Annotated in this window: 57 protein-coding genes and 1 tRNA gene (1 of these 58 cut by a window edge); 32 read left to right on the forward strand and 26 right to left on the reverse strand. The window is 63.4% G+C overall.

The genetic code is table 11. From position 1 onward, the window contains the following. On the reverse strand, positions 1-925 hold the 5' portion of the coding sequence (gene obgE, locus AB4Z53_RS08830) for a GTPase ObgE (RefSeq protein WP_113535299.1). It extends 101 nt beyond the left edge of the window; only the first 925 of its 1,026 coding nucleotides appear in the window; its start codon is at positions 923-925; its stop codon lies off the left edge, out of view. Positions 926-1,060: 135 nt separating this feature from the next. Between obgE and AB4Z53_RS08835 the strand changes: the two genes are divergently transcribed. Continuing rightward, positions 1,061-1,921 (forward strand): endonuclease/exonuclease/phosphatase family protein, encoded by an 861-nt coding sequence (locus tag AB4Z53_RS08835; RefSeq protein WP_441595575.1) that lies wholly within the window; start codon positions 1,061-1,063, stop codon positions 1,919-1,921. Between the two features lie 39 nt (positions 1,922-1,960). On the opposite strand, the gene AB4Z53_RS08840 is transcribed toward AB4Z53_RS08835, so the two are convergent. The 4 genes from AB4Z53_RS08840 to rplU form a co-directional block, all read right to left on the reverse strand. Continuing rightward, the gene (locus AB4Z53_RS08840) at positions 1,961-2,545 is read right to left on the reverse strand and encodes a GNAT family N-acetyltransferase (protein WP_441595576.1); all 585 of its coding nucleotides are present in this window, start codon (positions 2,543-2,545) and stop codon (positions 1,961-1,963) included. Next, positions 2,542-3,174 carry a GNAT family N-acetyltransferase gene (locus AB4Z53_RS08845; protein WP_034802649.1) on the reverse strand — a complete coding sequence of 211 codons (633 nt, stop codon included), beginning with the start codon at positions 3,172-3,174 and terminating at the stop codon, positions 2,542-2,544. Before AB4Z53_RS08845 ends, AB4Z53_RS08840 begins: the two co-directional genes overlap by 4 nt. 126 nt (positions 3,175-3,300) lie before the next feature. After that, positions 3,301-3,570, reverse strand: a complete 270-nt coding sequence (gene rpmA, locus AB4Z53_RS08850) for a 50S ribosomal protein L27 (RefSeq protein ID WP_043619976.1) — start codon at positions 3,568-3,570, stop codon at positions 3,301-3,303. A gap of 33 nt (positions 3,571-3,603) precedes the next feature. After that, positions 3,604-3,978, reverse strand: a complete 375-nt coding sequence (gene rplU / locus AB4Z53_RS08855) for a 50S ribosomal protein L21 (RefSeq protein WP_034802644.1) — start codon at positions 3,976-3,978, stop codon at positions 3,604-3,606. Between the two features lie 294 nt (positions 3,979-4,272). Here rplU and AB4Z53_RS08860 point away from each other — a divergent pair. Next, a tRNA-Ser gene (locus AB4Z53_RS08860) sits at positions 4,273-4,362 on the forward strand. 430 nt (positions 4,363-4,792) lie between these two features. On the opposite strand, the gene AB4Z53_RS08865 is transcribed toward AB4Z53_RS08860, so the two are convergent. The 6 genes from AB4Z53_RS08865 to AB4Z53_RS08890 all read right to left on the reverse strand — a co-directional run bounded on the left by AB4Z53_RS08865 (position 4,793) and on the right by AB4Z53_RS08890 (position 11,062). After that, positions 4,793-5,290 carry a hypothetical protein gene (locus AB4Z53_RS08865; protein ID WP_034802641.1) on the reverse strand — a complete coding sequence of 166 codons (498 nt, stop codon included), beginning with the start codon at positions 5,288-5,290 and terminating at the stop codon, positions 4,793-4,795. A 92-nt stretch (positions 5,291-5,382) separates the two neighbouring features. Beyond that, positions 5,383-6,489 carry a DUF937 domain-containing protein gene (locus AB4Z53_RS08870; protein ID WP_291152650.1) on the reverse strand — a complete coding sequence of 369 codons (1,107 nt, stop codon included), beginning with the start codon at positions 6,487-6,489 and terminating at the stop codon, positions 5,383-5,385. Positions 6,490-6,919: 430 nt separating this feature from the next. Further along, a complete protein-coding gene (locus AB4Z53_RS08875) occupies positions 6,920-8,596 on the reverse strand; it encodes a flotillin family protein (RefSeq protein WP_113535294.1) in 1,677 nt (558 codons plus the stop codon). A 32-nt stretch (positions 8,597-8,628) separates the two neighbouring features. Further along, positions 8,629-9,258, reverse strand: a complete 630-nt coding sequence (locus tag AB4Z53_RS08880) for an OB-fold-containig protein (RefSeq protein WP_113535293.1) — start codon at positions 9,256-9,258, stop codon at positions 8,629-8,631. Between the two features lie 5 nt (positions 9,259-9,263). Then, complete coding sequence (locus AB4Z53_RS08885) at positions 9,264-10,397, reverse strand: PspA/IM30 family protein (RefSeq protein WP_113535292.1); 1,134 nt, start codon at positions 10,395-10,397, stop codon at positions 9,264-9,266. 161 nt (positions 10,398-10,558) lie between these two features. Further along, positions 10,559-11,062: a hypothetical protein gene (locus tag AB4Z53_RS08890; RefSeq protein WP_113535428.1), complete on the reverse strand. Its 504-nt coding sequence runs from the start codon at positions 11,060-11,062 to the stop codon at positions 10,559-10,561. A 243-nt stretch (positions 11,063-11,305) separates the two neighbouring features. Here AB4Z53_RS08890 and AB4Z53_RS08895 point away from each other — a divergent pair, with 243 nt between their 5' ends. Next, the gene (locus AB4Z53_RS08895; RefSeq protein ID WP_291152660.1) at positions 11,306-11,467 is read left to right on the forward strand and encodes a hypothetical protein; all 162 of its coding nucleotides are present in this window, start codon (positions 11,306-11,308) and stop codon (positions 11,465-11,467) included. 407 nt (positions 11,468-11,874) lie between these two features. Here the strand turns inward: AB4Z53_RS08895 and AB4Z53_RS08900 are convergent, their stop codons facing one another. After that, positions 11,875-13,185, reverse strand: coding sequence for an amidase (locus tag AB4Z53_RS08900; protein ID WP_441595577.1), 1,311 nt, complete (start codon positions 13,183-13,185; stop codon positions 11,875-11,877). A gap of 258 nt (positions 13,186-13,443) precedes the next feature. On the opposite strand from AB4Z53_RS08900, the gene AB4Z53_RS08905 reads away from it, so the two are divergent. The 3 genes from AB4Z53_RS08905 to AB4Z53_RS08915 all read left to right on the forward strand — a co-directional run bounded on the left by AB4Z53_RS08905 (position 13,444) and on the right by AB4Z53_RS08915 (position 17,745). Continuing rightward, positions 13,444-15,009, forward strand: coding sequence for an alkaline phosphatase D family protein (locus AB4Z53_RS08905; protein ID WP_441595578.1), 1,566 nt, complete (start codon positions 13,444-13,446; stop codon positions 15,007-15,009). Between the two features lie 199 nt (positions 15,010-15,208). Next, positions 15,209-17,035, forward strand: a complete 1,827-nt coding sequence (gene typA / locus AB4Z53_RS08910) for a translational GTPase TypA (protein WP_113535289.1) — start codon at positions 15,209-15,211, stop codon at positions 17,033-17,035. A gap of 203 nt (positions 17,036-17,238) precedes the next feature. Continuing rightward, the gene (locus AB4Z53_RS08915) at positions 17,239-17,745 is read left to right on the forward strand and encodes a GNAT family N-acetyltransferase (RefSeq protein ID WP_113535288.1); all 507 of its coding nucleotides are present in this window, start codon (positions 17,239-17,241) and stop codon (positions 17,743-17,745) included. A gap of 39 nt (positions 17,746-17,784) precedes the next feature. Here the strand turns inward: AB4Z53_RS08915 and AB4Z53_RS08920 are convergent, their stop codons facing one another. Next, on the reverse strand, positions 17,785-18,384 hold the full coding sequence (locus tag AB4Z53_RS08920; RefSeq protein ID WP_291152671.1) for a hypothetical protein: 600 nt from the start codon (positions 18,382-18,384) through the stop codon (positions 17,785-17,787). 157 nt (positions 18,385-18,541) lie between these two features. On the opposite strand from AB4Z53_RS08920, the gene ppa reads away from it, so the two are divergent. Then, a complete protein-coding gene (ppa, locus tag AB4Z53_RS08925) occupies positions 18,542-19,075 on the forward strand; it encodes an inorganic diphosphatase (protein ID WP_113535287.1) in 534 nt (177 codons plus the stop codon). 3 nt (positions 19,076-19,078) lie between these two features. Here the strand turns inward: ppa and AB4Z53_RS08930 are convergent, their stop codons facing one another. Continuing rightward, entirely contained in the window at positions 19,079-19,396 is a 318-nt protein-coding gene (locus tag AB4Z53_RS08930) for a DUF167 domain-containing protein (protein WP_291152675.1), read from the reverse strand. Between the two features lie 2 nt (positions 19,397-19,398). After that, positions 19,399-19,692 carry a YggT family protein gene (locus tag AB4Z53_RS08935; RefSeq protein WP_113535285.1) on the reverse strand — a complete coding sequence of 98 codons (294 nt, stop codon included), beginning with the start codon at positions 19,690-19,692 and terminating at the stop codon, positions 19,399-19,401. Between the two features lie 134 nt (positions 19,693-19,826). Here AB4Z53_RS08935 and AB4Z53_RS08940 point away from each other — a divergent pair, with 134 nt between their 5' ends. Continuing rightward, on the forward strand, positions 19,827-21,068 hold the full coding sequence (locus tag AB4Z53_RS08940; RefSeq protein WP_113535284.1) for an MFS transporter: 1,242 nt from the start codon (positions 19,827-19,829) through the stop codon (positions 21,066-21,068). 50 nt (positions 21,069-21,118) lie between these two features. Here the strand turns inward: AB4Z53_RS08940 and AB4Z53_RS08945 are convergent, their stop codons facing one another. The 6 genes from AB4Z53_RS08945 to hemC form a co-directional block, all read right to left on the reverse strand. Then, positions 21,119-21,859 carry a glutamine amidotransferase gene (locus AB4Z53_RS08945; protein ID WP_113535283.1) on the reverse strand — a complete coding sequence of 247 codons (741 nt, stop codon included), beginning with the start codon at positions 21,857-21,859 and terminating at the stop codon, positions 21,119-21,121. 1 nt (position 21,860) lies between these two features. Then, on the reverse strand, positions 21,861-22,343 hold the full coding sequence (locus AB4Z53_RS08950) for a TerB family tellurite resistance protein (protein ID WP_223725805.1): 483 nt from the start codon (positions 22,341-22,343) through the stop codon (positions 21,861-21,863). Positions 22,344-22,369: 26 nt separating this feature from the next. Further along, complete coding sequence (locus AB4Z53_RS08955) at positions 22,370-24,016, reverse strand: heme biosynthesis protein HemY (protein WP_441595579.1); 1,647 nt, start codon at positions 24,014-24,016, stop codon at positions 22,370-22,372. 11 nt (positions 24,017-24,027) lie between these two features. Next, positions 24,028-25,302, reverse strand: coding sequence for a COG4223 family protein (locus AB4Z53_RS08960; protein WP_441595580.1), 1,275 nt, complete (start codon positions 25,300-25,302; stop codon positions 24,028-24,030). A gap of 157 nt (positions 25,303-25,459) precedes the next feature. After that, on the reverse strand, positions 25,460-26,176 hold the full coding sequence (locus AB4Z53_RS08965) for a uroporphyrinogen-III synthase (protein WP_113535279.1): 717 nt from the start codon (positions 26,174-26,176) through the stop codon (positions 25,460-25,462). 3 nt (positions 26,177-26,179) lie between these two features. Then, complete coding sequence (gene hemC / locus AB4Z53_RS08970; RefSeq protein ID WP_113535278.1) at positions 26,180-27,109, reverse strand: hydroxymethylbilane synthase; 930 nt, start codon at positions 27,107-27,109, stop codon at positions 26,180-26,182. 74 nt (positions 27,110-27,183) lie between these two features. Here hemC and tsaD point away from each other — a divergent pair, with 74 nt between their 5' ends. The 5 genes from tsaD (at position 27,184) to AB4Z53_RS08995 (ending at position 30,836) form a co-directional block, all read left to right on the forward strand. Further along, positions 27,184-28,278: a tRNA (adenosine(37)-N6)-threonylcarbamoyltransferase complex transferase subunit TsaD gene (gene tsaD / locus AB4Z53_RS08975; RefSeq protein WP_113535277.1), complete on the forward strand. Its 1,095-nt coding sequence runs from the start codon at positions 27,184-27,186 to the stop codon at positions 28,276-28,278. Between the two features lie 47 nt (positions 28,279-28,325). Further along, a complete protein-coding gene (locus AB4Z53_RS08980) occupies positions 28,326-29,327 on the forward strand; it encodes an NAD(P)H-dependent glycerol-3-phosphate dehydrogenase (protein ID WP_113535276.1) in 1,002 nt (333 codons plus the stop codon). 67 nt (positions 29,328-29,394) lie between these two features. Further along, complete coding sequence (locus AB4Z53_RS08985; protein WP_291152701.1) at positions 29,395-29,688, forward strand: YciI-like protein; 294 nt, start codon at positions 29,395-29,397, stop codon at positions 29,686-29,688. A gap of 7 nt (positions 29,689-29,695) precedes the next feature. Beyond that, positions 29,696-30,127, forward strand: a complete 432-nt coding sequence (locus AB4Z53_RS08990) for an EVE domain-containing protein (protein ID WP_441595581.1) — start codon at positions 29,696-29,698, stop codon at positions 30,125-30,127. 58 nt (positions 30,128-30,185) lie between these two features. Next, the gene (locus tag AB4Z53_RS08995; RefSeq protein ID WP_441595582.1) at positions 30,186-30,836 is read left to right on the forward strand and encodes a class I SAM-dependent methyltransferase; all 651 of its coding nucleotides are present in this window, start codon (positions 30,186-30,188) and stop codon (positions 30,834-30,836) included. Between the two features lie 105 nt (positions 30,837-30,941). Here the strand turns inward: AB4Z53_RS08995 and AB4Z53_RS09000 are convergent, their stop codons facing one another. Further along, positions 30,942-31,781 carry a hypothetical protein gene (locus tag AB4Z53_RS09000; RefSeq protein ID WP_441595583.1) on the reverse strand — a complete coding sequence of 280 codons (840 nt, stop codon included), beginning with the start codon at positions 31,779-31,781 and terminating at the stop codon, positions 30,942-30,944. Between the two features lie 306 nt (positions 31,782-32,087). Here AB4Z53_RS09000 and sdhC point away from each other — a divergent pair, with 306 nt between their 5' ends. The 17 genes from sdhC to lpdA all read left to right on the forward strand — a co-directional run bounded on the left by sdhC (position 32,088) and on the right by lpdA (position 49,845). Next, a complete protein-coding gene (gene sdhC, locus AB4Z53_RS09005) occupies positions 32,088-32,480 on the forward strand; it encodes a succinate dehydrogenase, cytochrome b556 subunit (RefSeq protein ID WP_113535271.1) in 393 nt (130 codons plus the stop codon). Positions 32,481-32,497: 17 nt separating this feature from the next. Then, entirely contained in the window at positions 32,498-32,878 is a 381-nt protein-coding gene (sdhD, locus tag AB4Z53_RS09010; protein ID WP_113535270.1) for a succinate dehydrogenase, hydrophobic membrane anchor protein, read from the forward strand. Between the two features lie 7 nt (positions 32,879-32,885). After that, entirely contained in the window at positions 32,886-34,727 is a 1,842-nt protein-coding gene (gene sdhA, locus AB4Z53_RS09015; RefSeq protein WP_441595584.1) for a succinate dehydrogenase flavoprotein subunit, read from the forward strand. An 18-nt stretch (positions 34,728-34,745) separates the two neighbouring features. Beyond that, a complete protein-coding gene (locus tag AB4Z53_RS09020) occupies positions 34,746-35,525 on the forward strand; it encodes a succinate dehydrogenase iron-sulfur subunit (RefSeq protein WP_223725793.1) in 780 nt (259 codons plus the stop codon). Between the two features lie 304 nt (positions 35,526-35,829). Beyond that, entirely contained in the window at positions 35,830-36,375 is a 546-nt protein-coding gene (locus tag AB4Z53_RS09025) for a protease inhibitor Inh/omp19 family protein (RefSeq protein WP_113535267.1), read from the forward strand. 59 nt (positions 36,376-36,434) lie between these two features. Beyond that, positions 36,435-37,589 (forward strand): cell division protein ZapE, encoded by a 1,155-nt coding sequence (gene zapE / locus AB4Z53_RS09030; protein ID WP_441595585.1) that lies wholly within the window; start codon positions 36,435-36,437, stop codon positions 37,587-37,589. Positions 37,590-37,772: 183 nt separating this feature from the next. Next, positions 37,773-38,738 (forward strand): malate dehydrogenase, encoded by a 966-nt coding sequence (mdh, locus tag AB4Z53_RS09035; RefSeq protein ID WP_113535265.1) that lies wholly within the window; start codon positions 37,773-37,775, stop codon positions 38,736-38,738. 113 nt (positions 38,739-38,851) lie between these two features. Further along, positions 38,852-40,045, forward strand: a complete 1,194-nt coding sequence (gene sucC / locus AB4Z53_RS09040) for an ADP-forming succinate--CoA ligase subunit beta (protein ID WP_113535264.1) — start codon at positions 38,852-38,854, stop codon at positions 40,043-40,045. Between the two features lie 17 nt (positions 40,046-40,062). After that, positions 40,063-40,965: a succinate--CoA ligase subunit alpha gene (gene sucD, locus AB4Z53_RS09045; protein WP_058321727.1), complete on the forward strand. Its 903-nt coding sequence runs from the start codon at positions 40,063-40,065 to the stop codon at positions 40,963-40,965. A 247-nt stretch (positions 40,966-41,212) separates the two neighbouring features. Further along, positions 41,213-44,209, forward strand: coding sequence for a 2-oxoglutarate dehydrogenase E1 component (locus AB4Z53_RS09050; RefSeq protein ID WP_113535263.1), 2,997 nt, complete (start codon positions 41,213-41,215; stop codon positions 44,207-44,209). Positions 44,210-44,265: 56 nt separating this feature from the next. Beyond that, positions 44,266-45,498 carry a 2-oxoglutarate dehydrogenase complex dihydrolipoyllysine-residue succinyltransferase gene (gene odhB, locus AB4Z53_RS09055; protein ID WP_291152729.1) on the forward strand — a complete coding sequence of 411 codons (1,233 nt, stop codon included), beginning with the start codon at positions 44,266-44,268 and terminating at the stop codon, positions 45,496-45,498. A 155-nt stretch (positions 45,499-45,653) separates the two neighbouring features. Further along, positions 45,654-46,067 (forward strand): MAPEG family protein, encoded by a 414-nt coding sequence (locus AB4Z53_RS09060; RefSeq protein ID WP_113535261.1) that lies wholly within the window; start codon positions 45,654-45,656, stop codon positions 46,065-46,067. Positions 46,068-46,098: 31 nt separating this feature from the next. Beyond that, positions 46,099-46,524, forward strand: a complete 426-nt coding sequence (locus AB4Z53_RS09065; protein ID WP_441595586.1) for a VOC family protein — start codon at positions 46,099-46,101, stop codon at positions 46,522-46,524. After that, positions 46,521-47,162 (forward strand): LysE family translocator, encoded by a 642-nt coding sequence (locus AB4Z53_RS09070; RefSeq protein ID WP_441595587.1) that lies wholly within the window; start codon positions 46,521-46,523, stop codon positions 47,160-47,162. Before AB4Z53_RS09065 ends, AB4Z53_RS09070 begins: the two co-directional genes overlap by 4 nt. Before the next feature lie 2 nt (positions 47,163-47,164). Further along, positions 47,165-47,665, forward strand: a complete 501-nt coding sequence (locus AB4Z53_RS09075) for a hypothetical protein (RefSeq protein ID WP_441595588.1) — start codon at positions 47,165-47,167, stop codon at positions 47,663-47,665. Further along, on the forward strand, positions 47,662-48,414 hold the full coding sequence (locus tag AB4Z53_RS09080) for an SDR family oxidoreductase (RefSeq protein ID WP_113535426.1): 753 nt from the start codon (positions 47,662-47,664) through the stop codon (positions 48,412-48,414). The genes AB4Z53_RS09075 and AB4Z53_RS09080 overlap by 4 nt, the downstream gene beginning before the upstream one ends. Before the next feature lie 24 nt (positions 48,415-48,438). After that, positions 48,439-49,845, forward strand: a complete 1,407-nt coding sequence (lpdA, locus tag AB4Z53_RS09085; RefSeq protein ID WP_291153208.1) for a dihydrolipoyl dehydrogenase — start codon at positions 48,439-48,441, stop codon at positions 49,843-49,845. Between the two features lie 138 nt (positions 49,846-49,983). Here the strand turns inward: lpdA and AB4Z53_RS09090 are convergent, their stop codons facing one another. Beyond that, positions 49,984-50,478, reverse strand: a complete 495-nt coding sequence (locus AB4Z53_RS09090; RefSeq protein ID WP_441595589.1) for an acyl-CoA thioesterase — start codon at positions 50,476-50,478, stop codon at positions 49,984-49,986. Between the two features lie 213 nt (positions 50,479-50,691). Here AB4Z53_RS09090 and AB4Z53_RS09095 point away from each other — a divergent pair, with 213 nt between their 5' ends. Then, positions 50,692-51,171, forward strand: coding sequence for a DUF2867 domain-containing protein (locus AB4Z53_RS09095; protein WP_113535255.1), 480 nt, complete (start codon positions 50,692-50,694; stop codon positions 51,169-51,171). Here the strand turns inward: AB4Z53_RS09095 and AB4Z53_RS09100 are convergent. Then, positions 51,168-51,764 carry a TetR/AcrR family transcriptional regulator gene (locus AB4Z53_RS09100; protein WP_441595590.1) on the reverse strand — a complete coding sequence of 199 codons (597 nt, stop codon included), beginning with the start codon at positions 51,762-51,764 and terminating at the stop codon, positions 51,168-51,170. The genes AB4Z53_RS09095 and AB4Z53_RS09100 overlap by 4 nt on opposite strands. Positions 51,765-51,885: 121 nt before the next feature. On the opposite strand from AB4Z53_RS09100, the gene AB4Z53_RS09105 reads away from it, so the two are divergent. Further along, positions 51,886-53,124, forward strand: a complete 1,239-nt coding sequence (locus AB4Z53_RS09105) for an MFS transporter (RefSeq protein ID WP_441595591.1) — start codon at positions 51,886-51,888, stop codon at positions 53,122-53,124. Positions 53,125-53,162: 38 nt separating this feature from the next. Here the strand turns inward: AB4Z53_RS09105 and AB4Z53_RS09110 are convergent, their stop codons facing one another. Further along, positions 53,163-54,248 (reverse strand): TraB/GumN family protein, encoded by a 1,086-nt coding sequence (locus AB4Z53_RS09110; protein WP_441595592.1) that lies wholly within the window; start codon positions 54,246-54,248, stop codon positions 53,163-53,165. 99 nt (positions 54,249-54,347) lie between these two features. Further along, on the reverse strand, positions 54,348-55,283 hold the full coding sequence (locus AB4Z53_RS09115; RefSeq protein ID WP_441595593.1) for a tyrosine recombinase XerC: 936 nt from the start codon (positions 55,281-55,283) through the stop codon (positions 54,348-54,350). Between the last annotated feature and the right edge of the window lie 75 nt (positions 55,284-55,358).

Raw genomic sequence — 55,358 nt, forward strand, 5'->3', positions numbered from 1 at the left:
CGGAGAGCAGCAGGGGTTGTTCGCCGCAGGCCTTGGCCAGTGCCTTGGCCTTCACCTTCAACTCGTCCTCGTCGAGCACGTCGATCTGCGACAGTGCCACGATCTGAGGCTTGTCCTCGAGCCCACCGCCATAGGCTTCGAGCTCGTATTTCACCGTCTTGTAGGCCTTGGCGACATCTTCTTCCTGTGCCGAGACGAGATGGAGCAGCACGCGGGTGCGCTCGACATGGCCGAGGAAGCGGTCGCCGATGCCGACGCCTTCATGGGCACCTTCGATCAGGCCGGGAATGTCGGCGATGATGAACTCGTTGCCGTCGATCGTGGCGACGCCGAGATTGGGATGCAGCGTCGTGAAGGGGTAGTTGGCAATCTTCGGCCGCGCGCGGGTGCAGGCGGCAAGGAACGTCGATTTCCCGGCATTCGGCAGGCCGACGAGACCGGCATCGGCGATCAGCTTCAGCCGCAGCCACAGTGTTTTTTCTTCGCCTTCGAGGCCGGGGTTAGCCCAGTTCGGCGCCTGATTGGTGGAAGACTTGAAATGCGTGTTGCCGAAGCCGCCGTTGCCGCCGGCGGCAAGCCGGTAGCGCTGGCCCTCGGCCACCATGTCGACGATCAGCGTCTCGTTGTCTTCCTCGAAGATCTGGGTGCCGACCGGCACCTTCAGTGTCACGTCGCCGCCGCCGGCGCCGGTACGGTTTCGGCCCATGCCGTGCTGGCCGGTCTTCGCCTTGAAATGCTGCTGGTAGCGAAAGTCGATCAGGGTGTTGAGGCCGTTGACCGCTTCCACCCAGACGTCGCCGCCGCGACCACCGTCTCCGCCGTCCGGGCCACCGAACTCGATGAACTTCTCGCGCCGGAACGATACGGCGCCTGCGCCGCCGTCGCCTGAGCGGATATAGACTTTCGTTTCGTCGAGAAATTTCATTGGTCTGCCATCTGTTCGGTGAAGGTGGGCGGTCTTAGAAAGTGTTACAGCGACCTTTGCGAGTCCTGAAGGACGCGCGGCGCTGTATTTTGCCGCCATCGATATAGGCGGTTTATTCGGAGGTCAAAGAATATCGTGCGGTTCGTCAGCTACAACATCCAATACGGCGTCGGTCTCGATGGCCGCTTCGACCTCGAAAGGATCGCGGCCTCGATCGGCAACGCCGACATCATCGCGCTGCAGGAAGTGACGCGCGGCTTCCATCGCAACGATCATGTCGATCTGGTCGCCCGCTTCGGCAAACTGTTTCCCGGCCATTTCACTGCCTTTCACGCACCCTGCGACATCGATGTGGGCTCGGCGATCGAAGATGGCCGCGCCGTTAGCCGACGTTTCCAGTTCGGCAACATGATCCTGTCGCGCTGGCCGATCCTTTCGACGCGGCTCATCCCCCTGCCGCGTACCCGCACGATCAGCCCGATGAACCTGCAGCGCGGCGCGACCGAAGCGCTGATCGTAACCCCCGGCGGTCCGCTCCGGGTCTATTCCGTGCATCTCGATCACGTGCTCCCCGCCGAACGCATAGCCCAGATCCGCTACCTGAAGGATCGGCTGCTCGGCTATCCGCTCGAAGGCGGCGCGATCACCGGTGCGGCGGACTTCGGTCTTGCCGAGCCGCCGCATCCCGAGGATTTCGTCGTCATGGGCGATTTCAATATGGAACCGGAAACGCCCGAATATAACGCCATGGTCGGCTCGCGCGATGCCTACTACGGCCGTTCGCTGCGGATCGAGAATCCGGTGGATGCGCTTGCCCATCTCGGTCGTCTCACACCGGAAAGCTATAGCTGGATTCATCCCGAAAACCTCGAAAGACGCATGCATCTCGACTATTGCTTCCTCAGCGCCGGCCTCGCGTCACGCCTGACTGATGCCTGGACCGATTACGACGCCAAGGGCTCCGACCACCTGCCCGTCGGCTTCACGCTCTCCTGAAAAAAAACCCGCAAAGACGTGCTTTGCGGGGAGATTTTCTTAGTGCGGTCGGTGCAGATCGGCGGCGGTCAGCCGCGTTTCGATATGCGCGACCATGGCGTTGCGGGCGAGCGCATAGACCTGGGTGCAGCCGGTGATCCGGAACCCGATCTTTTCCTGCACCTTCAGCGAGCCCGGGTTGTCGGCAAAGACGCCCGAATGCAGCGTCGTTTCCGGCATCCGGCGGAAGAAGCGCCCGATCGCCGCATAGGTCGCCTCGGAAGCAAAGCCCTTGCCCCAGTAGAAGCGGTTCAGCCAGTAGCCGACATGCCACTGGCCGTGGCGGAGCTCGATGCCGACGCAGCCGATATGCACATCGTCGCCTGTGGTGACGGCGAACGTCCAGTCGGGCGTCAGCCCCGAGGTCCGCGCCGTCAGCCAGTCGAACGCGTCCTGCTGATCGTAGGGTGCCGGCACGCGCGCAAGCATGCGCGCCACCTGGAAATCGCCGAGCGACTGGGCGATCGCCTCGGCGTCATTGCGCCGGTGCGGGCGCAGGACCAGGCGCTTGGTCTCGATGACCGGGCAGGGGCCGGGACCAGGGCGGGTGATGACCCGTTGGCGTTCGGAAACGAGCGCGTTCATCGCATGCCTCCCCAGCTTCTCAAGGAAACCCAGGTCTTGCGGTCGAGCCGGTACCATTCGACGGCGATCGAGCCGCCGAGTGCCAGGCTGCCGACCATGCCGCTTCCCTGAAACTGGAAGCCGCACTTCTGAATGACCCGGCGCGACGCAAGGTTCATGACCCGGCAGCGCGCATCGATCTGGTCAATGTCGCGGGTGCGGAAGGCCATGTCGGTCAGGACTTGGGCGGCCTCGGTGGCGTAGCCCTGGTTCCAATAGGGTTCGCCCAGCCAATAGCCCAGCTCCGCCGTCTTGCCGTCGGGATGCGGTTCGATACCGCAGCAACCGAGAAATGCGCCATTGTCCGCTTTGGTAATCGCGTAGACGCACTTGCCAATCGTGCCGGCTTTCGCGCGTCGCACGAAGTCGGCGGCATCAGCCGTCGTATACGGGTGCGGCATGCGCGAAACCATGGTCGCGACATTGGCATTGTTGGCAAGATGGGCAAGGGCGTCGATATCGTCTTCATGGGGCGCGCGCAGAACGAGCCGGGGTGATAACAATATCGGGCAATCGGTCCTTGACCGTTGGGGCCTCAGCCTCTGCTCGGGAGACCGGGATTGGTCTTCCCTCAACAACTCGGTTTGCATGGTTTCCTCCAGAAACGAAAAAGGGGAGTTGGGTATTGCCCCATCTCCCCTTTGAAGTCTGGCTTGGAACCATCAGGTGCGTCAGCCGGGTCGATGAGACGCCGGCTGTTTTAGAGCGCTACCGGCTTATTCCGCTGCTTCGGCTTTCGGCATTACAGACACGTACACGCGGCCATTGGCCTTCGTACGGAAGTTCACGTTGCCGGCCGTAAGTGCAAAAATCGTGTGGTCCTTACCGAGGCCGACATTGGCGCCCGGATGCCACTTGGTGCCGCGCTGGCGCAGAATAATGTTGCCGGCGATGACCTGCTCGCCGCCGAACTTCTTCACGCCAAGGCGCTTGGACTCAGAATCGCGACCGTTACGCGACGAACCGCCAGCTTTTTTGTGTGCCATTGGTGTTCTCCTTTAAACCTTAGATCCAGGAACTCAGTTTGCAGCGGCTTCGGCGGCAGCTTCAGACTTCTTCGAAGCCTTCTTTGCCTTGCCACCGGCAGCAGCGATGTCCAGGATGCGGACGGTCGTCTGGTGCTGGCGGTGACCGCGCGAGCGCTTGGAGTTCTGGCGGCGACGCTTCTTGAAGGCGATGACCTTCTTGGCGCGACCCTGCTCAACAACTTCAGCGCTGACAACGGCGCCTTCGACAAACGGAGCACCGATGGTTGCATCGGCGCCAACGCCGACCATCAGGATCTCGGTGAATTCGATCTTGTCGCCTGCAACGCCTTCCAGCTTTTCGATGGTGAGGACGTCGTTGGCGGCCACGCGGTACTGCTTACCGCCGGTCTTGATGACTGCGAACATTTTTTATCCTTTCATGTTCGATCCGGCTCTCTGCCCGAAGACAAGGCCGTCTTTTTCTCAGTCGACAGTTGAGTGGATCTCCTTTTCGGATATCCACCGGTGAATGGGCGCAAATCACACCCGATGCGGTGAGCTAGGCCACACCACTTCATTGCGCGGATTACAAGGATTTGCACAGGTGTGTCAAGGCGAAAGCAACAGGGCCGTTACATATTCTTCAAACAAGGCCCTTGCCAGCACCCGAATCTGCCGCTATGAACCCGACCGCGCCGAACAAGCGCCGACCAGCAAAGCGGAGAGGTGGCTGAGTGGTCGAAAGCACCGCACTCGAAATGCGGCGTACGGGCAACCGTACCGTGGGTTCGAATCCCACCCTCTCCGCCATAATCTATCTCACCACCATTTGATATGCGAAGCAGCCCGACTTCAGGCCGGTTCACGGAAGCTTCCGGGGTTCGTTGTTTAAACGCGCGTCTCTATCAACTCGACTTCGGCGTCCAGGAAACAAAATCGCCAGCAGGCTCGATATCTGTTTCAGGATGGGGCGGGGACGTCCTTGTTATGTCGGAGGCGGGGCGATCGATCGTTCTCCTTGCCAGCGGTCATCCGGCGCTTCCGATAGCCCGCCCTGATATGGCGATCGCGGGTCGTGCGCCGCGTCAAAGGGTGACCCATCTGACAACGATGTCGCGGCGTTGTCGCCAGCGATTGCGGTTTGCCGAACTATAGCCATCGATGCCCTTGCGAACCGGGCAAGGGCGTCGGCGGCCGGGCTGACGGCACGTTCGTGCTTCCGCGGCGAAACGCAGCTGCGCTAGGCGACTTTCAGCGCCGCGGAAATTTCCGACAAGGTGGCCTTCTCCGCATCGCTGACAGCGACGCCGCCGAAGCCCAGGAAGCCGCCTTCCTTGGCGGCTTCCGCCACCTTCTGGCTGATCTGGTATAGCCATGTGCTGAAGGCTGCGACATCACCCTGCGCCTTGGTCTCGACGAGTGTCCGGGCCTGATTCAGCGTTTCAATGCATCTGGCCTTCATGTCCTCCGGCTTGGCGCCCTTGAGTTTCGTCTGCAGCCCATCGCGAGCGGCGGTCCGGCCCTCCGAGGTTTCGAAGTCGGCGACCAGCGCCTTGACGAGCGGGCTTGCTGCTGCATCGGCTTTTGCCTGCAGAAGTGCGCTGCTGTTGGCGATGCCTTCCTTCATCATCCCCCAGAGGCCGCTCGGCTCCGCGGCCGTCACCGCAATGCCGGCCATCATCACGCTCTCCAGGAGCAGCGTCCATTCTTCCGGGGTGAATGTCGATTTGTCGGCCATGGCCGTCTTCCTTCCTATCCGGTTTCGTCGATGACAATCGCCAACGGTCCGTGCGGAATGCAGGGCCGGCAGCTCATGCTTGGGCTGGATCTTCAGGTCGCCAGTGAGGCGAGCTTGGTCTTCAATGCATCGATTGCGGGTTTCACGATGTCGGAAGCGCCGGGTATCGCCAACACCTTGTCGAAAAGCCCGTTGAGCGTTGGCATCATCGGCCCGACGAGCGCGGAAAGGGCTGCCTTCTGTTCGGCAGACAGTTGCCCGGTGGCGCCCGTGACTTTGTCGAGCCCGGCTGAAATCTCCTCCAGTTTCGGCAGGGCGGCCGTGGCCGAGGCGGCGTCCGTGACACCGGTCAGCGTTGTCTGCAGGCTCGCCAGGCTGTCCTGGACCTGCCGGCCGATGTCGACCCCGGCGACCGTCAAGCTCTGCCCCGCCGTGCCAGCCTGTGGCGCGACCTCTCCGCTCGGTCTGCCGAACAGATAGAAGAGCACGGCTGCAAGCGCGAGCACGGCAATCACCCAGTAGAGCCAGTTGCGCGACCCGGACGGCGTCGCCGCCTCGGCTGCGCGCTGACCGGCTCCACCGACGGACGAAGCCGCTGTCGCGGCGCTGCGGGCGACCTGGCTCGCCGAGGCCGCGGCAGACTGTGCCGAAGCGCCGAGCCCGCCGAGCAAGCCTGTTCCGCCAAGCAGTTCTCTTGCGCCGGAGGGCAGGGCGGCCGCGATGTTGTCCTTCTGGCTCGCGAGCAGTCCGGCGATGCCATTGGCGCTGAGATCGCCGCCGCTCTGCCGGGCAAGGCCACCCAGCACGAGGGGAGCAAGCGTCGCCAGCAACGAACCGCTCGCCCGCGGGTCCATGCCGGAGATCCCGCCGATGGCGTTCGCAAGCGCACTGCCGTCCTTCGCCCCGAAGATTGACGAAATGATCTGTGACCCGTTCTGGCTAAGCGTCGCCTGATCGCCTCCCTGAAGCATCCCGATGAGACTGTCGAGCGATCCGCCCTGTTGACTGGCGGTATCGGCGATCTTCTGCGCCCCGCCCGGTTGCGCCGCGACACCCGTCAGTCCCGCCAGCACCGCGGGAATGGCGGCGCTGACGGCGCCCTGCACCTTGCTGCTGTCGAGCCCGAGCGCCGAGGCGATGCGTGCGATCATGTCAGGGGTAAGCATCTGCGCGATATACGAAACAAGATTGCTGGCCATTGGCTTTTCCTCCACGTTGATGTCGTCGGGCATCGACGGCGCTCATGGAGCGGTCGTCCGACGGCGCGGCAATTGGCTGCAAGCAATTCGCGTTTATCTGATTGTCGGCCGCGAGGCGGGTTCCTCTGGAACCTTCGGCCCAAAAATATTAGCACTTGTGGATGTAAATGGCCAGTTCTCGGCAACTTGCGGAAACGGCAGAACGTGGCTCATTGAACACGCGCGCTAGTGCGCCAGCATGTTGAGCGGCCCGTGACCTGGCAGCCGAGGCAGGAGGGAAGAAGGCGGACCGTCGGCCGCAGGGCCGGTTTAAGGGTCGCGACGACAGCGCCGCAGGATGCTTGCGGTCACGCGCGGGCCGGCCTGACCTGGTGCCCGCACTCATAGTCTGACCCCCGGCCGCGAGGCCAGGGATCCCGTCGGTTTCGCGTTACTTCTTCGGCGATTTCTCCGCCGGCGGCGGTGCCGCCTGCAGGTTGCCGAGAAGCGACGAGATCGCGTTTTCGCCGTTGAAGCCTGCTTCCTTCAGCAGTTGGTCGACGATCGGCTTGTTGGCCTGGTAGGACAGGAGCTGGCCCGCCAACCCGTCGCCAAGGCCGATGCCGTTTGCAGCACCGTCGCCGCCGCCGTTGCGGCCGAGCATGCCGCCGGTGTCGAAGATGCGGATGTCTGAGATCTTCTCGATCGGCTTGACCGCTTCGGCGAGTGCTTCGGGAATGATGCGGATGCGTTCGCGCAGGATCTCGAACTCGATGATGGCGGAGCTCAGCTTGTTGCGGGCCTCGTTGAGCAGCGCCTCGCTCTCGGCTGCGGCCTTGCCGGTTTCGAGCACGCCCTTCGCCTTGATGATCGCGGCGTCGGCCTCGGCGGTGGCGAGCGTCTTGATCGCATCGGCCTGGTCGAGGGCCGCCTGCTTTTCGGCTTCGGCGCCGACGGTCACGGCGGTCGCTTCGGTTTCGGCGTTCTTGCGGGCGTCGATGACGGCGATCTGGCGTTCGCGTTCGGCGATTTCCACGGCCTTTGCGGTTTCCACCTTTTCTTCCGCGGCAATGGCGAGCGCGCGGGCGGTTTCAGCCTGGGCCTTCGCCTCGGACTCTTCCCGGCTCTTGTTGGCAACCGCGATGGCGCTTTCCTGCGAAACGATCTGCAGGTCGCGGCGGGCTTCCGTGTCGCGCTGCTGCACGGCGCGGGTGGCGTCGATGTTGGCGCTTTCACGCGCCTGCTTGGCAAGCGCCTCGCGTTCGGCGATCGCCTGCTCGGCGGCGATGCGAGCTTCTTCCTCGGCGCGCTTGGCCGCCTGTTCCTGCTGCGCGGTTTCGGCGCGGGTGGCGGCCGACTTGTTGGCGATGTCGCGTTCCTGGTTCAGCTCCGCCTCGCGCTTGGTGCGCTCGATCGTCAGCGATTGCTGGCGGGCTTCCAGATCCTTCTGGGCGATCGCGACTTCGGTATCGCGCACGATCTCGTTGCGCTCCTTCTTGCGGCCCTCGGTAATGCGGGTCAGCGCCGCAAGACCATGCGCGTCGAAGAAGTTGTTGGCGTTGAAGTGCTTGATATCCGTCTGGTCGAGACGGGTCAGCGAAACGGATTCGAGTTCGAGACCGTTCGACTGCAGGTCGGCGCCGACCGCTTCCTGCACCGCCTTGACGAAATCCATGCGCTGTTCCTGCAGCGCGTCGAGGCTCATGGTGGCGGCGACCGAGCGCAGACCGTCGACGAACTTGGCCTCGATCAGCACGCGCAGCTGTTCGGCATCGTTGGTGCGGTCACCGAGCGTCTGTGCCGCAAGCGCGATCGAGGAAGCGTCGGGCTTCACGCGCACATAGAATTCCGCGCCGATATCGACGCGCATGCGGTCCTTGGTGATCAGCGCGTCGCCTTCGCCGCGGCGGACTTCGAGGCGAAGCGTCTTCAGGTTGACGCGCGCGATCGAGTGGAAGATCGGCAGCACGATGGAGCCTCCGTCGAGGACCACCTTCTGGCCGCCGAGGCCGGTGCGCACATAGGCTTCGTCGCGGCTCGAGCGGGTATAGAGCGATGCAAGAACAAAGCCGATGCCGAGGATCAGGACGATGCCGATACCGGCCGGCACCAAGAGTTCGTATAACATGGTTGCTCCGTGAGACTTAAGGAGTGGGAGTATTAAGGATTGGGCGGCGTCAGCAGGTCTGACGGCGCGGATATCGCAATGAAAATGTTGGACACGCGATCCACGACGAGCACCTGTGCGCCGATGGCGATCGGTTGCTCGTTGCGGGCGGCGCGTGCGCGCAGCACATGCCAGTTGCCGTGGCGGTCCTTGAGGCGGATGCGTCCCGGCAGGCCCTGGTCCAGCGGACCGACGGTGACTTCGCCGCTGCGGCCGACGAAATCGCCGAGATCGACCACATAGCTTTCGTCACGTGGGACGATCCTTGCCACCCAACGGCTCGACACGCGAACCGCGGGTAGCGAGAGAGCGAGCGCCGGCAGGGCCGCGACAAGCGCCGGCAGCGGCGCCCACAGGGCCCCGGCCACCGCCTGGATGACAAACCCGGTCATGGCGAAGAGGCCGAGGAAGAGCATCAAGAGGACAAGCAGCGGCACGCCGCCGACATTGAACCAGGACATCAGCCCGCCCAGCGCGTTGTGGTCGTCCAGCCAGGCCTTGTCGATCGCCTCGCCCAGCGAAAAGCCGAGCAGCAGGCAGAGGATCTCGATGCCGGTAAAGGCGGCCAGCATCACCGCCGCAATCGCGAATGGCAGAGATTCCGGGGCGAGGAAAGACAGCATGGGCGTTAGTGCTGCTTTGCCTTGAGCGCGGCCAGCCTTGCCTCGATTGCCCTGTCTCGATGCAGGCGGTCCAGTTCGTCCAGTTCGGCGCTGCCGCCATGATCTCCGCCCGGAACGCCGGTGGCGCGGGAGACGGCGGCGGCGGCGCGGGCAGCACCGTCCACGGGGCTCGCCTTTGCCAGACCCGAAGCTTTGCTCTCGGGGAACTGGGCGATGCTGCGCTTGAGGTCTGCAAGCCGCGCTTCGGCCTCGCGGCGGGTGGCAAGCACCGCCTGCAGGGCCTGCTGGCCCTCTTCGAGATCGGTGCGGGCGCCGGCGAGCGCCTTGTCCAGGGCGGCGAGTTGCGATTCCAGATCGATCTGGCGCGCGACGCCGGCTTTGGCGAGGTCTTCCCGGGCAGCGGAGATCGCAGTCCGGATTTTTTCGTCCAGTTTCTCGAGATCGGCGCCGATTTCATCGCGGCGGCTGAGGATGCGATACTCCTCGGCGCGGGCCTGGCCGATATCGACCCGGGCCTCTTCCGCGGCCGCGTCGATTTCGCGGAGCGCCTGTTCGACGATTACGATCTTGTTGCTGCCTTCCGCCTTGTCGACGGCGGCATTTGCGAGACCGGCAATCAAGCGGCCCATGCGAGATAGGATGCCTTCATTCGTCATCATTTTCTTCTCCGTTCGGTCGGAATGCGTGGTGACGCCGATGTGGATCTGATAGCCGCCGTTTTGTGCAACGAGCTGGGCGGCGAAGATATTCAAGGTGCCGGACGAATAGCCGGCGACATCGTATGGGATCGCGACGCGACCGCGCACGGTGGCGACGGTCAGATCCGACGGCCCCTTGATTGCAAAAAGCTTGTCGTCCAGCGGCAGCCTTTCGGTGCTGGCCGGCTGTCCCCGGTTCGCCGCGAAGTCGCGCAACCCCAGCGTGACCATCCGCGCCGGAAGCCCGGTTCGCTCCCGGACTGTTTCGTAGGCAAGCTCGTGCAGCGTTACGAGATTGGCGCCCGCCTTTTCACCGGCGAGTTCTTCGAGCATTGCCAGCATGTTGGCGTAGGCAACGAAGGTTTCCTCCAGCGCGTGTCTGGCCTCCTCGTCTGGCGCGAGATCGTAGCACAAGATCGACGTGTGGTTGCTCTGAGCCATGCTCAATTACATAAAGCACCGCTTTCGTGCTTTCAAGGATCTGCTCAGGTTTAAGTTGCAATTCTCTTCTGCTGAACGCGCGCAACGGTCGCGGCGCCGGCAATGCGGGTTGCAGCGGCGGAGAAATGGGGCGTCGACAGCGGACGATTGACTGGTGGGTTTTATTCCGCCGCGTTGTTGCGCAGCCAGGTTTCCAGCGCGGCAATCACCGAGAGCCGCAGGCTCGCGCCCTTCGACAGGGCGCGGGTGAGGGACAGGTCGTCGCCGGCAAATCCCATCTCGGCCATGATGTCGTTCGCCCGCATCCGGCGGCGGTTCATGATCGTGCGGATTTCGGCGATCGTTTCGGGAAGCAGGTAGCGACCGCTGGCAATCGCCGGGGGCGCTGCAAGCGGTGGATCGATTTGAGCGCGCGGAGCAAGCCCGTCAGCGGCGCCGTTGCTGCTCAGCCAATTGAGGAACGTTTCACGCTCGGCCGGGCTTGCCTTGGTCCAGGAATTCTTGAGCTTGTCGAGGCGCGTGCGCTCGTCCTTGAGCCCTGCCACGATAAGCGCCTTGCGCAGCGACGGGATGCGCCCGGCGATGAGATCCGCGTGGATATCAGGGAAATCGAGCTTCAGGCGCTGCACGTCCGCGGTTTCGTCGCTCTTGGTTTTCTTCGACATGCTCATTCCCGCGCCGTTCATTCGCGACATGCTCTAGCGTGCTCGGCCGCCCGGCGCGAGCGAAATAGGTCGCTATCCTCTATCCTTTGTCGGCCGACGTCGTTAGGGAACGCAGGGAGAGTAACGCGACGTTGCGTGCAGAATGCCCTTTGCCGGACATCATGCATCCAGCTTTACGCAAGTCCCTTCGCCTATCGTCACCTCAATGGCCGGGATGTGACACGGCGAATAAAGGACAATGATATGTCAAACGATATCGAGCATTACCGCGATCCATCCGATTCGATGGTTGCCTGCTATCTCGCGAACAATGACGGCGACGAACTGACCGACGTGCTGGTCGCTGCCCTTGAAGATGCCTTCCGCATCCTGAGCGACGAGATCTCCGGCGAAACGATGCATTGAAGCAGGGCGCGTCTCCCCGGCGGGCTACCCCTCCGGGCTGATCCACCATCGGTGGCGAATCGGCGAGGAAACATCCTGTCTTCGCCCGGTTCTAACCGGCGACATCGACCTTTCCGAGAGAGTTCGGGATGCGCGTCGCCAGCACAAGGGGCGAGGCGCATGATGACAATTTCGATCTGGCATTGGGCAGTGATTTTGCTGGTCATCGGTGTGCCCGTCTGGCTGATCCTTCGCGCCCTGAAGCGTTGACGCTATGCGCCCGTAGGCGGGCGCGCGGCGGCAGAGGACAGGGCTTTGCGGATCCTGATTGGACGGCCCGATCGTCGCTCCGGCACCCTTGTCCGTAACGACTGCCGCCCCGGCCTGCTTACAGGCCGACGGGCGGTGGCATGACCACCGGCTGCTGCTCAGTTTTCCTGCAGCAACGCTTCGGCCGAAAGAGCGACGGATAGGACGGTCGCATCGGTTCCGTTTCTCCCCACCAGCATCAGTCCAGCCGGACGCACGAGGCCCGGCATTGGCAGGGTAATGGCGGTCAGATCGAACTGGTTGGCGACCTGGCAGTTGCGCAGCAGCAGACTTTCCACGCGGTCGTATTCTTTGGCGTCGTTGTCGACGCTGGCAATCGACACGGCGGCAATCGGCGTCGTCGGCAGTGCGATGAGGTCATAGGGCGAAAGCCGCTCGTCCATGGCGAGGGTGAGCGCATGCCGGGTTTGCAGTAGGGCCGAGATCGCTGCGTCGGCCACCAAGATCCGGCGGCGAAGCGAGACCTTGACCCTGTCGTCGACGGGGGCGGTCTCGTCGCCCAGCCAGTCCGCGTGGACGCGGCTTGCCTCCAGGCCCGCAATCGAGCCGATGCGTGTCGCTTCGCCGAGTTTTTCGATCAAGTCGTCGATGGTACAGTCGAAGATCTCAGCCCCCGCTTTCTCCAACCGGTCGAGGCTTGCCGCGAAGGCATCGGCGACTTCGGGGGAGAGGTCTTCAAACAACCTGCCGCGGGGGATGCCGATCCGTAGGCCTGCGATCGAACGGCCGACGGGCGGTTTTGGTTGCTCGCCGGCCATCACGGCGTCAGCTGCAACGCAGTCGGCAACGGTCCGGGCGAGCGGTCCGAGCGAATCCAGAACCGGCGAGAGCGGAAAGGCGCCATCGAGCGGGATGCGGTTCGCCGTCGGCTTAAAGCCGACGATGCCGTTCAGCGCCGCAGGGATGCGGATGGAGCCGCCGGTGTCGGAGCCGATGGCGATGTCGCAGGTGCCTTCGGCCGCCGAGACACCGGCGCCAGAGGACGAGCCACCGGGGATCAGGCTTTCGTCGGCGGCGTTGCCGGGCACGGGGTAGTGCGGATTGAGGCCGACCGCCGTGAAGGCGAACTCTGTCATATGCGTCTTGCCGATGATCACGGCGCCGGCAGCACGCAGCCGCTGGACAACGAGCGCGTCTTCTTGGGCCGGCGGCGCGCCGCGGCGAATGATGGAGCCGGCAAGCGTCGGTTCGCCGGCGACATCCAGCAGATCCTTGATCGAAACGATCTTGCCGTCGAGCGGCCCAAGGCTGTCCCCCGCCTGCCGGCGACGGTCGGCTGCGTCGGCCTCGCGGTGCGCGCTCTCTTCATAGAGGCGGACGAAAGCCTTTTCCTCGTGCCGGCGATCGTTGAGCCGGCTCAGGATCTGTTCCAGGCGGTCGCGGACGGAGACGTTGGCGGCGTGGGGCACGATGATCACCTGTCGAATAGGGGCCGCCATCGGCGGCCGGGGCGGGGTCGTTGCCTAGGTTCACCGAGGTCAACGACGGTCACCTTGATAGCAGCATTGGTGGCGATTGCCATCGTGCCATTGTCGCCGCGGCCGGCGCCGACCTTCACCGAACTGTCGCCAAACCGTTCAAATAGTTTCATGCCCCTGTTACGTCGCTGACATCGGGGTGACCAAAGGTCCGGCTCGCGCGGTCGCGCTGCCGAATCGGAGGTCTGTTTGGCCGATATTCTCAAGACCCTTTCAAGGCGTTCTTTCCTCTTTTCCGCCGGTGCCGCGGGCTTCGTGGCCTCATCGGGCCTTGCGACCCCCTTCTATGCGCGCGGCTACGGCCGGCCAGAATTCATTCACGGCGTACAATCGGGCGATGTCGATACCTCTTCCGGGATGATCTGGACGCGGGTGGATCGGCCGTCGAAGGTTTCGGTCGAGTATTCGACCACGGAGAGCTTCTCCAATCCCTTTCGTCTTGCCGATCTCACGGCGACGCCGCAAACCGATTGTGCGGTCAAGTGCTCGCTCGATGGGCTGCTGCCGGATCAGGACATCTTCTACCGCTTCACCGCCACCGATCTCTACGATGTCAACCGCGTCTCCGAGCCGGTGGTCGGCCGGTTTCCCACGGCCCCCTTGCGCAAGCGCTCGGTCCGTTTCGTCTGGTCCGGCGACACCGCCGGCCAGGGCTGGGGCATCGACGATGTCGGCATGAAGACCTATTCGACGATGCGGCTGCACGAGCCGGACTTCTTCATTCATTCCGGCGATACAATCTATGCCGACAACCCGATCCCGGATGAAATCGCATTGCGCGACGGGGGCGTCTGGAAGAACCGGGTGGTGACCCACGAGAAGCGCGACGTGGCGCGCACACTGGAAGAATATCGCGGGCAATGGAAATACAATCTGCTCGACGATCATGTCCGGCAGCTGAATGCCGTCTGCCCCACCTTCTACCAGTGGGACGATCATGAGGTCCTGAACAACTGGTCGGCCTCGACCGATCTTCGCGACGACGCGCGATACCCGGAAAAGGACGTTGCTGTCTACGCGGAGCGGGCCGCCCGGGCTTTCCATGAAATGACGCCGATCCGCACGCCGGCGACACAACCCGGCCGCATCTTCCGCAAGGTCGGCTACGGCCCGCTGCTCGATGTGTTCTTCGTCGATCTGCGCTCCTATCGCGGCGCCAACCAAAGCGAGGACGGTGGCGGCGCGCTGTTCGGCTGGCGGCAGGCGGATTGGCTGAAGCGCGAACTTGCAGCCTCGCGCGCGGTCTGGAAGGTGATCGCCTGCGACATGCCGATCGGTCTCGTCGTCTGGGACGATTACGCCAACAGGCGCGGCTCGGATGCGATCGCCAACGGCGACAATGGCGCGCCTGCCGGTCGTGAGCTGGAGTTTGCCGATCTCCTACGCTTCATCCGCGACAATGCCATCGACAATCTCGTCTGGCTGACGGCGGACGTGCATTATACTGCCGCGCACCGCTACGACCCCGCGCGTGCCGCCTTCAAGGATTTCACGCCTTTCTGGGAGTTCGTGTCGGGGCCGCTTCACTCCGGTACCTATGGGCCGAAGGCGCTCGACATGACCTTCGGGCCCGAGGTTCGTTTCATCAAGGCGTCGGGTGGCGGCATCGACAGCAACCTGCCGCCATCGGCCGGCCTGCAGTTCTTCGGCATCGTCGATATCAACGGCCAGACACAGCAGATGACCGTGCGTCTGATGGACCGACAGGACCAGGAACTCTGGCGCGTGACGCTCGATCCGGCTGCGATTGCATGACGAATCTGGTAACAGCCGGCAGCTTTCCAAACCCTGATTTCCAGACCCCTGGTGGGTGCAAACCCATGGCCTACCGGCATTTGACCGCGACGCTCATGCGCGCGCCCCCTTTCGCAATCGCAAAAAAACCTGTATGAGCGCGACCATTGAAAAAGCGGCGTGGCCCATCGGGGCTTGCCCTGAACCTCCGAGACGAAAAATGAGCATTCGTAACATCGCGATTATCGCGCACGTTGACCATGGGAAAACGACCCTTGTTGACGAGCTCCTGAAGCAGTCGGGCTCGTTCCGCGAAAACCAGCGCGTTGCCGAACGCGTCATGGACTCCAACGACATCGAAAAAGAACGCGGCATCACCATTCTTGCCAAGGCGACGTCGGTCGAATGGAAGGGAACGCGCATCAACATCGTCGACACCCCCGGCCACGCCGACTTCGGCGGCGAAGTCGAGCGCATCCTGTCGATGGTGGACGGTGCTATCGTTCTCGTCGACGCTTCCGAAGGCCCGATGCCGCAGACGAAGTTCGTTGTCGGCAAGGCGCTGAAGGTCGGCCTGAAGCCGATCGTCGCGATCAACAAGATCGACCGTCCCGATGGCCGCCACGAGGAAGTCATCAACGAAGTTTTCGACCTCTTCGCCAACCTCGATGCCTCCGACGAGCAGCTCGACTTCCCGATCCTCTACGGTTCGGGCCGCGATGGCTGGATGAACGTTGCGCCGGAAGGTCCGAAGGACCAGGGCATGGCCCCGCTTCTCGACCTCGTGCTCAAGCATGTGCCGGAGCCGACGGTTGCCGAAGGCCCGTTCCGCATGATCGGCACGATCCTTGAAGCCAACCCCTTCCTCGGCCGCATCATCACCGGTCGCGTTCACTCGGGCTCGGTCAAGCCGAACCAGGCGGTCAAGGTCCTCGGCCAGGACGGCAAGCTGCTCGAAACCGGCCGTATCTCGAAGATCCTCGCCTTCCGCGGCATCGAGCGTCAGCCGATCGAAGAAGCACAGGCAGGTGACATCGTTGCGATCGCCGGCCTGACCAAGGGCACCGTCGCCGACACCTTCTGCGACCCGTCGGTCACCGAAGCACTGACGGCACAGCCGATCGACCCGCCGACCGTCACCATGTCGTTCATCGTCAACGACAGCCCGCTTGCCGGCACCGAAGGCGACAAGGTCACGAGTCGTGTCATCCGCGACCGTCTGTTCAAGGAAGCTGAAGGCAACGTCGCGCTCAAGATCGAGGAATCCTCCGAGAAGGATTCGTTCTTCGTGTCCGGCCGCGGCGAACTGCAGCTTGCCGTTCTGATCGAAACCATGCGCCGCGAAGGCTTCGAACTTGCCGTGTCGCGTCCGCGCGTGGTCATGCACAAGGATGACAACGGTCAGCTGCTCGAGCCGATCGAAGAAGTGGTCATCGACGTCGACGAGGAGCATTCCGGCGTCGTCGTTCAGAAGATGTCCGAGCGTAAGGCCGAAATGGTCGAGCTGCGTCCGTCCGGCGGCAATCGCGTCCGCCTGGTGTTCTTCGCTCCGACCCGCGGCCTGATCGGCTACCAGTCGGAACTGTTGACGGATACGCGCGGCACTGCGGTCATGAACCGTCTGTTCCACGCCTACCAGCCGTACAAGGGCGAGATCGGCGGCCGCGTCAACGGCGTGCTGCTCTCCAACGATGCCGGCGAATCCGTCGCCTATGCCATGTTCAACCTGGAAGACCGCGGCCCGATGATCATCGACGCCGGCGAGAAGGTTTACGCCGGTATGATCATCGGCATCCACACGCGCGACAACGACCTCGAAGTCAACGTGTTGAAGGGCAAGAAGCTCACCAACATGCGCGCATCGGGCAAGGACGAAGCCGTCAAGCTGACGCCGCCGATCCGTATGACGCTTGAGCGGGCGCTGTCCTGGATCCAGGACGACGAGCTGGTCGAAGTCACGCCGAAGTCGATCCGTCTGCGCAAGCTGCACCTGGACCCGAACGAGCGCAAGCGCTTCGAAAAGGCCCGCACCGCCGGCGCGGCCTGAGCATCCTGAAATTACCAAGCCTAAAAAAACCCCGGATCGCTCCGGGGTTTTTTGCTGTGTGTGCCACGGATGGGCGACTTGCGGATAAAGTTAAAAAGGCGTTAACCTTCCACAGGGTGCCGTTAAAGTTGCCTGTGGGTTAACGCTGGCCGGCAACCGGGCGGGATTCCTGTTCGTCCTGTGTGCGTTTAGAGTCGCGAGTCATGAAGACTGTTTCGATAGAGATTCGGCCCGGAGAGCCGCAGGAAGCGTCGGCAATTGCCGATGTGCACCGCGTTTCGTGGCTGCAGGCCTATGGCGGTCTCATCCCCCATCGTCCCCTTGTGCAGATGGTCAATCGTCGTGACGAGACGTGGTGGCGCAAGGCGACCCGCGGTCCTGCGACGCTGCTCGTGGTCGATGTGGCCGGGACCATTGCAGGCTATGCAACGCTCGGCCTCAGCCGCGCCAAGGCCCTGCCGCAGGAGGGCGAGATCTACGAGATCTATCTCCGGCCAGAGTACCAGGGCATTGGTCTCGGGCGCGTCCTCTTCGGCGAGGCCAAGAGCCTGCTGAGGTCGCTCGGCTGCCGTGGCCTCGTCGTCTGGTGCCTCGAAGACAGCGAGCACGCCTACCAGTTTTTCCAGGGTGCCGGCGGCAGCGATATCGCCGAAGGCATGGAAGATTTCGGCGACAAGCACCTGAAGAAGGTCGGCTTCGCCTGGAACTGATCGCTGCCCCTTTGCGGCAACATCATTGAAATCGCAGGCCTATTCCGGAAGCTCATTGTTGGGATCGGCTGCCTTGTCACCGCGCGTGCCATGGTAGGCAGGATTGTCGACGCCGCAGCGGAAGGTCGGCGCCACCTCGTCGGCGACCTTGCGGGCAAGCGTGTTCGGATCGGGATTGGTTAGCGCATCGACATAACCGGCGACGCAGCCCTTGCCGTCATCCTTCTGCGCGACCTTGGAGACGACAAGGACCTGCCCCTGGAGTTCCGGGACGGAAGCGCCCGACGCGTCTGTGTTCTCGATGAACCAGCGCAGGATTGTCGCGACGGCCTTGCCATCCTTTGCTACCCGCCACTCCACGGTCGTGCCGGCGTGGTTGAACGGAATGAAGCTCTCGAATGCGTCGTCGCTGTAGCGTTGGTTCAGGTGACCGAACGAGACGCTCTGGCGAATGTCGGCTTCCTTGAACCGAACAGGATAGTCCGCATGACCGGCACAGGTCATCAGAGCGTACATCCCTTCCTCTTCCGCTATCGTCTTGCACTTGTCGCGGCCGATGTCGGTGTAGACGCTCTCATTGGCCAAGACAGGCCCTGCAGACAGCAAAAGCAGCGCCAGGCCTGCAACCTTTCCGATCATCGTGAACTCCATCGAACGAGAACTGGGGCCTGTGGAGGTCGCTTCGACGGCGCGAAACGACCGCTTGAATCTGCGCTACGGACGAAAGTTATGTTGCATCGCGGCATGTTTCCCTTTATCCGACGGGCAAACTTCCCAACTGACCCTGGAGTAGTCTATGCGCATCGACGCGATTTCCATCGGAAAGAATCCACCAGAAGATGTCAACGTCATCGTTGAAGTTCCCGTCGGCGGCCATCCGATCAAGTACGAGATGGACAAGGAAGCCGGCACGCTGGTTGTCGACCGCTTCCTCTACACGCCGATGACCTATCCGGGCAACTACGGCTTCGTCCCGCACACGCTCTCGGATGACGGCGACCCGATCGACGTTCTGATCTGCAACACCCGTCCGCTGGTTCCGGGTTGCGTCATCAACGTCCGCCCGATCGGCGTGATGATGATGGAAGACAACTCCGGCCAGGATGAAAAGATCATCGCCGTTCCGTCGGGTCATCTGACCCAGCGCTACGACAAGGTGCATGAATACACCGACCTGCCGGAAATCACGCTCAAGCAGATTGAGCACTTCTTCGAGCACTACAAGGATCTGGAGCCCGGCAAGTGGGTGAAGATTTTCGGCTGGAAAGACGCATCCGTCGCCCGTCAGCTGATCAAGGAAGCCGTCGAGCGCGCCAAGGGCGCTAAGTAAGCTTTACCTGCCGATCAGCTCGGCAAGACGCCTCATCAAGTCCTCCGGATCGCCATCGATCCGGAGGATTTTTTTACGCTGCGTATCGCCTGAGATGAGGGAGAGCCTGCTCTTGGCAAGCCCGAGCTTCTTCGCGAGAAAGGCAACCAGCGCCTGGTTGGCCTTGCCTTTCTCCGGAACTGCGCTGACACGCACTTTCAGATGTTCTTCTCCGTCGGCAGCCGCTTCCAGGCCATCAATGGCGTCGCGGCCGCCGTTTGGCGTCAGGCGCACCGTCAGGCGAATGTGATCGCCATGCGCGCTGAAGGCCGGATTGGCCATCGTCAGCCAAGCAGCGCCTGTGCGATCGTCGTATTCAGGAAGAGCTGGATGAAATAGAGGATCACCAGCACGACCAGAGGCGACAGGTCCACGCCGCCCATGTCGGGCAGCACGCGACGGATCGGGCGATAGAGCGGCTCCGTCAGCTGGTAGAGCGAGCGGCCGATCATGTTGATCGCCTGGTTGTTCACGTTGATGACGTTGAACGCATAGAGCCAGGAAAAGATGGCCGACGCGATGACCAGAAACCACGCGATGTTGATGATGAAGTTCAAGGTGCCGATGACAGCAAGCATGCCGGTCTCCAATTCGTTATTGACAGACATGTAGACATTGAGACCTAAACGAGCAAGTACGCCGGATTAACGGGCGCGATCATGTTTAACGTGAGAACGCGTGATATCCGACCCTGAGTAGGAGTCTCTTCCGCATGTCCGCCGTTCATGCCTCGCATCGTTTTGCCGCCTTCCGGCATGTCGGTTATCGCCGCTACTTCTTCTCGCGCTTCCTGGCTTACTTCGCGATCCAGATCATTTCGGTGGCTGTCGGCTGGCAGATCTACGATCTGACGCGTGATCCCTTCGATCTCGGCCTGATCGGTCTCTTCCAGTTTCTGCCGTCCCTCGTGCTGATCCTCGTCACCGGCGCAGCAGCGGACCGCTACAACCGGCGCATGATCATGGGCATCTGCATGGTCGTCAGCACCCTCTGCGCCACAGCGCTGCTCTTGCTGACGGTGTCCGGGTTGTTCTCGCCTTGGCCGGTCTACGCGATCCTGGTCGTCTTCGGCATCGAGCGCGCCTTTCTCGCACCGGCGTCGCAATCGCTGGCGCCTAATCTCGTACCACCCGAAGATCTGCCCAATGCGATCGCCTGGAATTCCACGTCCTGGCAGACAGCGGTGATCGTCGGCCCGGTCGCGGGCGGCCTGATCTATGCGCTCGGTGCCGTCGTGCCCTATGCCGTCGGCGTCTGCTTCTTCCTTGCCTCCGCGCTGATGGTCTTTGCCATCCCGAAGCCGGCGACACGCACGCAGGCCTCTGGCCAGAGCTGGGAGACGATCACCGCCGGCTTCCGCTACATCAAGGCCGAGAAGGTGGTCCTGGGCGCGATATCGCTCGATCTCTTTGCCGTGCTGCTCGGCGGTGCGGTTGCGCTGATGCCGGTCTTTGCCCGCGACATTCTCGATCTCGGTCCCTGGGGGCTCGGCCTCCTGCGCGCTGCTCCGGGCATCGGTGCCGTCAGCATGGCCGTCTGGCTGGCGGCGCACCCGATCCGGCACCGGGCCGGCTTCTACATGTTCACCGGCGTCGCGCTCTTCGGGCTCGGCACGGTTATCTTCGGTCTTTCGGCGACGCCGTGGATCTCGATTGCCGCGCTCGTCGTCATGGGCGCCGCCGACATGATCTCCGTCTATGTGCGCGAAATCCTGATCACGCTCTGGACGCCGGACGAACTGCGCGGCCGGGTCAATGCGGTCAACATGGTCTTCATCGGCGCGTCGAACGAGCTCGGCGAATTCCGCGCCGGCATGATGGCGTCGGGTTTCGGCGCGGTCTTTGCTGTTGCCTTTGGCGGCATGGGGACGCTGCTCGTGTCAGGCCTTTGGGCGCTCGGCTTCCCGCAACTGCGCAGGATCGACACGCTCGACGTGCCTGACCACCACAAGTAACGGAGGCGCGCCAGGCCATTTCTCCTGAAGCATTCCGAGGGAAAGCCGCTTCACGGTTTTCCCGGAAATGCCTTCGGTCGCTCGTCGCGCAGGAAGATCAGTTCCAGGAAGTTTTCCATCCAGGTGCGCAGCGGTCCGTCGTGCTGCATGCGGCCGTCGAGATGGGCCTTGCCCACCTGGGCGCCGGGCATCTCGAAGCGGTGGGCGCCGTGCACGACCCAGCGGTGCATCATGGCGCGGGTGAGCTCGCCGTGGAACTGAATGCCCCAGGCATTGTCGCCATAGCGGAAGGCCTGGTTGGGGTAGGTGTCGCCGGTTGCCAAGAGCTCGGCACCGGCGGGTAGGTCGAAGCCTTCCCGGTGGAAATGGTAGACCATGGCCGGCCAATCCATCAGCGCCTTGCCGGCCTCGGTCGGAACCAACGGATACCAGCCGATCTCGGTCATGCCCTCGTGATGCGGCGCCACGGAGCCGCCGAGATTACGCGCCAGCATCTGCGCGCCGAGGCAGATGCCGAGATAGGGCTTGTTCTCCTTGAGCGGGACTGAAAGCCAGTCGATCTCGCGGCGAACGAACTCTTCCTCGTCATTGGCGCTCATCGGGCCACCGAAGATGATCGTGCCGCTATGGTGCTCCAGGGTCGGCGGCAGGTCGTCGCCGAGGGCCGGCCGGCGGATGTCGAGCCGAAACCCCTTCTGCTCCAGAATCTGGCCGACACGGCCGGCACTCGACCGCTCCTGATGCAGGATGATCAGGACTGGTTTTCGCGCGCTTGTGTCCGGCATCGGCATTTCAGTTTTCCTGTTGCGGCTTGGCGTCCTCGATGGTGTCGCTTCTCGCCGCAGCCTCCTGTCGCTGCAGCACCCGGTCGCGACCGGAGACGCCCAGCAGATCGGCGATGCGCCAGATCACATGGTCTTCCATCTCACTGCGCTCGCCGTCGGCGTAGACGACATCCCAGAGCATGCCGACCAGTTCGATGCGCTGCTCCTCCGAGAGGTGGCGCTTGAGCTCTGCGGTGAATTGGTAGAAGTCGATCGCTTCGCTTTCCGCAGTCTCGCCCGCTTCGATCAACGCGGCAAGGGAGGCGTCATCGAGCTTGTAGTGCTGCTTGACGACCGAGCGCATCTTGCGCCGTTCCGACGCAAGAATCCGGCCGTCGGCCTCCATCACCTGGAAACAGAGGGCGATGACGGCCACGCGCGGATCGCCGTGCTCTATCCGCGTCGCCGGGCCGGTCAGGCCGTCGAGAAACGTCCGTAAGCGTTCAAACATGTATTTTGCCACAGCCCCTTGAGAATTCAGAACAATCGGAAACTAGCCTTTTCCGGCACCTTCTCGCCGGTGGCCGGATCGCGCACGCCGGGATCATCCGGCGGACGGCCGAAGAAGGGATCAGGCCTGTGCTCGCCGTTGGTAACCTCTTCCTTCTCCGTTTTCTTGACCGATGTCTTGTCGGCGACCGGTTCGGACGGCTTGCGTTCCGTTACCTTGATCGGCTGCGGTTGCGGCTCCTCACGCTCGGCCTCGAGGATCACGGGCGCTTCGCTGCGGCGGGCAACGGGGGTCGGTTCGTGCGCATGTGGCTCCACCGCCACCGGGGGCAGACTGCGGATCGCCTCGTCGGCATTCGACTGGTCGTGGTCGACAGTGGTCGAAAGCGTATGTGGTGGCGCCAGCCATTCGAAGGCATCGAGCCGTCCGCTGACCGGCGAGACCGGCAGCCAGGTCGGCGAGGTCACGCCGTCAGCAGTCCAAGCCGGGTCGCGCGGGCTGCGCAGGGCCTGCGCCATCCAGTGGCGGATGCGGCCTTCGTCACCGGTATCGGCCTCTTCGATATCGGCGAGCAGCAGGAAGATGCTCTCGGTCGGATCGAGCCTGGCGGCCGCTTCCGCCTTGGTGCGGGCCAGAAGCAGTTCGCGCGCCTCGAGCGCCGCTTCCGCGACGGCTGCCATCGCCACGGCATTGTTGGGCTTCAAGGCTTCGAGCTTGCGCGCCCGCTTCAACCGGTCGACGGCGGTGTCGCCGCCACGGGCGCGTACGTAGAGCCTCGCCACGTCCGGATGCGGCTCCTGCTTCCAGTTCTTCTCAAGAATCGAGGCGCCCTTGCGCAGGTTGTCCTCGCGAAACAGTGCCTTGGCGGCCGTCATCGCCGCCGGCACCAAATGTTCGTCGAGCTTCAGCGCAGCGAGCGCATCGTCGCGGGCCGCCTTCGCGTCGCCGTCGAGTTTCGTGATCGCCCGGGCGGTCAAGAGTACGGCCTTCTTGCGGTCGGCCTCCTTGCGCTCGACCACATGGGCGGCGCGGCTCTGGTCGAGAAGACGGAGCGCATCGTCCCATTGGCCGGCCTGGCTCTGGCTGTCGAGCGTCGCGAGTGCTGCCCAGGGCAGGTGCGGTGCTTTCTCGGCGGCACGCTCGGCATATTGCCGGGCGGCCTCGTGGGCGCCGAGACGTTTGGCTTCGAGATAGAGGCCGCGAAGGCCGAGCTCGCGGGTCTCCGGATCGTCGGCCATCAGCTCGAACTTGCGGCGCGCGTCGTCGTACTTGCCTTCGATCAGCGCGGTCTGCGCTTCGAGCAGGTGGATCAGAGGCTCCTGGTCGGCGCTGATCAATCCGCGGGTGCGGGCGGTCATCTTGCGGGCGAGGTTGGCGTCGCCGGCGCCGGCAGCGATCAGGCCGGTCGATAGCGCCTGGTAGCCGCGGTCGCGCTTGCGGGCGCGGAAATAGCGGGTGACGGTATGGGGCGACAGCCAGATGGTGCGCACCAGCCACACGGCGATCAGCACGGCTGCAATCAACGAGATCAGCAGCGATGCGGCACGCATCAGGCTCATCTCGACGAGCTGGCCCTGCCAGATCAGCGAAAGCTCACCCGGTCGGTCCGCGAGCCACGCGAAACCGAGGCCGAGACCAAGCACGATCAGGATGAAAATCAGAATGCGGATCATATCTGGTCCCCTCAGCCCGCTGTGCCTGGCTTTGCCATCGTCGCAGCGACGGCGGCATCGATCGCGGCTTCGACACGCAAACGCTGGTCGAGCTTGGCCTTGAAGGCGTCGCCCACCGGTTTGGCGGCATCCGGCAGCCCGTCCCACTCCAGCGCGGCGCCCTTCAGGTCGCCATTGTTCAGCTTGTCCTCGATGCGGGCGATGACGGCTTCCGGTGTCTCACCCTCGACGCTACCGACGGGTCGCACGCGAATGCCGGACATGGCGCTCGACACCAGCCGGTCGAAGATACCCTCGTTCGGATCGGGCTGGTTGACGGCGTCGAGCATGGCGTCGGCGGTTTTCGGGAATTCGCGGCGCAGATCGGTGCGGGTCGGCACGCCGACCTGGGCATCCTGGGCGAGAGCCGTGACGGCCTGTTCGTCCGGCGCGATGCTGCGCAACGCGTCGAGTTCGGCAAGGAACGGCCCGCCGCGGTCGATTGCCGACTTCAGCGCCGTGACCGCGACGGCCTTGGCCATTTGAATGTCGTTGGCCGGTTCATTGAGCTTCTGCTCGGCAGATTCGATGCGGCTCGTAAGCTCCGCCTTCTCGGCGGTTGCCGTCTGTTGCGCATCGGCAAGCGTCGTCTTCAGGCCTGCAAGCTCCTTGGTGAGGTTGTCGATTTGCGCCTTCAGCGTTTCGACCTCAGCACTCGGTGCGCCGTTTGCGCCCGGTTGGGCGGCTGATTGCTCGAGGGCGGCGATACGGCCTTCGAGCGCTGTGTCGTCGATGACGGCGGCAGGCGTGGGGAGTGCTGCGATCTGGTCGCGCAGTGCCTGCAGCTCGCCGGAGATGTTCTGCTCGACGCCACGGTCAGGGCCAAGTCCGGGGACGATGCCGGCATATTGCAGGCCACCGAAGCCGAGCAGGGTCACGAGGCCACCGAGGATACCGGCGGCAAGCGCGCCGGAGTTCGATACCGGTTTCTGTCGCGGCGCCGGTTCCGGCTCGCGGGCGGCATCGGCGTGCGGCGGCTCTTCGGCGAAGACGGCTGCGGCGGCATCGGCGCGCTGCTCCTCGATCTCTTCCTCCAGTCGGGATCCGGCGGCGCTGTTATCGCTGCTGTCCGTTGCCGTGTCCTCAGCCTTGGCTTCGCTCGCGATGCTTTCGCCGGCCGCGTCCGTCACCGTCTCGCGGGATGCTTCGGCCCCGGCCGGCTCCGCAACGGTTTTTTCCGCTTCGAGGTCGATCGTCAGCGGTTCCTTCTCGGACTTCGAGCGGCGCGGCGGGTTTTCCGATACCATGGTGACCTCTTACCGTTGGTGCCTGTCGGCTCTTCTCTCAAACCTAGTCAGCCGGACCGGTGAGGGAAAGCCCCTGCGTTCCGATTTTGGCCGAATCGGCTCTGAACTAGCGCGGAATGCGGGCGGAAAATCGCCAGCATCGTTTCTCGTTTTGCATTTAGAGCAATCTAAAAAGGCTTTCCTCGTCGGGCCTTGTGGCGATCTGCGACATGGCGTTGCCTGGCAGCGCCTCGGCGACGGCGGCGCTCAGGCAGAGGTAGCGCGGAGCAAGGGACGGAGCGTCCAGGCCGGCCTCCAACAGCAATGTCGTCAGCCGCCGGGCCGTCTCCCGGGAATAGAGCAGAACGGCGTCGGGCCGGTCGGTGCATGCGAGGTCTTGCAGCGCACCGGATGGGTGCACGGTCGGCTCCATGCGATAGCATTCGATCGCCCGATACGCGACGTCGTGCTGCCGGAGCGTGCTTTCGAGACCGTCAGAACGGGGCGAGCCGGTCAGGTAGAGGAGGGGCTGTTTCGGCAAGGTGTCGCCGGCGGCCGAAACGATCAGTCCGGCCAGTGCTTCGCCGGTGCCGTCACCGACGCGAATGTCGGTGAAGCCGAGTTCCGCCGCTGCCCGCGCTGTCGCTTCGCCAACGCAGAAGCACGGAGTTTTCCGGTGCTGTTCCAGTTCGCCGCCCAAAGATGCGAGGACCCGAACCGCTTCGGCGCTCGTCAGGGCAATCGCGGCAAATGGCTGCTTGAGCGCTGCGCGCGCGACGGCAGTGAGATGCGTAGCCTGCATCAGTGGCAGGAGGATCGGCCGATGGCCGGCGGCCTCCAGCCGGCGTGCGGTCGCCTCGGCGGCGGGAAGCGGCCGGGTGACGAGCACGCGCACGGCTCAGGTCCAGCTTGCAAAGAAGCCGGGGCCGGCCTTGGCGCGGACCTTTTCGCCGGCTTTGCGGCCAAGCGCTTCGGCGTCGGTGGCCTTGCCCTCGATGGTGACGCGATGATGCGTCTGGCCGTCGGGCGTGAGGATCATGCCGGAAAAACTGAGAAGGGTGCCGTCCGATGTGGCGAGGCCGGCGATCGGCGTGCGGCAGGAGCCGTCGAGCGTCGCGAGGAAGCCACGCTCGCAGGCGACCGCTTCGTGAGTGCGCGCATCGTCGATCGCGGCAAGCAGATCGTTGATGCGGCTGTCGCCGATCCGGCTTTCGATGCAGATCGCGCCCTGCGCCGGGGCCGGCGGGAAATCCGCGGGGTCGAGCAGTTCGGTCGGAACATCGGTCATGCCGAGCCGCTTCAGGCCGGCATAGGCAAGCAGCGTCGCATCGACCTGGCCCTCGGCGAGCTTTCGAAGTCGCGTCTCGACCTGGCCGCGATAGGTGATGACATTGATATCCGGGCGCAGCCGGCGGATCAGCGCCTGTCGGCGCAGCGACGACGAACCGACGGTCACGCCCTCTGGCAGTTCCATCAGTTTCGGTGCCGTGCGGCCGATGAAGGCGTCGCGGATATCCTCGCGCGGCAGGAAGGCGGAAAGACAGAGCCCGTCCGGCAGCTTCGTCGGCATGTCCTTCGACGAATGTACGGCGAAATCGAGTTCGCCCGACAGCAATTGCTGCTCGATTTCTTCGGTGAACAGGCCCTTGCCGCCGATCTCGGCGAGCGAGCGGTCGGTGATGCGGTCGCCCTTGGTCGAGAGGATGACGACCTCGAACATTTCCGGCGCCAGACCATGTGACGCTACGAGACGATCGCGCGTTTCATGGGCTTGAGCGAGCGCCAGCGGGCTGCCGCGCGTACCGATCCGGAAAGGTTTTGTTTGCATCAAAGGCTATCCATTGTTACCGGAGTTCCGTGTACCCACCTTTCGGTGCGACCGCAATCTTTGAGTATTCCCTGATGTCTCCGCCCCTGCGCATCCTCGGCATAGAAACAAGCTGCGACGAAACCGCCGCTTCCGTCATTCTGCGCGATTCCGACGGCAAGGGCCACATTCTTGGTGACGTCGTTCTGAGCCAGCTGGAAGAGCACAGCGCCTATGGCGGCGTCGTTCCGGAGATCGCTGCGCGCGCCCATGTGGAAGCGCTCGATACGCTGATCGAGGAGGCGCTGCTGCGCGCCAACGTCACGCTCGCCGACATTGATGCCATCGCTGCGACAAGTGGTCCCGGTCTGATCGGCGGTCTGATTGTCGGGCTGATGACGGGTAAGGCGATCGCGCGGGCAACGGGCAAGCCACTCTATGCCGTCAACCATCTCGAGGGCCACGCGCTGACGGCGCGGCTGACCGACGGGCTCTCCTTCCCCTATCTGATGCTGCTCGTTTCCGGCGGCCATACGCAACTGATCCTCGTCAAAGGCGTCGGCGAATACGAGCGCTGGGGCACGACGATCGACGATGCGCTCGGTGAGGCCTTCGACAAGACGGCGAAGCTGCTCGGCCTTCCCTATCCGGGTGGCCCGGCGGTCGAGCGTGCGGCGCTTGCCGGTGATCCGCAGCGTTTCGATTTTCCGCGGCCGCTCGTCGGCGATGCCCGGCTCGATTTCTCCTTCTCGGGGCTGAAAACGGCAGTGCGCCAGGCGGCACAGTCGCTGGAGCCGGTGACGGAGCAGGATATCGCCGACATCTGCGCCTCCTTCCAGCGGGCGATCTCGCGCACCCTGAAGGATCGCGTCGGCCGCGGCCTGAAGCGCTTCAAGGCGGAACACAGCGGTGTGGCGCGTCCGGCTCTGGTTGTTGCCGGTGGCGTTGCCGCCAACCAGGTGCTGCGTTCGACGCTGCAGACCCTCTGCGCGCAATCGGGCTTCGACTTCATCGCTCCGCCGCTTTCTCTGTGCACTGACAATGCCGCGATGATCGCCTGGGCCGGCGCCGAACGCCTGGCGGCGGGCATGGCTGCGGACGGTCTCGACGTGGCGCCGCGCTCGCGCTGGCCGCTCGACGCCCAAGCCCAGACACTGCTTGGCTCCGGCAAACGCGGCGCGAAGGCATGAGGGGTTCAGCCAAGCGCATGACTAATTTCAGGGCATACGGATAGAGAATGAACGACACCTCCAAGATCGGGCCCAAAATCGTCGTGGTTGGCGCTGGCGCCTTTGGCACCGCCTTGGCCGCGGTCGCTGCCTCGGCTGAAGGCAGTGACGTGACGCTGCTTGCCCGCCGTGCGGAGATTGCCGATGCGTGCCGCGATACCGGCCGCAACGAGGATGCGCTGCCGGGTATCGATCTGCCGCCTGCGCTGAAACATGCGGCCGACGTCTCCATTCTCGCCGATGCCGAGGTCGTGCTCTTTGCCATGCCGTCGCAGGCGCATCGTGATGCGGCCCGTCAATATGGTCCGCAGATCAATGCCGCGGCCACCATCGTCACCTGTGCCAAGGGCATGGAGCAGGCGACCGGCCGGCTGCTGACCGATGTTCTGGCAGAGGAACTCCCCGGCCGTTCGATCGGCGTGCTCTCCGGTCCCGGTTTCGCCGCCGATATCGCCAAGGGCCTGCCGACCGCCATGGTGATCGCTGCCGCTGACAACAAGACGGCGACGATGCTTGCCAAGGTCCTGTCTGGGCCCACCTTCCGGCTATACCCGTCGGAGGACCGCATCGGCGTGCAGCTCGGCGGCGCGCTCAAGAACGTGCTGGCGATCGCCTGTGGCATCGTCGAGGGCGCAGGGCTTGGTGACAGCGCCCGCGCCGCGCTGATCTCGCGCGGCCTTGCGGAGATGTCGCGGTTTATTGCCGCCGAGGGTGGCGAGGCCGATACGGTGCGCGGGCTCTCGGGTCTCGGCGATCTCGTGTTGACGGCGACCAGCCACCAGTCGCGCAACCTCCGCTTCGGCATTGCGCTCGGCGAGCACGGCAGCGCCAGCGGGCGCAAGGGCGAACTGGTCGAGGGGGCGTTTGCGGCGTCGGTTGCTGCGCGCGTCGCCCATGATCTCGGCGTCGAAATGCCGATCACCGAAGCGGTGGCGGCGATCATCGACGGCAAGCTCGACGTCAGCACCGCGCTCGAACAATTGATGTCCCGTCCGATCACTCAGGAATGATGGTGGCGTGGGTGTAAAGCGGTCTTCCGCCCGCATCCCACGCCAAACGATAACTTAAGGAGGAAGCATGCTCTTCGCACTTCAATGCACCGACAAATCAGGCGCGCTGCAGCTTCGGCTCGACACCCGCCCCGACCACGTTGCCTATCTCAACGATCTGAATGCCAAGGGCATTCTGAAGATGGCAGGCCCGTTCCTCGGTGACGACGGCAAGCCGACCGGCAGCCTGGTGATCCTTAAGGCCGAGACGATTGAAGAAGCTCGTGCGCTCGCCGAAGCCGACCCCTATGCCAAAGCGGGGCTTTTCTCCAATGTCGAGATCAAGGCCTTCAACTGGGTCTTCAACAATCCGGAGGCTTGAGACCACGATGGCGCATTGGCTTTACAAATCCGAGCCCTTCAAATGGTCCTGGCAGATGCAGAAGGATGCGGGCGCCAAGGGCACCGAATGGACCGGCGTGCGCAACTACCAGGCGCGCAATAACATGCGGGCGATGCAGATCGGCGACAAGGGCTTCTTCTACCACTCGAACGAAGGTCTGGAGATCGTCGGCATCTCGGAGGTCTGCGCGCTTTCGCATCCGGACTCCACTGCCGAAGGCGACGCCCGATGGGACTGCGTCGATATCCGTGCCGTTGCCGACATGCCCCGGCCGGTGACGCTGAAGGAAATCAAGGACAATCCGAAGCTCGCCAAGATGTCGCTTGTGACCTCCATGCGCCTCTCGGTGCAGCCGGTGACCGAAGACGAATGGATCGAAGTCTGCCGCATGGGCGGGCTCGACAACCCGCCGCGGTAATTTGATTTCCGCCTGTCCGGAAACCGCTTTCGTTCTTCGGACAGGCTCGGAGAGTTTCGTGAAGACCGATCCGCAAAGCTTCATTCTCGCCAATACCAGCGTGCTTTCGCCGCCGCATGTACCGGAGGTGCGCCTGCATCTGGCGACCGAGGCGCATGAGCTCTGGTTGAAGACCGAGGAGGAACTGCAGGAGATCGGCCTGCCGCCGCCGTTCTGGGCCTTTGCCTGGGCCGGAGGGCAGGGGCTTGCCCGTTACATCCTCGATCACCCGGAGGCAGTGCGCGGGCGTCGCGTCGTCGACTTCGCTTCCGGCTCCGGCCTGGTGGCGATCGCCGCGATGAAGGCGGGAGCGGCTTCGGTTGTTGCCGCCGATATCGATCCCTGGGCGGAAACGGCGGTCCAGCTCAATGCCGCACTCAATGGCGTCACTCTTTCCTATACGGGCGAGGACGTGACCGGCCGCGATCTTGAGGCCGATGTCTATCTCGCCGGCGACGTCTTCTACGACAAGGCCTTTGCCGATCGGTTGAAGCCGTGGTTTTCGGATCTGGTCGCCAAGGGGGCGATGGTGATCGTCGGCGATCCCGGCCGCTCCTACTGCCCGCGCGAGATGATGACGGCGCTTGCGACCTACGAAGTTCCCGTGACACGGGCGCTGGAAGACAGCGAGGTCAAGCGCACGACCGTCTGGCGCTTCGGTGCTGCTTAAAAGGCGGCCGGTTGAAAACCTCCGGGCGTCGCGATAGCCGACGACACGCGCCGCCGATCGACGTCGTCGTCATGGTTCTGTGAACCTTCTGAAGTCCCGTCGAATCTATCTCCGGATCACGCAGACGCCGTGTTCATAGGTGCAGGAGCTGTTCATCGTTTGCGGCGTAACGTTGATGATCTTGCCGCGTCTTGTCTGTGGCGGCGGCGCGTACGCACCATCATCGCTATAACCGTAGTCGCCTTCCTGGTTGAAGTAGATGCCGTTGCCGACATCGACGTAGGCGGAAATGCCGCCGACATAGGTGCCGATGCCTGGAACGCTGTCCGGATATTCGTCGTTGCCATAGCTGCCATAGTAGTTCGGGCGATAGTCGCGGCGCTGGCCACCGGATGTCCAGATCTCACGGCCGGCGCGGTCACGAACCCATCCGCCGCCGTTGCCCCAGCGATCGGCATAGGGGCCGGGATAGGGGCGATACTGCGGGAGGCGAACATGCCTTGTGCGCGTTTCGACCTCCGGCAGTCCATTGTCGATACCCCGGCGCCCATCATGGCGGCGGCCGCCGGACGTCCAGACGTCGTTGCCCGCCCGGTCGCGGGCCCATCCGCCGCGATGCTCCCAGCCCCCGCCGTAGCCGGGGTAGGGCCTATATTGCGGAAGGCGCACGTGCCGGGTGCGTGTCTCGACCTCCGGCAGACCATTGTTGGCCATCCAGTCGCGACGGGGCATGCGGTTGCGGTTCCAGCCGTTGCGGTAGCCCGAGCGGTCGACCTGGTAGCCCGGGAACGAGCGATCCGAAGACATGCGCATATGGTTGGTGCGCATCTGGAAGCCGCGTGCTCCACCGCCGTCACGGGCCTCCAAGGGGATGCAGGTCGTGGCGATGACCAGGCCGGCGAGTGCTAGCACTTTGGTCGCATGGATTGCCCTGAACAGACTCATTCTGTTCGCCCTCCGGATGACGCTTAACAATTCGTTAAAGTCACTCTGGGCCACTTCCGTCGGAAAGTCACGGAATTGCTTGGCTTTTTGCTGCTATCGTTAACGGACGCCCATGTCTTCGGCGGGCTGGAAAATGGCGCAAATCGTCTAATCGATTAAATTGATTTTGCACCGCAAACACACTTGTCGTTAAGCATTATGGTGATTAAAGGTCCGAAGGACTGAATTGCGCACAATCAGGTGCGATACCGGACTAAAATCGTCCAGTTTTATGGGCGTAAACCCGGGCATTTCCGTGAGGTTCCGATGACGGATGTCACAAGAAGCCGGCCACTCTCGCCGCATCTTCAAATCTATAAACCGATCCCGACGATGGTGATGTCCATTGTGCACCGCATCACCGGCGGCGCACTCTACTTCGGCACCATTCTCGTTGCCTGGTGGCTGATCGCCGCCGCCTCGGGCGCGGCCTACTACGACTGGGTCAGCTGGCTGTTCGGCACGCTGATCGGCAAGCTGGTGCTCTTCGGTTACACCTGGGCGCTGGTGCACCACATGCTTGGCGGCTTGCGCCACTTTGCCTGGGATCTCGGCTATGGCTACGAGAAGCACTTCGCCACCAAGATGGCCAAGGCGACGATCATCTGTTCGGTGGCGCTGACGCTGCTGATCTGGGTGGTCGGATATCTCGTCCGCTAACTGAGAGGAAGACACCCATGGATATGCGCACACCTCTCGGCAAGGTCCGCGGTCTCGGTTCCGCCAAGGAAGGCACGGATCACTTCTGGCGCCAGCGCCTGACGGCGGTCGCCAACGTTCCGCTGCTGATCTTCTTCGTCATCTTCCTCGTTCGCTATGCAGGCGCCCCCCACGCGGATGTCGTTGCCGCGCTCGCGAACCCCTTCGTCGCGGTCGTCATGGCCCTCGTCGTGCTCTCGGGCTTGATCCACATGCGTCTCGGCATGCAGGTGATCATCGAGGACTACGTGCATGGCGAAGGCATGAAGATCGGCCTTCTCATGCTCAATACATTTTTCACGATCGCGGTTGGCGGGCTCTGTCTCTTCGCCATCCTGAAGATCGCTTTTGCAGGGTAATTTCGCCATGGCATCGAACAGTTCACCCGCTGCAAACGGCAAGGCCTATCAATATGTCGATCACGCCTTCGACGTCGTCGTCGTCGGCGCCGGCGGCGCGGGCCTGCGCGCCACGCTCGGCATGGCAGAGCAGGGGCTGAAGACCGCCTGCATCACCAAGGTCTTCCCGACCCGCTCGCACACGGTTGCCGCCCAGGGCGGCATCGCCGCTTCGCTGCAGAACATGACGCCGGACAGCTGGCAGTGGCACCTTTACGACACCGTCAAGGGTTCCGACTGGCTCGGCGACGTCGACGCCATGCAGTATCTCGCCATGGAAGCGCCGAAGGCGGTCTATGAGCTCGAGCATTACGGCGTGCCGTTCTCGCGCAACGCGGAAGGCAAGATCTACCAGCGGCCCTTTGGCGGCCACATGCAGAACTACGGCGAAGGTCCGCCGGTGCAGCGCACCTGTGCGGCGGCCGACCGCACCGGCCACGCGATCCTGCACACGCTCTATGGCCAGTCGCTGCGCAACAACGCCGAGTTCTTCATCGAGTATTTCGCGCTCGACCTGATCATGTCGGATGACGGCCGCTGCACCGGCGTCGTCGCCTGGAACCTCGACGACGGCACGATCCATCGCTTCTCCGCCAAGATGGTGGTGCTGGCGACCGGCGGTTACGGCCGCGCCTATTTCTCGGCGACCTCGGCGCACACCTGCACCGGCGACGGCGGCGGCATGATTGCGCGCGCCGGCCTGCCGTTGCAGGACATGGAGTTCGTCCAGTTCCACCCGACCGGCATCTACGGCGCGGGCTGCCTCATCACCGAAGGCGCACGCGGCGAAGGCGGCTACCTCGTCAACTCCGAAGGCGAGCGCTTCATGGAGCGCTATGCGCCGTCCGCCAAGGACCTTGCGTCGCGTGACGTCGTCTCGCGCTGCATGACGATGGAAATCCGCGAAGGCCGCGGCGTCGGCAAGAACAAGGACCACATCTTCCTGCACCTCGACCACCTGGATCCGGCCGTCCTGCATGAGCGCCTGCCGGGCATCTCGGAATCGGCGAAGATTTTTGCCGGCGTCGACGTGACGCGCGAGCCGATCCCGGTTCTGCCGACGGTGCACTACAACATGGGCGGCGTGCCGACCAACTATTGGGGCGAAGTGCTGAATGCCGACAGCCAGAACCCGGAGCGCGTCGCGCCCGGCCTGATGGCAGTCGGCGAAGCCGGGTGCGCCTCGGTGCACGGCGCCAACCGCCTCGGCTCCAACTCGCTGATCGACCTCGTGGTCTTCGGCCGTGCCGCCGCCATCCGCGCCGGTCAGGTGATCGACCGCGACGAGGCGATCCCGGAACTCAACAAGGCCGCCTGCGACCGGATCATGGACCGCTTCGACCGCCTGCGTAACGCCAACGGCAGCACGCCGACGGCGGTGCTGCGCGAAAAGATGCAGCGCGCCATGCAGGAAGACGCCGCCGTGTTCCGTACCCAGGAATCGCTGGAATCGGGCTGCAAGCGCATCTCGGCGATCTGGAAAGAGATGCCCGACATCAAGGTCACCGACCGTTCGATGATCTGGAACTCGGACCTCGTCGAGACGCTGGAACTCGAAAACCTCATGGCCAACGCCATCACGACGATCTACGGCGCCGAAGCGCGCAAGGAGAGCCGTGGTTCGCACGCCCGCGAGGACTTCACCGAGGGTGCGCTCGGCGGCCGCGACGACGTCAACTGGCGCAAGCACACGCTTGCCTGGGTCAACGAAGCCGGCGACGTCAAGCTCGACTATCGCCCCGTTCATACCGACCTGATCGCCGACGGCATCGATCCCAAGAAGATCGAGCCCAAGGCCCGCGTCTACTGATCTTGAGGAACAAGGCACATGGTTGAACTCGCTCTCCCCAAGAACTCGCAGATGACGGAAGGCAAGGTCTGGCCGAAGCCGCAGGGCGCGACCAACGTTCGCGAATACCGCATCTACCGTTGGAACCCCGATGATGGCGCCAATCCGCGTATCGATACCTTCTACATCGATATCGACGATTGCGGCCCGATGGTGCTCGACGGTCTGCTCTACATCAAGAACAAGATCGACCCGACGCTGACGCTGCGCCGCTCCTGCCGTGAAGGCATCTGCGGCTCCTGCGCGATGAACATCGACGGCACCAACACGCTCGCCTGCACCAAGGGCATGGACGAGGTGAAGGGTGCGGTGAAGGTCTATCCGCTGCCGCACATGCCGGTCGTGAAGGACCTGGTACCCGACCTCACCAACTTTTACGCCCAGCACCGCTCGATCGAGCCCTGGCTGAAGACGGTTTCGCCGACGCCGGCCAAGGAATGGAAGCAGAGCCACGAGGATCGCCTCAAGCTTGACGGCCTCTACGAGTGCATTCTGTGCGCCTGTTGCTCGACCTCCTGTCCGAGCTACTGGTGGAACGGTGACCGCTACCTCGGTCCGGCCGTGTTGCTGCAGGCCTATCGCTGGCTGATCGACAGCCGCGACGAGGCAACCGGTGAGCGTCTCGATAATCTCGAAGACCCCTTCCGCCTCTATCGCTGCCACACGATCATGAACTGCGCCCAGGCCTGCCCGAAGGGGCTGAACCCGGCCAAGGCGATCGGCGAAATCAAGAAGATGCTGGTCGAGCGCCGCGTCTGATCGACGGGTAGAATTCGAATGTGAAAGCGGCGGGTCCCTGGCCCGCCGCTTCTGTTTTGATATGCCGGCAGGTGGCTTCGGCCTGGCAATCCTTGATTGTGGGGCGTGTGATTGCCGGACGTTGTTTGCGGCGACGAGTTGTCGTGCGTGTTGCCGACGGTGGCTTGCCCGCGGCTCAGACGTTTCAATCCTGCAACAGGTCGCCAGGAATCGTCGTCCCTTGATTTGTCAGGTGGATTTGCTGTATTTCGGCCTATATTATCGCGTTGCATCATGGTTCGCGGACACGAACAGGAGTAGGGATATGCGGGTTATTCATGCGGCGGCGGGGCTGGCAGTTGTGCTTGCGCTGACCGGATGCCAGCGGACATCAATGGGCGGTTTCAGTTCCCAGGACGCTTCACCCGCTCCCATCCAGGCCGCACCGGTTCCCTCGGTTTCGTCGAACCAGCTTCCGGCCCCGACCGGAAACACGTCGCAATTCCCGGCTGCACCGACGAACGGGACGATGACGCCCGGCACGGTTCAGCAGCCCGGCACGCAGGTCGCTGCGGCTGCGGGCGGCGGTCTTGACGTTACCAAGGAATCGATGGTCGGCAACTGGCGTGTATCGAGCGCCGGCAGCTCCTGCGACATGTTCCTGACGCTCACCAATCTCGGCTCCGGCTCGCGCGGCGGCACCCGTGGCTGCGCCGGCGAGCTGACGACGATGGGTTCCTGGGAAGTCGCCGGCAAGCAGGTGGTTCTCAAGGATCGCAGCGGCAACGCCATCGCCCGTCTCTACAAGACGGCTGATGCCCGTTTCGACGGCTCGACCAACGGCGGCCAGCCGGTCAGCCTCAGCCGCTGACGCCATAGAGCCCGGTCTCGCGCCGGGCTTTTGTTTTTCCGTCCCATCTCGGGTGAGACGTGCTCAATCCTGACGACAGTATCTACCGCAAGCTCGAAGCGCTCGTCGCGAGCGGCGAGCGTAAGCGCGACCCCGCACAGTTTACGATTGCGCGGCGCTTCGATCACCTTTCCGCTGAGCTGCTGGCCAGCCGCCCGTCGCGCAAGACCAATGCGCTCGGCTGGCTGTTTGCTTCGCGCAAGAAGGACCAACCGCCGGTCAAGGGTCTCTACATCCATGGTGGCGTCGGACGCGGCAAGACCATGCTGATGGATCTGTTCTTCGATACGGTGCCGATCCAGCGCAAGCGCCGGGCGCATTTCCATGAATTCATGGCCGATGTGCACGAGCGCATCTACAAGCACCGCCAGAAGTTGAAGAACGGCGAGACCAAGCAGGCGGATCCGATCCCGCCCGTTGCCTCGGAGCTCTTCGGCGAGGCGCGCCTGCTCTGCTTCGACGAGTTTTCGGTAACCGACATTGCCGATGCCATGATCCTCGGCAGGCTCTTTGGCGAGCTTTTTTCCAAGGGCTGCGTGCTGGTCGCGACGTCGAACGTTGCGCCTGACGATCTCTATCGCGACGGCCTCAACCGTGGCCTGTTCCTGCCCTTCATCGATCTCCTCAAGGCGAATGCCGAGGTCATCTCTCTGGACACGGATACCGACTACCGCCTGACGAAGACCGACGGCAGCCCGGTATGGCTTTCGCCGCTCGGCCCGGAGGCGGATGCGGCGATGGCGCGCGCCTGGGCCCAGGAAACCCGCCACGAGGTCGTTGCCCCGGCGGAAGTGCCACGCAAGGGCCGCAAGATCCATGTGCCGGCCGCCGCCGGGCAAAGCGCGCGCTTTGCATTTGCCGATCTCTGCCAGCAGCCGCTGGGGGCGGCCGACTATCTCGCCATCCTCGAACGTTATTCGACGATCTTCGTCGATCACGTGCCACATCTGGGTCCCCACATGCGCAACGAGACCAAGCGCTTCATCCTGCTGGTCGACACGCTCTACGACAACGGCGCGCGATTGTTCGCTTCGGCCGCGGCCGAGCCGCAGGATCTGCTGACCCAGAAGAAGGGTACGGAAGGCTTCGAGTTCGACCGCACGGTTTCGCGCCTGATCGAGATGCAAAGTGAGGAATATGCCGCCGAGCACCCCGCCAATTGGGCCGTCTCGTGACGTAGTCGTGACGGAAATTCTTACGTTTACGTAAGAATTTTATGATCTAACCGATTGAAATTACTTCACCAAAAAGTATCGTTTGATATTTTACCATTTGCCGTTTAATGGCTTTCGGCGAAGGTTTGGCGTTTGCCGCGTTTCAGGCCTCGATCATATTGGGATCACAAAGGAAGCACTTTCATGGCGCGCAACAAGATCGCACTTATCGGTTCAGGGATGATTGGTGGTACGCTGGCCCATCTCGCCGGCCTGAAGGAACTGGGCGACATCGTCCTCTTCGACATCGCTGACGGCATCCCGCAGGGCAAGGGCCTCGACATCGCCCAGTCCTCCCCGGTCGAAGGCTTCGACGCGAACCTCACCGGCGCCAGCGACTACTCCGCCATCGAAGGTGCCGACGTCTGCATCGTCACCGCCGGCGTGCCGCGCAAGCCTGGCATGAGCCGCGACGACCTGCTMGGCATCAACCTCAAGGTCATGGAACAGGTTGGCGCAGGTATCAAGAAGTATGCTCCGAACGCCTTCGTCATCTGCATCACCAACCCGCTCGACGCCATGGTCTGGGCACTGCAGAAGTTCTCTGGTCTGCCGAAGAACAAGGTCGTCGGCATGGCCGGCGTCCTCGATAGTTCGCGCTTCCGCCTGTTCCTTTCCCAGGAATTCAACGTTTCCGTCCAGGACGTCACCGCCTTCGTTCTCGGCGGCCACGGCGACACCATGGTGCCGCTCGCCCGCTACTCGACCGTTGCCGGCATCCCGCTGACCGACCTCGTGCAGATGGGCTGGGTCACCAAGGAACGCCTCGAAGAAATCATCCAGCGCACCCGTGACGGCGGCGCCGAAATCGTCGGCCTGCTCAAGACCGGTTCGGCTTATTACGCACCGGCCGCCTCGGCGATCGAAATGGCCGAAGCCTACCTCAAGGACAAGAAGCGCGTCCTGCCCTGCGCTGCGCATCTGACGGGCCAGTACGGCGTCAAGGACATGTATGTCGGCGTGCCGACCGTTATCGGCGCCGGCGGCGTCGAGCGCATCATCGAGATCGATCTCAACAAGGCCGAGAAGGAAGCGTTCGACAAGTCGGTCGCTTCGGTCGCCGGTCTTTGCGAAGCCTGCATCGGCATTGCGCCGAGCCTGAAGCAGTAATCGCGTCCCGCTGAGCGGGCGTCCCCGTATCCGCTCAGCCTCTTTGTTTTTGCCGCATTGGTGCGGGTAGGTGCCTCACCTGCCCGCATAATGCTCCAGACAGGAAAACCACCATGAACATTCATGAATATCAGGCCAAGGCTCTCCTGAAGAGCTATGGCGCACCGGTCGCGGAAGGTGTTGCGATCTTCTCCGCCGATGAAGCCGAGGCAGCTGCCAAGTCGCTCCCGGGCCCGCTCTACGTGGTCAAGAGCCAGATCCATGCCGGCGGCCGCGGCAAGGGCAAGTTCAAGGAACTTTCCGCCGACGCCAAGGGCGGCGTTCGTCTTGCCTTCTCGATCGACGAAGCCAAGGCTCATGCCAAGGAAATGCTCGGCAACACGCTCGTCACCGCGCAGACCGGCCCGGCCGGCAAGCAGGTGAACCGCCTCTACATCGAGGACGGCGCCGACATCGATCGCGAACTGTACCTGTCGCTGCTCGTCGACCGTTCGGTCGGCCAGGTTGCCTTCGTCGTTTCGACGGAAGGCGGCATGGACATCGAGGCCGTTGCGCACGACACGCCGGAAAAGATCGTCAACGTCGCGATCAACCCGGAAGCCGGCGTCACCGCCGCTGATCTTGCCAAGCTCACCGCGGCCCTGAAGCTCGACGGCGAAGCCAAGGCTGACGCCGAAAAGCTCTTCCCGATCCTCTACAAGGCCTTTGTCGAAAAGGACATGAGCCTGCTCGAGATCAACCCGCTGATCGTCATGAAGAACGGCCGCATGCGCGTTCTCGACGCCAAGGTTTCGTTCGACGGCAACGCGCTCTTCCGCCACGACGATATCAAGGCACTGCGCGACGAAACCGAAGAAGACGCCAAGGAAATCGAGGCCTCCAAGTGGGACCTCGCCTATGTGGCGCTCGACGGCAACATCGGCTGCATGGTCAATGGCGCAGGCCTTGCCATGGCGACGATGGACATCATCAAGCTCTACGGCAAGGAGCCGGCGAACTTCTGCGACGTCGGCGGCGGCGCCGGCAAGGAGAAGGTCGCGGCAGCCTTCAAGATCATCACGGCCGACCCGAAGGTCGAGGGCATCCTCGTCAACATCTTCGGCGGCATCATGAAGTGCGATGTTATCGCTGAAGGCGTCGTCGCGGCCGTACAGGAAGTCGGCCTCAAGGTTCCGCTGGTCGTTCGTCTCGAAGGCACGAATGTCGAGCTTGGCAAGAAGATCCTGAACGAATCCGGCCTGGCGATCACCGCCGCCGACGATCTGGATGACGCTGCCAAGAAGATCGTCGCCGCGATCAACGGCTAACTGAAGGACCAGACCTAATGTCGATTCTCGTTAACAAGAACACCAAGGTCCTCGTTCAGGGCCTGACCGGCAAGACCGGCACCTTCCATACCGAACAGGCGCTTGCCTATTACGGCACGCAGATGGTCGGCGGCATTCACCCGAAGAAGGGCGGCGAAACCTGGACCGGCTCCAAGGGCGAAACCCTGCCGATCTTCGCTTCGGTTGCCGAAGGCCGTGAAAAGACCGGTGCGGACGCATCCGTGATCTACGTTCCGCCGGCAGGCGCTGCGGACGCGATCATCGAGGCGATCGATGCGGAAATCCCGTTCATCACCTGCATCACCGAAGGCATCCCGGTTGCCGACATGGTGCGCGTCAAGGCCCGTCTCGACCGCTCCAAGTCGCGCCTGCTCGGCCCGAACTGCCCCGGTATCCTGACGCCGGAAGAATGCAAGATCGGCATCATGCCGGGCTCGATCTTCCGCAAGGGTTCGGTCGGTATCGTTTCGCGCTCGGGTACGCTCACCTATGAAGCCGTGTTCCAGACCTCCAACGAAGGCCTCGGCCAGACGACGGCTGTCGGCATCGGCGGCGACCCGGTCAAGGGTACCGAGTTCATCGACGTGCTCGAGATGTTCCTGGCCGACGAAGCCACGACCTCGATCATCATGATCGGCGAAATCGGCGGCTCGGCCGAAGAGGATGCGGCGCAGTTCCTCATCGACGAAGCCAAGAAGGGCCGCAAGAAGCCGATGGCCGGCTTCATCGCCGGCCGTACCGCGCCGAAGGGCCGCACCATGGGTCACGCCGGCGCTGTCGTTTCCGGCGGCAAGGGCGATGCGGAATCCAAGATCGCCGCGATGGAACAGGCAGGCATCCGCGTGTCGCCTTCGCCGGCCCGTCTCGGCAAGACGCTGGTCGAAGTCCTCAAGGGCTGATCGCAAGACTTCTGCCCGGGCCGGACCGATCCGGCCCGGGCAATCTGCAGTCCGCGTGTTTCCTTGGCTGATGCAAGATCAGGATACGCGGCAATGAAGTGCCACGGTGACCCGGCGCGTCCTCAAGGATGCGCGGCATCGTAGGAAAAAGGCCCGGCGCCCGGACGCGCCGAACGAACATGAACGACCGGGATACCCGGCAACCCAACTTCAGTCAGGAGGCGGACAGAACAGTCCGCGTGAGACCATGACAAGGCAAGAGGCCAACGAGCAATTCCAGCTCACTTCGTTTCTGGACGGCGCCAACGCCGCCTATATCGAGCAGCTCCATGCACGCTACGAGGCGGACCCGGCGTCCGTGTCGGCCGAATGGCAGGCCTTCTTCAAGGCGCTCGCCGACCGGCCGGAAGATGTGGTGAAGGCAGCCAAGGGCGCCTCCTGGAAAAAGAACAACTGGCCGATCCCGGCCAATGGTGAACTGGTCTCGGCGCTCGATGGCGACTGGGGCACGGTCGAGAAGGTCATCGAGAAGAAGGTCAAGGCGAAGGTTGAGGAAACGGCTGCCGCCACCGGTACCGTTGCCAGCGCCGCCGACATCCACCAGGCGACGCGCGATTCCGTCCGCGCCATCATGATGATCCGTGCCTACCGCGCCCGCGGCCACCTGCATGCCAAGCTCGATCCGCTCGGCCTTGCTGCCCCGGTCGAAGACTACAACGAGCTTTCCCCCTCGAACTACGGGTTCGAGGACAAGGATCTCGATCGTAAGATCTTCATCGATAACGTGCTGGGCCTCGAATACGCGACCGTTCGCGAGATGGTCGAGATCCTCGAGCGCACCTACTGCTCGACGATCGGCGTCGAGTTCATGCACATGTCCAACCCGGAAGAGAAGGGCTGGATCCAGGAACGTATCGAAGGTCCGGACAAGGGCGTCGAGTTCACGCCTGAAGGCAAGAAGGCGATTCTGCAGAAGCTGATCGAGTCGGAAGGCTTCGAGCAGTTCATCGACGTCAAGTACAAGGGCACCAAGCGCTTCGGTCTCGACGGCGGGGAATCGCTCATCCCCGCGCTCGAGCAGATCATCAAGCGCGGCGGCCAGGAAGGCCTGAAGGAAATCGTGCTCGGCATGGCCCACCGCGGCCGTCTGAACGTGCTTTCGCAGGTCATGGCCAAGCCCCACCGCGCCATCTTCCACGAGTTCAAGGGCGGGTCCTACGCGCCTGACGACGTCGAAGGTTCGGGCGACGTGAAGTACCACCTCGGTGCTTCCTCCGACCGCGAGTTCGACGGCAACAAGGTTCACCTGTCGCTGACGGCGAACCCCTCGCACCTCGAAATCGTCAACCCTGTGGTCATGGGCAAGGCCCGTGCGAAACAGGACCAGATGGCGACCGTCTTTGAAGGCGACATCATCCCGCTGCGCGAACGTTCCAAGGTCATGCCGCTGCTGCTGCACGGTGATGCTGCCTTCGCAGGCCAGGGCGTGATTGCCGAAATCCTCGGCCTTTCGGGTCTGCGCGGCCACCGCGTCGCCGGCACCGTGCATTTCATCATCAACAACCAGATCGGCTTCACCACCAATCCGGCCTTCTCGCGTTCGTCGCCCTATCCGTCCGACGTCGCCAAGATGATCGAAGCGCCGATCTTCCACGTCAACGGCGACGATCCGGAAGCGGTTGTCTACGCGGCCAAGATCGCCACCGAATTCCGGATGAAGTTCCACAAGCCTGTCGTCATCGACATGTTCTGCTACCGCCGCTTCGGCCATAACGAAGGCGATGAGCCGGCGTTCACCCAGCCGAAGATGTACAAGGTCATCCGCGCCCACAAGACCGTCGTCCAGCTCTACTCCGACCGACTGATTGCCGAAGGCCTGATCACCGAAGGCGAAGTCGAGAAGATGAAGGCCGACTGGCGTGCTCACCTCGAGCAGGAGTTCGAGGCCGGCCAGTCCTACAAGCCGAACAAGGCCGATTGGCTCGATGGTGCCTGGTCGGGCCTGCGCTCGGCCGACAACCAGGATGAACAGCGCCGCGGCAAGACCTCGGTGCCGATGAAGCAGCTCAAGGAAGTCGGCCGCAAGATCTCGGAGATCCCGGCAGGCTTCAATGCGCACCGCACGATCCAGCGCTTCATGGAAAACCGCGCCAACATGATCCAGACCGGCGAAGGCGTCGACTGGGCCATGGCCGAAGCGCTTGCTTTCGGCACGCTTTGCATCGAGGGCACCAAGATCCGCCTGTCGGGCCAGGACTGCGAACGCGGCACCTTCTCGCAGCGCCACTCGGTTCTCTACGATCAGCAGACCGAAGAGCGCTACATTCCGCTCGCGAACCTCGCGCCGACCCAGGCCCGCTACGAAGTCATCAACTCGATGCTTTCGGAAGAGGCGGTTCTTGGCTTCGAATACGGCTACTCGCTTGCCCGCCCCAACGCGCTGACCCTCTGGGAAGCCCAGTTCGGCGATTTCGCCAACGGTGCGCAGGTCGTCTTCGACCAGTTCGTCTCTTCGGGCGAGCGCAAGTGGTTGCGCATGTCGGGTCTCGTCTGCCTGCTGCCGCACGGCTATGAGGGCCAGGGTCCGGAGCATTCCTCCGCCCGCCTCGAACGCTTCCTGCAGCTCTGCGCCGAAGACAACATGCAGGTCGCCAACGTCACGACGCCGGCGAACTACTTCCACATCCTGCGCCGCCAGGTGAAGCGCGACTTCCGCAAGCCGCTGATCCTGATGACGCCGAAGTCGTTGTTGCGCCACAAGCGTGCGATCTCCAGCCTGTCGGAAATGGCCGGCGAAAGCTCGTTCCACCGCCTGCTGTGGGATGACGCCGAGGTCATCAAGGACGGCCCGATCAAGCTGCAGAAGGATTCCAAGATCCGTCGCGTCGTGCTCTGCTCGGGCAAGGTTTATTATGACCTGCTCGAAGAACGCGAAAAGCGCGGCATCGACGACATCTACCTGCTGCGCGTCGAACAGCTCTATCCGTTCCCGGCCAAGGCGCTCATCAACGAGCTCAGCCGCTTCCGCAACGCGGAGATGGTCTGGTGCCAGGAAGAGCCGAAGAACATGGGCGCCTGGTCGTTCATCGACCCGTACCTCGAATGGGTTCTCGCCCATATCGACGCCAAGTATCAGCGCGTGCGCTACACCGGCCGTCCGGCCGCCGCCTCGCCGGCGACGGGCCTGATGTCGAAGCACTTGGCGCAGCTTGCCGCCTTCCTCGAGGACGCGCTGGGGGGCTGATGCTCCCCTCGCTCTGAGCCAATAGAAACAGATATCTGATCAACGGAACAAAAATCATGGCAACAGAAATCCGCGTTCCCACCCTTGGCGAATCCGTCAGCGAAGCGACCGTCGGCACCTGGTTCAAGAAGGTCGGCGACGCCATCAAGGCCGATGAACCCCTGCTCGAACTCGAAACCGACAAGGTGACGATCGAAGTTCCAGCACCGGCCGCAGGCACGCTCTCCGAAATCGTCGCCCAGGCCGGCGAGACCGTCGGTCTTGGCGCGCTGCTCGGCCAGATCGCTGCAGGTGCCGCCGGCGCCGCTGCAGCCGCTCCGGCTGCCGCTGCTGAAAAGAAGGCCGAGCCTGCTGCTGCCGCTCCGGCTGCTGCTGCTGCTCCGGCCGCCTCGTCGATGCCGCCGGCACCGGCTGCTGCCAAGCTGCTCGCTGAGAGCAACCTCTCGGCTGACCAGCTCGATGGCTCCGGCAAGCGTGGCCAGGTGCTGAAGGGTGATGTGCTCGCTGCCGTCGCCAAGGGCATCTCTGCGCCGGCCGCTTCCGAGCCGGCCAAGGTTCAGGCCCGTGCTCCGTCGACGGCGGAAGACGTCGTTCGCGAAGAGCGCGTCAAGATGACCCGCCTGCGCCAGACGATTGCACGCCGCCTCAAGGACGCACAGAACACCGCGGCCATGCTCACCACCTACAACGAGGTGGACATGAGCGCCGTCATGGCGCTGCGCAACAAGTACAAGGACATCTTCGAGAAGAAGCATGGCGTGAAGCTCGGCTTCATGGGCTTCTTCACCAAGGCCGTCACCCACGCGCTGAAGGAAATCCCGGCCGTCAACGCCGAGATCGACGGCACCGACATCATCTACAAGAACTACTGCCACATCGGCGTCGCCGTCGGCACGGACAAGGGTCTTGTCGTTCCGATCGTTCGCGATGCCGACCAGATGTCGATCGCCGAAGTCGAGAAGGACATTGGCCGCCTCGGCAAGGCCGCCCGTGACGGTGCGCTTTCGATGGCCGACATGCAGGGTGGTACCTTCACCATCTCCAACGGCGGTGTCTACGGCTCGCTGATGTCCTCGCCGATCCTCAACGCGCCGCAGTCGGGTATCCTCGGCATGCACAAGATCCAGGATCGCCCGGTCGCCATCGGCGGCCAGGTCGTCATCCGTCCGATGATGTACCTCGCGCTCTCCTACGATCACCGCATCGTCGACGGCAAGGAAGCCGTGACCTTCCTCGTCCGCGTCAAGGAAAGCCTGGAAGATCCGGAACGTCTGGTTCTCGATCTCTAATCTCTGAACAAACGGGGGCGCCTCTGCGCGCCCCCGTCGATCGTCATGCCTGTCGGAGACAGTGGTTCAGCGTTCACCCGCCACCCTTGCCGAGACGGTTTGCCGCGCCGGGAACGTGATACTGATCTGGATTGATCCTGAGAGTGCGAGGGGTGATGGAAGCCGCAGCCGCGTCGACTGAAGTCTGGGTGCTCGGCTGGAGCGTCGTGTTGCTGGTCGCTCACATCCTGGTGCAGGCGCTGTCGCTTGACCTCGCCGGAGACCTCGGTGTCAAATACCTGCTTGGCCCCCGGGATGAGCAGCGCGTTTCGAAGAGCATCGTGGCAGGACGTCTGCTGCGGTCGCTTCGCAACATGCTGGAAACCTACCCTGCCTTCGTCGCCCTTGCGCTTGCATTGGCGGTGACCGGCAAGACCGGCGGTCTTGGTGCGATCGGTGCGGTGACGTGGATTCTGGCACGGGTGGTCTATACCGGCCTCTATGTCGCCGGCATTCCTGTGTTGCGCTCCATCGTCTGGTTCGTGTCGATCATCGCACTGTTGCTGATGGTCGCCCGGCTCATGGCATAGCATCTCTGCGGCAAGGCAAGAGGAGATTGGCATGGCATTCGGACCCAACGTTCCGCCGATCCAGGCGCATATCTGCGTCAAGGACGGGCTTGCTGCCATTGCTTTCTACGAGAAGGCCCTGGGCGCGGTGAACAGCTTCCATGCGATGGCCGAGGACGGCAAGCGGGTGATGCACGCCAATCTCGCGATCTATGGCGGCGAGGTCATGCTGCACGACGAGTTTCCCGAATTCGGCGGAAGCGTGTTGTCGCCGAAAACGATCGGCGGCACCGGAGTGGCGATCAGCCTCAACCTTCCTGCGTCAACCGACGTCGATGCAGCCTATGACAGGGCGGTTGCCGCCGGGGCATCGACAGTGCTGGAGCCGCAGGATACCTTCTGGCACGCACGCTACGCGCGTATTCAGGATCCCTTCGGCCACGTCTGGGCCTTCAACGCACCGGTCGCAAAATCATGAGCCAGTACCTTCTCGAACTCGCATCGCTGATGGCGATCTTTGCCTTCGCCATCGTCTCTCCGGGAGCGGACCTTGCAATGGTCATGCGCCAGTCGATCGTGCATGGCCGCCGCCCGGCGATCATCACGTCCTTCGGCATCGGCACGTCGCTGATGTTCCATGTGACTTATACGATCCTTGGCCTCGGACTGATCATTTCGCAGTCGATCTACCTCTTCAACATCGTCAAATGGTGCGGCGTTGCCTACCTGATCTATATCGGGGTCAAGGCGCTGCGTGCCGGCCAGACGGAGATCAAGGTCGACCGCACCGAAAGCGCTGATCCGGCCAAGAGCCAGTCGGCTGCCAGGGCATTCGGTCTTGGATTTGCTGCCAATGCGCTCAACCCCAAGCCGGTGTTCTTCTTCCTGTCGATCTTCTCCACGGTCGTCAGCGCCCATACGCCGATCCTCGTCAAGTTCAGCTATGGCCTTGTCATGGCCTCGTGCCTGATCCTCTGGTTCGTCGGCGTCAGCCTGTTCATGACGACGCCGCGCATGCGTGCCGCCTTCACTCGCGCCAGCAAGTGGATCGATCGTGCCAGCGGCGTGGTCTTCATCGCCCTCGGCGTCAAGCTCGCGACGGAGAAGGCCGCCTGATCATGGTTCTTCGTCGCCTCATTTCCGCGCTTTTCGGCATTGCCCTCGCCGCACCGGCGATTGCCGCCGACTGCAAGCAGTCGCACGCGATCTACGGCGACCGCGATGGTGGCTATGAGCTGCGCTTCGAGCCGGTCGGCTCGGAAAGTGCGGCGACCAGCAATCATTTCAAGGTGGCGGTCCTGAAGCCGGGCCTGCTGCTCGACGGCGTGGTGATGCCGGCGGGCGAGCCGGAGCGCGCGACTGGGCTGATCATGCACAATTGCCCCGAGGGGGATGCGACCGGCGAGGAACTGCGCGCCTGCACGGTATGGCAGGGCGTCGTTTATGCACTCGACAAGGTCGGCGCGATCAGCGAGATCCCCGCCGAGACCGAACCGGCGGCCGAGCAACTGCTGCTCCCTGATTTCGGGCCATCGCTCAGGGCTTCGACCGCTTGGGGTAAGGGCAGGGCGGAAGCCGACAGCTGGGACGCCTTCACGCTGAAGGGATGCGCCGCATGAGTGCCGGCCCCGTTCTCCTGGTGACCGGCGGCAGCCGCGGCATCGGCGCAGCAATCTGCCTCGGCGCAGCGAAAGCCGGCTGGCGCGTCGCCGTCAACTATGCGTCGAACCGCGATGCGGCGGATGCGGTTGTCGGCGCGATCGTGCGGTCCGGGGGCACGGCGATCGCCGTTCAGGGCGATGTCGGCTCGGAGGCGGATATCCAGGCGATTTTTGCCGCCGTCGATACGGCCTTCGGCCGGCTGGACGGTCTCGTCAACAATGCCGGCATTGTCGGGCCGACAGAGCGGGTGGACGAGATGTCTCCCGAGCGGCTGGAGCGCATGTTCCGCATCAACGTCACCGGCTCCATCCGCTGCGCGGCGGAGGCGGTCCGCCGCATGTCGACACGCTACGGGCACGAGGGCGGCGTCATCGTCAATATCTCCTCGGTCGCTGCCGTGCTCGGCTCTCCGGGCCAGTATGTCGACTACGCCGCCTCGAAGGGCGCGATCGACACTCTTACCATCGGCCTCGCACGCGAGGTCGCGACCGAAGGCATTCGCGTCAACGCGATCCGCCCCGGCATCATCGATACCGAGATTCACGCGTCCGGCGGCCTGCCGGACCGGGCGCGCGATCTCGCCTCCACCATTCCCGTTCAGCGACCCGGCACGGCCGAGGAAGTGGCTGACGCGGTTCTCTACCTCCTGTCAGACAAGGCGACTTATGTGACGGGGTCAATTCTCAATGTCAGCGGCGGGCGGTAACCGTCCTGAAGGAAGGATATGCAAATGGCTTATGATCTCATCGTTATCGGCAGCGGCCCCGGCGGCTATGTCTGCGCCATCAAGGCGGCACAGCTCGGCCTGAAGGTTGCCGTCGTCGAGAAGCGCGCCACCTATGGCGGCACCTGCCTCAACATCGGCTGCATCCCGTCGAAGGCGCTGCTGCATGCCTCCGAGATGTTCCACCAGGTTGCCCACGGCGTCGACGCGCTGGGCGTCGAAGTCGCCGCGCCGAAGCTGAACCTCGAAAAGATGATGGCGCACAAGGACGCGACCGTTAAGGCCAACGTCGAGGGCGTTTCGTTCCTGTTCAAGAAGAACAAGATCGACGGCATCCAGGGCACCGGCAAGGTGCTCGGCCAGGGCAAGGTCTCGGTCACCAACGACAAGGGCGAGGAGCAGATCCTCGAAACCAAGAACATCGTGATAGCCACCGGCTCCGACGTCGCGGGCATTCCGGGGGTCAAGGTCGACATCGACGAGAAGGTTATCATCTCGTCGACGGGCGGCATTGCGCTCGAAAAGGTCCCGGCCAACATGATCGTCGTCGGCGGCGGTGTCATCGGCCTCGAACTCGGCTCGGTCTGGGCGCGCCTCGGCGCCAAGGTGACCGTCGTCGAGTATCTCGATTCGATCCTCGGCGGCATGGATGGCGAGGTTGCCAAGCAGTTCCAGCGCATGCTCGCCAAGCAGGGCATGGACTTCAAGCTCGGCGCCAAGGTGACCGGCGTCGTCAAGGACGGCAAGGGCGCCAAGGTGACCTTCGAGCCGGTCAAGGGCGGTGACGCCGTGACGCTCGATGCCGACGTCGTTCTGATCGCCACCGGTCGCAAGCCCTACACGGACGGCCTCGGCCTCGACAAGGCCGGCGTCGTCATGGACCAGCGTGGCCGCGTCGAGATCGACCATCACTATCAGACGAGCGTTGCCGGCATCTACGCGATCGGCGATGTCGTGCGCGGCCCGATGCTCGCCCACAAGGCCGAGGATGAGGGTGTCGCCGTTGCGGAAATCCTCGCCGGTCAGGCCGGTCACGTGAACTATGACGTGATCCCGGGTGTCGTCTACACCCAGCCGGAAGTCGCTTCCGTCGGCAAGACCGAGGAAGAACTGAAGGCTGCAGGCGTCGCCTACAAGGTCGGCAAGTTCCCATTCACCGCCAACGGCCGCGCGCGCGCAATGCTCGCCACCGACGGCTTCGTGAAGATCCTTGCGGACAAGGAAACCGACCGCGTTCTCGGCGGCCATATCGTCGGCTTCGGCGCCGGCGAGATGATCCACGAGATCGCCGTGCTGATGGAATTTGGCGGTTCGTCGGAAGACCTCGGCCGCACCTGCCATGCGCATCCGACCATGTCGGAAGCGGTCAAGGAAGCCGCACTTTCGACCTTCTTCAAGCCGATCCACATGTAAGGATCATGCAGGGGGTTGCGCCAACGCGGCCCCCTGTTTCCAGCCGCGCGTTTCAGGCGTGCCGGCTGCTGTTCGCCTGCGCAACGTCAGCGCTTGCTGACATTATTGCCATCGGCCTTTCTGGTCCCGGCGACAGCCTCACTCCTCAGAAGCAGACCTGATCGCGTGGAAACGCTCTTCGAACTCGCGCCTGAGGGTGCGCCGTGCCTCTGCCGCGCGCTGCCGCTGCCTGCGGTCGGCGGTATCGGTGACAAGGGCAGGAACAGGTGTCGGGCTTCCGTCGGCGTCGACCGCGACCATGGTGAAATAACAGGAATTGGTATGGCGGCGTTCGCCGCTGCGGATGTTTTCGGCCTCGACCCGGATGCCGATTTCCATGGAGGTGCGACCGGCATTGTTGACCGCAGCGCGGAAGGTGACGAGTTCGCCGACATGGATCGGCTGGCGAAAGATCACCTGGTCGACCGAAAGCGTCACCGCATATTGCTGCGAAAAGCGCGAAGCGCAGGAGAAGGCCACGCGGTCCAGGAGATTGAGCAGCGCGCCGCCGTGGACCTTGCCGCTGAAGTTCGCCATGTCAGGCGTCATCAGCACGACCATTTCGAGTTCGCGCGTGTCATAGCTGGTTTCCATTGTTCGTCTCCAGAATTTGCAACGTTCCGCTTGAGTTATGCAGCTTGGCCGATGGAAGGGAAGGGCCTGGTGCTTGGGGAACAATGGTCCGTTGCGCAAGGCGGGATGTGACGATTGGCCCGAGGGCTGCGACAAGCGGCCTCCTGTCCCGTGCCGGTCAGCGGCGCAATCATGTTTCACATCGCAATCGATGCCGAGGCATCAGGAGGAAACATGAAACCGAGAGCCGTGGCCATCTCTCTGCCGAACCGGCATCTACCGGAAGCAGATTGGGCCGACCGATTCGAGCTTGCCCTTGACGGCAAGGGCGTGACCGCTGCGGAAGCAGCCGAGCGTTCGCTTGGCCGCTCGCCGCGATGGATCCGCGAGCTTCTGCGGCTTCGCAACGGCGTAGTCTCTGTCGTCGGCCTGAAGTCGGCCGCGCCGAAGCCGGGTCGTTTCGGCTTGGTCGGGGCGTTCCCGGTGCTGTCGAAAAGCGATGACGAAGTGGTGCTCGGCTTCGACGACAAACATCTCGATTTTCGCATCGTCGTGGACGTCAGGGCGGGGTCCGCCGTCAACCAGATCGTCGGCGTCACCACGCTCGTCCGGCGGCACAATGCGTTCGGGCGGGTTTACCTTGCGGCAGTCACGCCGTTTCACAAGATGATCGTGCCGACCCTTTTGGCGCGGGTGGCGGGTCCGGGCGGCTAAGCTGAGATCTCGTTCTTCAGCCCAGAGAGCAGCACGTCCAAGTTGTCGCTCGCGCTGGCCAAGCGCGTAACCGGATCATTCGCCTCTGCAATCCAGAGCGCCGCATCGGCGAGGGCGCCATTGATCAGCCGTGCCAATGTCTCCGCATCCCCCTGACGCACGACGCCCTCGGCCATCATGGCCGAAAGCCGGGCGGCGAGCGAAGCGAGGCATTGCCGCCGGCTCGGCTCCAGCACGCTTGCGCCGAGAACTGCCGGTGCGTCCGTCAACACGATTTGTCGGATCTCCGGTTCGAGCGCCATCTCCAGATAGAGTTTACAACGGCGCACGAACCCTTCCCATAGATCCGCGGCCCCGGAGGCGGCATCGAGCCGCACATCCATCTCGGCGTCCAGGGTCTCCACGACAGCACGTAGCAGGCCTCTCTTGTCGCCGAAATGGTGATAGAGCGCGCCGCGAGTGAGGCCGGCCGAAGCGGTGAAGTCGTCCATGGAGGTCTCGGCGTAGCCGAGCCGGCTGAAGGCATCCCGCGCGGCGGCGATCAGCTTTCCCCTCGTCTCCGCGATCATGTCGCTACGCGCGCGCCTTGGCATTTTCCCTTCCTTTTGCATACGTAGCGTACGTTAATTGACATGCGGTGCGTATGTCAATATCACTGACATACATTGCGTATGCTAGTGACGCGGCGCTAAAACAGGTTTTGCAGGAGGTTCCATGGCCAATCCCTACGCACGGATCTTTGCCGCCAAAGGCACGGTGGGCTTCACCCTGGCGGGATTGGTGTCGCGCCTGCCGCTGTCGATGATGGGGATCGGCATCATCACCATGCTGGCGCAGGCTCGCGGCAGTTATGGGCTTGCCGGCAGCGTGGCCGCGGCGTTCACTCTGGCCTCGGCACTGCTGGCGCCGCAGGTTTCGCGGCTCGTCGATCGGTTCGGTCAGGGCCGCATCCTGCCGCTTGCCACGGTGCTCAGTATTCTCGGCACGTCGGCCCTGCTGGCTTCAACCCATTGGCAGGCCCCTGACTGGACGCTCTTCGTCTTTGCGATCCTCGCGGGATGCACGCCCAGCATGTCGGCGATGACCCGAGCGCGGTGGACCCAACTCTATCGCGGTCGCCCCGAGTTGAAGACCGCCTTTTCGCTCGAATCCGTTTTCGACGAGATCTGCTTTATCGTCGGGCCTCCCATTGCGGTCGGCCTGAGTGTCGGGTTGTTTCCCGAGGCCGGACCGCTGGCAGCCGCGGTATTCCTTGTCGTGGGCGTTACCGCCTTCGTGTTGCAGAAGGGAACCGAGCCACCCGTCAAACCGGCCGAGACGATGGCGCCGGGTTCGGTTCTTCGTTACCCGGCGCTGCGTGTACTTATCGCGGCGCTTGCCGGCATGGGTGTGATCGTCGGCACGATCGATGTGGTCAGCCTGGCCTTTGCCGAGGCCGAGGGACGACCGGCCGCCGCGAGCCTCGTGCTTTCGCTTTATGCGCTTGGTTCCTGCATCGCCGGTCTGGCGTTTGGCGCAGTCAGGCTAGGCCTGCCGCTGCCGAAGCTGTTCCTGATCGGTGCGGGCATGACGGCCGCCAGCACGTTGCCGCTCCTGTTCGTCGGCGGGATCGGCAGCCTTGCAACGATGATGTTCGTTTCGGGCGTGTTCTTCGCACCGACGATGATCGTCGCCCTGAGCATTGGCGAAATCGCCGTGCCGCCGTCGAAGCTGACGGAGGGGCTGACCTGGTTGACCACCGGTCTCGGGGTCGGCGTTGCGGCGGGGGCGGCGGTGTCAGGGGCGGTGGTCGCGCGCTTCGGTGTGCAGGCCGGCTTCACCATCGCGCTCGCCGCCGGTGTCTTGATCGTTGGCGCCGCGTTTTGGGGTTATCGCCGCCTGGGCAGGATCGAGGGTGACGGCGCTATGGCGCCCACTTCCGAAGTCGTTTCGCGTGCGAGCGTGCAGGGCTAAGCGTAGTTCCGGCCGACATCCTCCGCCGGCCGGCGCTGTCAGTTGGCGCGCGTGACTGTGAAGCCCTGGGCGCGCAGCAGTTCGACCAGGCCTTCCTTGCCCGGCAGGTGCAGCGCGCCAACGGCCATGAAGGCCGCGCCGTTCTTCAGGATTGGTTCGGCGCGCGTTGCCATCGTCCTGTTGCGGTCGACGATGATGCGCTGCTCGAAATCGGCATAGCCGAAATCGTCGCTCGACGTCGTGTCGACGGCCCTCATCATCGGCATGATCATGCCGGTGTCGCCGGCAAGGTAGAGGTCGGTCATTGTCGCGAAGACGTCGTCGATCGTCTTGCCGAGCGCCAGCGTCTCGATGAGGGCGCGCAGGTGCAGTTCGGTCGGAAGAGAGTCCATCGCCGCGAGCTGTTCGATCAGCGACTCCAGGCCCTTGAGCGCTTTGCCCTGGCTGACCGCATCTTCGGCAATCTTCTTGTCGAGGAAGGAGGCGCCCGTCGCCTTGCGGGTGATCTCGCAGGCAGGCAAGGCGACGAAGCTCGCGATCATCCACGGCTTCATGCGCGCCACCAGCGTCAGCGGAATGCCGCGCGCCTTGAGGCCCGCTTCAAGCTTTTCACGATCGCCGGGCTTCAGGAAGTCGGCGATCGTCTTGTTGTCCGGAAACATGGTGAGGTCGGGCCGCATCAGGATCGCGGCGGCCGACTTCTTCTCGTCGATGATTTCGTCCGATTCGACGATGACGGTGGACGCTGCCTCGAAGGCGGCCGGCGCCTCGGTCGGGAGCGCCAGCACACGCGGATCGGTGACGTGCATGGTGCCGAGCAGCCAGGAAGGTGCGATGCCGTCCTTCTCGATCTTCCAGAAGATGCCCTTGCCGTTCGGAACGGCTGCGGCCTCCGATTCGAGTGCTGCGAATCTTGTCGGGTCCGACTTGGCAAGGGCCGTCAGGACATTCGAGCCGCCGCATTCGGCTTCCTTCGCATCGGCTTCCGCGACAAAGAAGAGGGTCACGACGAGGCTGGCGGCCAGGACGAGGTGCAGCAGGGCAATCAGCCAGAGTGTACCGTCCGTGACCCATGCGAGCAGGTTGCGTGGCAGGTTTCGATCAGGTCTCGCAAAGGCGGTCATCATTGTTCCCCGACGGTCGGACGGTCGTTGCAGAACCCTAGGCCCGGGCCGGTCACGGCTTCCTTAAGGGGCATGGTTAATCCATGGTTTCGCCGAAAATCAGGCGCGCGGATGGGCGCGGTCATAGATTTCCAGAAGCCGTGCGGAATCGACGCCGGTATAGACCTGCGTCGTGGACAGGCTGGCATGGCCAAGAAGCTCCTGAATGGTTCTGAGATCGCCGCCGCCGGCAAGCAGATGGGTGGCGAAGGAGTGGCGCAGCGCATGCGGCGTTGCCGTGTCCGGCAGGCCGAGGGCACCGCGCAGCTTCTGCATTTCGCGTTGGATGATCGCGGGCTGCAGCTTGGCGCCGCGGGCGCCGCGAAACAGCGGCTCATCGGCCGCGATCTGATAGGGGCAGAGCTTGATATAGGTGGCAACGGCTTGGCGCGCCGCTTCGATCAGCGGCACGAGGCGGGTCTTGCCGCCCTTGCCGACGATGCGCAGCGACGAGGGCGTACCGGCAAATTCGCCCGGTGTCAGGCCGAGCGCCTCGGAAATGCGCAGGCCGCATCCGTAAAGCAGGGTCAGTACCGCGGCATTGCGGGCGGCGATCCAGGGCTCCTCGGCAAGCTGTGCCTCTGCGGTCACGACGTTGAGTGCATCGCGATCGGTCAGCGGTTTCGGCAGGGATTTCGGTTGCTTCGGCGAGCGCACCGCAGTGGCGCCGGCGGCATTGGCGAGACCGTTGCGCTCGAGGAAGCGAAGGAACGAGCGCAGCCCGGCGAGCCCGCGACCGAGCGTGCGAGCGCCGGCGCCCCCTTTGCGGCGCTGGGCGAGGAAGCCACGCAGATCCGCTGGCCGCAGCGTGCGGATATCGGAAAGTCGCGGCGGTCCAGCCAAATGCCCGGTCAGGAATGTCAGGAACTGGCGCGTGTCACGCTCATAGGCCTCGACAGTGTTATCCGAGAGGCGACGTTCCCGCATCAGCCCGTCGAGCCAGCGCTGACGCTCGGCGAGGAGTTCCGGATGGCCGATGACGAGGAGCTCGTTCATTGTCATTTTCCAAGATGCTTCATTCGCGACAATGCTCTGACGCATCTTATGTTTTTGCTAATGCGTCCTTGGAAT

The sequence above is a fragment of the Ensifer sp. 2TAB8 genome, from assembly GCF_052115125.1.
Taxonomy (GTDB): Bacteria; Pseudomonadota; Alphaproteobacteria; order Rhizobiales; family Rhizobiaceae; genus Ensifer.

Coding starts and splice junctions, on each gene's coding strand:
- AB4Z53_RS08920 (WP_291152671.1), bottom strand. CDS start 18,384: ATGATCGGAAAGGTTGCAGGCCTGGCGCTGCTTTTGCTGTCTGCAGGG.
- sdhD (WP_113535270.1), top strand. CDS start 32,498: ATGGATATGCGCACACCTCTCGGCAAGGTCCGCGGTCTCGGTTCCGCC.
- AB4Z53_RS08960 (WP_441595580.1), bottom strand. CDS start 25,302: ATGGTATCGGAAAACCCGCCGCGCCGCTCGAAGTCCGAGAAGGAACCG.
- sdhC (WP_113535271.1), top strand. CDS start 32,088: ATGACGGATGTCACAAGAAGCCGGCCACTCTCGCCGCATCTTCAAATC.
- AB4Z53_RS08940 (WP_113535284.1), top strand. CDS start 19,827: ATGTCCGCCGTTCATGCCTCGCATCGTTTTGCCGCCTTCCGGCATGTC.
- AB4Z53_RS08875 (WP_113535294.1), bottom strand. CDS start 8,596: ATGTTATACGAACTCTTGGTGCCGGCCGGTATCGGCATCGTCCTGATC.
- AB4Z53_RS09100 (WP_441595590.1), bottom strand. CDS start 51,764: ATGCCAAGGCGCGCGCGTAGCGACATGATCGCGGAGACGAGGGGAAAG.
- AB4Z53_RS09080 (WP_113535426.1), top strand. CDS start 47,662: ATGAGTGCCGGCCCCGTTCTCCTGGTGACCGGCGGCAGCCGCGGCATC.
- lpdA (WP_291153208.1), top strand. CDS start 48,439: ATGGCTTATGATCTCATCGTTATCGGCAGCGGCCCCGGCGGCTATGTC.
- ppa (WP_113535287.1), top strand. CDS start 18,542: ATGCGCATCGACGCGATTTCCATCGGAAAGAATCCACCAGAAGATGTC.
- rplU (WP_034802644.1), bottom strand. CDS start 3,978: ATGTTCGCAGTCATCAAGACCGGCGGTAAGCAGTACCGCGTGGCCGCC.
- sdhA (WP_441595584.1), top strand. CDS start 32,886: ATGGCATCGAACAGTTCACCCGCTGCAAACGGCAAGGCCTATCAATAT.
- AB4Z53_RS08930 (WP_291152675.1), bottom strand. CDS start 19,396: ATGGCCAATCCGGCCTTCAGCGCGCATGGCGATCACATTCGCCTGACG.
- odhB (WP_291152729.1), top strand. CDS start 44,266: ATGGCAACAGAAATCCGCGTTCCCACCCTTGGCGAATCCGTCAGCGAA.
- AB4Z53_RS08880 (WP_113535293.1), bottom strand. CDS start 9,258: ATGCTGTCTTTCCTCGCCCCGGAATCTCTGCCATTCGCGATTGCGGCG.
- AB4Z53_RS09065 (WP_441595586.1), top strand. CDS start 46,099: ATGGCATTCGGACCCAACGTTCCGCCGATCCAGGCGCATATCTGCGTC.
- AB4Z53_RS09000 (WP_441595583.1), bottom strand. CDS start 31,781: ATGAGTCTGTTCAGGGCAATCCATGCGACCAAAGTGCTAGCACTCGCC.
- AB4Z53_RS09105 (WP_441595591.1), top strand. CDS start 51,886: ATGGCCAATCCCTACGCACGGATCTTTGCCGCCAAAGGCACGGTGGGC.
- AB4Z53_RS08840 (WP_441595576.1), bottom strand. CDS start 2,545: ATGAACGCGCTCGTTTCCGAACGCCAACGGGTCATCACCCGCCCTGGT.
- AB4Z53_RS08890 (WP_113535428.1), bottom strand. CDS start 11,062: ATGTCGAAGAAAACCAAGAGCGACGAAACCGCGGACGTGCAGCGCCTG.
- AB4Z53_RS09020 (WP_223725793.1), top strand. CDS start 34,746: ATGGTTGAACTCGCTCTCCCCAAGAACTCGCAGATGACGGAAGGCAAG.
- AB4Z53_RS08915 (WP_113535288.1), top strand. CDS start 17,239: ATGAAGACTGTTTCGATAGAGATTCGGCCCGGAGAGCCGCAGGAAGCG.
- tsaD (WP_113535277.1), top strand. CDS start 27,184: ATGTCTCCGCCCCTGCGCATCCTCGGCATAGAAACAAGCTGCGACGAA.
- AB4Z53_RS08895 (WP_291152660.1), top strand. CDS start 11,306: ATGTCAAACGATATCGAGCATTACCGCGATCCATCCGATTCGATGGTT.
- AB4Z53_RS08955 (WP_441595579.1), bottom strand. CDS start 24,016: ATGATCCGCATTCTGATTTTCATCCTGATCGTGCTTGGTCTCGGCCTC.
- AB4Z53_RS08845 (WP_034802649.1), bottom strand. CDS start 3,174: ATGCAAACCGAGTTGTTGAGGGAAGACCAATCCCGGTCTCCCGAGCAG.
- sucC (WP_113535264.1), top strand. CDS start 38,852: ATGAACATTCATGAATATCAGGCCAAGGCTCTCCTGAAGAGCTATGGC.
- sucD (WP_058321727.1), top strand. CDS start 40,063: ATGTCGATTCTCGTTAACAAGAACACCAAGGTCCTCGTTCAGGGCCTG.
- AB4Z53_RS09050 (WP_113535263.1), top strand. CDS start 41,213: ATGACAAGGCAAGAGGCCAACGAGCAATTCCAGCTCACTTCGTTTCTG.
- AB4Z53_RS08990 (WP_441595581.1), top strand. CDS start 29,696: ATGGCGCATTGGCTTTACAAATCCGAGCCCTTCAAATGGTCCTGGCAG.
- AB4Z53_RS08870 (WP_291152650.1), bottom strand. CDS start 6,489: ATGGCCAGCAATCTTGTTTCGTATATCGCGCAGATGCTTACCCCTGAC.
- AB4Z53_RS09070 (WP_441595587.1), top strand. CDS start 46,521: ATGAGCCAGTACCTTCTCGAACTCGCATCGCTGATGGCGATCTTTGCC.
- AB4Z53_RS09060 (WP_113535261.1), top strand. CDS start 45,654: ATGGAAGCCGCAGCCGCGTCGACTGAAGTCTGGGTGCTCGGCTGGAGC.
- AB4Z53_RS08980 (WP_113535276.1), top strand. CDS start 28,326: ATGAACGACACCTCCAAGATCGGGCCCAAAATCGTCGTGGTTGGCGCT.
- AB4Z53_RS08950 (WP_223725805.1), bottom strand. CDS start 22,343: ATGTTTGAACGCTTACGGACGTTTCTCGACGGCCTGACCGGCCCGGCG.
- AB4Z53_RS09095 (WP_113535255.1), top strand. CDS start 50,692: ATGAAACCGAGAGCCGTGGCCATCTCTCTGCCGAACCGGCATCTACCG.
- typA (WP_113535289.1), top strand. CDS start 15,209: ATGAGCATTCGTAACATCGCGATTATCGCGCACGTTGACCATGGGAAA.
- AB4Z53_RS09090 (WP_441595589.1), bottom strand. CDS start 50,478: ATGGAAACCAGCTATGACACGCGCGAACTCGAAATGGTCGTGCTGATG.
- AB4Z53_RS09110 (WP_441595592.1), bottom strand. CDS start 54,248: ATGACCGCCTTTGCGAGACCTGATCGAAACCTGCCACGCAACCTGCTC.
- AB4Z53_RS08985 (WP_291152701.1), top strand. CDS start 29,395: ATGCTCTTCGCACTTCAATGCACCGACAAATCAGGCGCGCTGCAGCTT.
- AB4Z53_RS09075 (WP_441595588.1), top strand. CDS start 47,165: ATGGTTCTTCGTCGCCTCATTTCCGCGCTTTTCGGCATTGCCCTCGCC.
- hemC (WP_113535278.1), bottom strand. CDS start 27,109: ATGCAAACAAAACCTTTCCGGATCGGTACGCGCGGCAGCCCGCTGGCG.
- rpmA (WP_043619976.1), bottom strand. CDS start 3,570: ATGGCACACAAAAAAGCTGGCGGTTCGTCGCGTAACGGTCGCGATTCT.
- AB4Z53_RS08865 (WP_034802641.1), bottom strand. CDS start 5,290: ATGGCCGACAAATCGACATTCACCCCGGAAGAATGGACGCTGCTCCTG.
- AB4Z53_RS08945 (WP_113535283.1), bottom strand. CDS start 21,859: ATGCCGATGCCGGACACAAGCGCGCGAAAACCAGTCCTGATCATCCTG.
- AB4Z53_RS08935 (WP_113535285.1), bottom strand. CDS start 19,692: ATGCTTGCTGTCATCGGCACCTTGAACTTCATCATCAACATCGCGTGG.
- AB4Z53_RS09025 (WP_113535267.1), top strand. CDS start 35,830: ATGCGGGTTATTCATGCGGCGGCGGGGCTGGCAGTTGTGCTTGCGCTG.
- AB4Z53_RS09115 (WP_441595593.1), bottom strand. CDS start 55,283: ATGAACGAGCTCCTCGTCATCGGCCATCCGGAACTCCTCGCCGAGCGT.
- AB4Z53_RS08885 (WP_113535292.1), bottom strand. CDS start 10,397: ATGGCTCAGAGCAACCACACGTCGATCTTGTGCTACGATCTCGCGCCA.